Annotated in this window: 53 protein-coding genes and 3 tRNA genes (1 of these 56 only partly in view); 37 read left to right on the top strand and 19 right to left on the bottom strand. The window is 50.0% G+C overall.

The window, feature by feature from the left end; all coding sequences use genetic code 11:
• The 3 genes from coaD to ACTHTJ_RS02320 form a co-directional block, all read right to left on the bottom strand.
• Positions 1–423, bottom strand: partial view of a pantetheine-phosphate adenylyltransferase gene (gene coaD / locus ACTHTJ_RS02330; RefSeq protein ID WP_049345008.1) — the 5' portion only. Its footprint begins 90 nt before the window's first position; the window shows 423 of its 513 coding nt (coding positions 1–423); the start codon lies at positions 421–423; the stop codon falls past the left edge of the window.
• Between the two features lie 107 nt (positions 424–530).
• A complete protein-coding gene (locus ACTHTJ_RS02325; protein WP_049345009.1) occupies positions 531–1,217 on the bottom strand; it encodes a Bax inhibitor-1 family protein in 687 nt (228 codons plus the stop codon).
• A 163-nt stretch (positions 1,218–1,380) separates the two neighbouring features.
• Entirely contained in the window at positions 1,381–1,656 is a 276-nt protein-coding gene (locus ACTHTJ_RS02320; RefSeq protein WP_003682648.1) for an oxidative damage protection protein, read from the bottom strand.
• A gap of 128 nt (positions 1,657–1,784) precedes the next feature.
• Here ACTHTJ_RS02320 and glnE point away from each other — a divergent pair, with 128 nt between their 5' ends.
• The 5 genes from glnE (at position 1,785) to ACTHTJ_RS02295 (ending at position 9,464) form a co-directional block, all read left to right on the top strand.
• A complete protein-coding gene (gene glnE, locus ACTHTJ_RS02315; RefSeq protein ID WP_070583524.1) occupies positions 1,785–4,469 on the top strand; it encodes a bifunctional [glutamate--ammonia ligase]-adenylyl-L-tyrosine phosphorylase/[glutamate--ammonia-ligase] adenylyltransferase in 2,685 nt (894 codons plus the stop codon).
• A gap of 291 nt (positions 4,470–4,760) precedes the next feature.
• Positions 4,761–5,855 (top strand): FAD-dependent oxidoreductase, encoded by a 1,095-nt coding sequence (locus ACTHTJ_RS02310; protein ID WP_070583526.1) that lies wholly within the window; start codon positions 4,761–4,763, stop codon positions 5,853–5,855.
• A gap of 168 nt (positions 5,856–6,023) precedes the next feature.
• Positions 6,024–8,087 (top strand): glycine--tRNA ligase subunit beta, encoded by a 2,064-nt coding sequence (gene glyS / locus ACTHTJ_RS02305; protein ID WP_070583528.1) that lies wholly within the window; start codon positions 6,024–6,026, stop codon positions 8,085–8,087.
• A gap of 162 nt (positions 8,088–8,249) precedes the next feature.
• Complete coding sequence (apbC, locus tag ACTHTJ_RS02300; RefSeq protein WP_070459640.1) at positions 8,250–9,329, top strand: iron-sulfur cluster carrier protein ApbC; 1,080 nt, start codon at positions 8,250–8,252, stop codon at positions 9,327–9,329.
• Positions 9,330–9,388: 59 nt separating this feature from the next.
• Positions 9,389–9,464: transfer RNA gene (locus tag ACTHTJ_RS02295), tRNA-Lys, on the top strand.
• A 319-nt stretch (positions 9,465–9,783) separates the two neighbouring features.
• Here the strand turns inward: ACTHTJ_RS02295 and ACTHTJ_RS02290 are convergent.
• The 5 genes from ACTHTJ_RS02290 to ACTHTJ_RS02270 all read right to left on the bottom strand — a co-directional run bounded on the left by ACTHTJ_RS02290 (position 9,784) and on the right by ACTHTJ_RS02270 (position 15,079).
• Positions 9,784–10,791, bottom strand: coding sequence for an IS5 family transposase (locus tag ACTHTJ_RS02290; protein WP_440361032.1), 1,008 nt, complete (start codon positions 10,789–10,791; stop codon positions 9,784–9,786).
• Positions 10,792–10,882: 91 nt separating this feature from the next.
• Positions 10,883–12,136, bottom strand: a complete 1,254-nt coding sequence (locus ACTHTJ_RS02285; RefSeq protein WP_070585239.1) for an ABC transporter permease — start codon at positions 12,134–12,136, stop codon at positions 10,883–10,885.
• On the bottom strand, positions 12,133–13,047 hold the full coding sequence (locus ACTHTJ_RS02280) for an ABC transporter ATP-binding protein (protein WP_070585237.1): 915 nt from the start codon (positions 13,045–13,047) through the stop codon (positions 12,133–12,135). Before ACTHTJ_RS02280 ends, ACTHTJ_RS02285 begins: the two co-directional genes overlap by 4 nt.
• Positions 13,048–13,160: 113 nt before the next feature.
• A complete protein-coding gene (locus ACTHTJ_RS02275) occupies positions 13,161–14,159 on the bottom strand; it encodes a BtrH N-terminal domain-containing protein (protein WP_070585235.1) in 999 nt (332 codons plus the stop codon).
• A 71-nt stretch (positions 14,160–14,230) separates the two neighbouring features.
• Entirely contained in the window at positions 14,231–15,079 is an 849-nt protein-coding gene (locus ACTHTJ_RS02270) for an RnfABCDGE type electron transport complex subunit B (RefSeq protein WP_070585252.1), read from the bottom strand.
• A gap of 187 nt (positions 15,080–15,266) precedes the next feature.
• Between ACTHTJ_RS02270 and ACTHTJ_RS02265 the strand changes: the two genes are divergently transcribed.
• On the top strand, positions 15,267–15,734 hold the full coding sequence (locus tag ACTHTJ_RS02265) for a YchJ family protein (RefSeq protein ID WP_070585231.1): 468 nt from the start codon (positions 15,267–15,269) through the stop codon (positions 15,732–15,734).
• Positions 15,735–15,998: 264 nt separating this feature from the next.
• Here the strand turns inward: ACTHTJ_RS02265 and ACTHTJ_RS02260 are convergent, their stop codons facing one another.
• Positions 15,999–16,787, bottom strand: a complete 789-nt coding sequence (locus tag ACTHTJ_RS02260) for an inositol monophosphatase family protein (protein WP_003684681.1) — start codon at positions 16,785–16,787, stop codon at positions 15,999–16,001.
• Positions 16,788–16,952: 165 nt separating this feature from the next.
• Between ACTHTJ_RS02260 and ACTHTJ_RS02255 the strand changes: the two genes are divergently transcribed.
• The 4 genes from ACTHTJ_RS02255 (at position 16,953) to ACTHTJ_RS02240 (ending at position 19,802) form a co-directional block, all read left to right on the top strand.
• Positions 16,953–17,678, top strand: coding sequence for a 16S rRNA (uracil(1498)-N(3))-methyltransferase (locus ACTHTJ_RS02255; RefSeq protein ID WP_440360809.1), 726 nt, complete (start codon positions 16,953–16,955; stop codon positions 17,676–17,678).
• 107 nt (positions 17,679–17,785) lie between these two features.
• Positions 17,786–18,076 (top strand): phosphopantetheine-binding protein, encoded by a 291-nt coding sequence (locus tag ACTHTJ_RS02250; protein ID WP_070585227.1) that lies wholly within the window; start codon positions 17,786–17,788, stop codon positions 18,074–18,076.
• A complete protein-coding gene (locus ACTHTJ_RS02245) occupies positions 18,073–19,131 on the top strand; it encodes a beta-ketoacyl synthase N-terminal-like domain-containing protein (RefSeq protein ID WP_440360810.1) in 1,059 nt (352 codons plus the stop codon). Before ACTHTJ_RS02250 ends, ACTHTJ_RS02245 begins: the two co-directional genes overlap by 4 nt.
• Positions 19,113–19,802 (top strand): hypothetical protein, encoded by a 690-nt coding sequence (locus tag ACTHTJ_RS02240; protein WP_440360811.1) that lies wholly within the window; start codon positions 19,113–19,115, stop codon positions 19,800–19,802. The genes ACTHTJ_RS02245 and ACTHTJ_RS02240 overlap by 19 nt, the downstream gene beginning before the upstream one ends.
• Before the next feature lie 110 nt (positions 19,803–19,912).
• On the opposite strand, the gene ACTHTJ_RS02235 is transcribed toward ACTHTJ_RS02240, so the two are convergent.
• The 3 genes from ACTHTJ_RS02235 to cyaY form a co-directional block, all read right to left on the bottom strand.
• Positions 19,913–21,256 carry a hypothetical protein gene (locus ACTHTJ_RS02235; RefSeq protein ID WP_440360812.1) on the bottom strand — a complete coding sequence of 448 codons (1,344 nt, stop codon included), beginning with the start codon at positions 21,254–21,256 and terminating at the stop codon, positions 19,913–19,915.
• Between the two features lie 154 nt (positions 21,257–21,410).
• Positions 21,411–21,917: an S-ribosylhomocysteine lyase gene (luxS, locus tag ACTHTJ_RS02230; RefSeq protein ID WP_440360813.1), complete on the bottom strand. Its 507-nt coding sequence runs from the start codon at positions 21,915–21,917 to the stop codon at positions 21,411–21,413.
• Between the two features lie 54 nt (positions 21,918–21,971).
• Positions 21,972–22,295 carry an iron donor protein CyaY gene (cyaY, locus tag ACTHTJ_RS02225; RefSeq protein ID WP_440360814.1) on the bottom strand — a complete coding sequence of 108 codons (324 nt, stop codon included), beginning with the start codon at positions 22,293–22,295 and terminating at the stop codon, positions 21,972–21,974.
• Positions 22,296–22,345: 50 nt separating this feature from the next.
• Between cyaY and lptM the strand changes: the two genes are divergently transcribed.
• Both lptM and lysA read left to right on the top strand, forming a co-directional pair.
• Positions 22,346–22,537 carry an LPS translocon maturation chaperone LptM gene (gene lptM, locus ACTHTJ_RS02220; RefSeq protein WP_003684659.1) on the top strand — a complete coding sequence of 64 codons (192 nt, stop codon included), beginning with the start codon at positions 22,346–22,348 and terminating at the stop codon, positions 22,535–22,537.
• Positions 22,538–22,553: 16 nt separating this feature from the next.
• Positions 22,554–23,774 (top strand): diaminopimelate decarboxylase, encoded by a 1,221-nt coding sequence (lysA, locus tag ACTHTJ_RS02215; RefSeq protein ID WP_440360815.1) that lies wholly within the window; start codon positions 22,554–22,556, stop codon positions 23,772–23,774.
• Between the two features lie 102 nt (positions 23,775–23,876).
• On the opposite strand, the gene ACTHTJ_RS02210 is transcribed toward lysA, so the two are convergent.
• Positions 23,877–24,104, bottom strand: a complete 228-nt coding sequence (locus ACTHTJ_RS02210) for a SlyX family protein (RefSeq protein ID WP_440360816.1) — start codon at positions 24,102–24,104, stop codon at positions 23,877–23,879.
• A gap of 1 nt (position 24,105) precedes the next feature.
• Complete coding sequence (locus ACTHTJ_RS02205) at positions 24,106–25,479, bottom strand: Na+/H+ antiporter family protein (RefSeq protein WP_070585212.1); 1,374 nt, start codon at positions 25,477–25,479, stop codon at positions 24,106–24,108.
• Between the two features lie 349 nt (positions 25,480–25,828).
• Between ACTHTJ_RS02205 and ACTHTJ_RS02200 the strand changes: the two genes are divergently transcribed.
• From ACTHTJ_RS02200 to merA, 5 genes are all read left to right on the top strand, one after another.
• The gene (locus tag ACTHTJ_RS02200) at positions 25,829–27,148 is read left to right on the top strand and encodes an MFS transporter (RefSeq protein WP_070585210.1); all 1,320 of its coding nucleotides are present in this window, start codon (positions 25,829–25,831) and stop codon (positions 27,146–27,148) included.
• Between the two features lie 317 nt (positions 27,149–27,465).
• Positions 27,466–30,081, top strand: a complete 2,616-nt coding sequence (gene adhE, locus ACTHTJ_RS02195) for a bifunctional acetaldehyde-CoA/alcohol dehydrogenase (protein ID WP_070585208.1) — start codon at positions 27,466–27,468, stop codon at positions 30,079–30,081.
• Between the two features lie 125 nt (positions 30,082–30,206).
• On the top strand, positions 30,207–30,488 hold the full coding sequence (locus ACTHTJ_RS02190) for a helix-turn-helix domain-containing protein (protein WP_070504222.1): 282 nt from the start codon (positions 30,207–30,209) through the stop codon (positions 30,486–30,488).
• 197 nt (positions 30,489–30,685) lie between these two features.
• Entirely contained in the window at positions 30,686–31,078 is a 393-nt protein-coding gene (gene merR / locus ACTHTJ_RS02185) for an Hg(II)-responsive transcriptional regulator (protein WP_063068429.1), read from the top strand.
• Positions 31,079–31,106: 28 nt separating this feature from the next.
• Positions 31,107–32,747, top strand: a complete 1,641-nt coding sequence (gene merA, locus ACTHTJ_RS02180) for a mercury(II) reductase (RefSeq protein WP_070504225.1) — start codon at positions 31,107–31,109, stop codon at positions 32,745–32,747.
• A gap of 147 nt (positions 32,748–32,894) precedes the next feature.
• On the opposite strand, the gene leuS is transcribed toward merA, so the two are convergent.
• Positions 32,895–35,525 (bottom strand): leucine--tRNA ligase, encoded by a 2,631-nt coding sequence (gene leuS, locus ACTHTJ_RS02175; RefSeq protein WP_440360817.1) that lies wholly within the window; start codon positions 35,523–35,525, stop codon positions 32,895–32,897.
• 210 nt (positions 35,526–35,735) lie between these two features.
• Here leuS and dnaJ point away from each other — a divergent pair, with 210 nt between their 5' ends.
• The 3 genes from dnaJ to ACTHTJ_RS02160 all read left to right on the top strand — a co-directional run bounded on the left by dnaJ (position 35,736) and on the right by ACTHTJ_RS02160 (position 38,397).
• On the top strand, positions 35,736–36,875 hold the full coding sequence (gene dnaJ, locus ACTHTJ_RS02170) for a molecular chaperone DnaJ (RefSeq protein WP_036493453.1): 1,140 nt from the start codon (positions 35,736–35,738) through the stop codon (positions 36,873–36,875).
• A gap of 291 nt (positions 36,876–37,166) precedes the next feature.
• Positions 37,167–37,745, top strand: a complete 579-nt coding sequence (locus ACTHTJ_RS02165; protein ID WP_070843317.1) for a TMEM165/GDT1 family protein — start codon at positions 37,167–37,169, stop codon at positions 37,743–37,745.
• 1 nt (position 37,746) lies between these two features.
• Entirely contained in the window at positions 37,747–38,397 is a 651-nt protein-coding gene (locus ACTHTJ_RS02160; RefSeq protein ID WP_070843318.1) for a TIGR01621 family pseudouridine synthase, read from the top strand.
• A 75-nt stretch (positions 38,398–38,472) separates the two neighbouring features.
• Here the strand turns inward: ACTHTJ_RS02160 and ACTHTJ_RS02155 are convergent, their stop codons facing one another.
• Positions 38,473–39,399 carry a LysR family transcriptional regulator gene (locus ACTHTJ_RS02155; RefSeq protein ID WP_070504237.1) on the bottom strand — a complete coding sequence of 309 codons (927 nt, stop codon included), beginning with the start codon at positions 39,397–39,399 and terminating at the stop codon, positions 38,473–38,475.
• Positions 39,400–39,574: 175 nt separating this feature from the next.
• On the opposite strand from ACTHTJ_RS02155, the gene ACTHTJ_RS02150 reads away from it, so the two are divergent.
• From ACTHTJ_RS02150 to ACTHTJ_RS02125, 6 genes are all read left to right on the top strand, one after another.
• On the top strand, positions 39,575–40,324 hold the full coding sequence (locus tag ACTHTJ_RS02150; RefSeq protein ID WP_070585199.1) for a Nif3-like dinuclear metal center hexameric protein: 750 nt from the start codon (positions 39,575–39,577) through the stop codon (positions 40,322–40,324).
• 123 nt (positions 40,325–40,447) lie between these two features.
• Positions 40,448–41,029: a ubiquinol-cytochrome c reductase iron-sulfur subunit gene (gene petA / locus ACTHTJ_RS02145; RefSeq protein WP_070459589.1), complete on the top strand. Its 582-nt coding sequence runs from the start codon at positions 40,448–40,450 to the stop codon at positions 41,027–41,029.
• Positions 41,030–41,047: 18 nt separating this feature from the next.
• Complete coding sequence (locus ACTHTJ_RS02140; RefSeq protein WP_168162036.1) at positions 41,048–42,571, top strand: cytochrome b; 1,524 nt, start codon at positions 41,048–41,050, stop codon at positions 42,569–42,571.
• Between the two features lie 14 nt (positions 42,572–42,585).
• On the top strand, positions 42,586–43,371 hold the full coding sequence (locus ACTHTJ_RS02135; RefSeq protein ID WP_039864285.1) for a cytochrome c1: 786 nt from the start codon (positions 42,586–42,588) through the stop codon (positions 43,369–43,371).
• Positions 43,372–43,585: 214 nt separating this feature from the next.
• A complete protein-coding gene (locus ACTHTJ_RS02130; RefSeq protein ID WP_039861850.1) occupies positions 43,586–44,191 on the top strand; it encodes a glutathione S-transferase N-terminal domain-containing protein in 606 nt (201 codons plus the stop codon).
• Positions 44,192–44,202: 11 nt separating this feature from the next.
• A complete protein-coding gene (locus ACTHTJ_RS02125) occupies positions 44,203–44,607 on the top strand; it encodes a ClpXP protease specificity-enhancing factor (protein ID WP_070585198.1) in 405 nt (134 codons plus the stop codon).
• A 156-nt stretch (positions 44,608–44,763) separates the two neighbouring features.
• Here the strand turns inward: ACTHTJ_RS02125 and ACTHTJ_RS02120 are convergent.
• From ACTHTJ_RS02120 to ACTHTJ_RS02110, 3 genes are all read right to left on the bottom strand, one after another.
• Positions 44,764–44,839, bottom strand: a tRNA-Ala gene (locus ACTHTJ_RS02120).
• A 6-nt stretch (positions 44,840–44,845) separates the two neighbouring features.
• Positions 44,846–44,922, bottom strand: a tRNA-Met gene (locus ACTHTJ_RS02115).
• Positions 44,923–45,028: 106 nt separating this feature from the next.
• A complete protein-coding gene (locus ACTHTJ_RS02110; protein WP_070712107.1) occupies positions 45,029–46,180 on the bottom strand; it encodes a class I SAM-dependent methyltransferase in 1,152 nt (383 codons plus the stop codon).
• Between the two features lie 401 nt (positions 46,181–46,581).
• Here ACTHTJ_RS02110 and mraZ point away from each other — a divergent pair, with 401 nt between their 5' ends.
• The 11 genes from mraZ to ACTHTJ_RS02055 form a co-directional block, all read left to right on the top strand.
• Complete coding sequence (mraZ, locus tag ACTHTJ_RS02105; RefSeq protein WP_039861849.1) at positions 46,582–47,037, top strand: division/cell wall cluster transcriptional repressor MraZ; 456 nt, start codon at positions 46,582–46,584, stop codon at positions 47,035–47,037.
• Positions 47,034–47,996: a 16S rRNA (cytosine(1402)-N(4))-methyltransferase RsmH gene (gene rsmH / locus ACTHTJ_RS02100; protein WP_070585193.1), complete on the top strand. Its 963-nt coding sequence runs from the start codon at positions 47,034–47,036 to the stop codon at positions 47,994–47,996. Before mraZ ends, rsmH begins: the two co-directional genes overlap by 4 nt.
• 63 nt (positions 47,997–48,059) lie before the next feature.
• A complete protein-coding gene (gene ftsL, locus ACTHTJ_RS02095; RefSeq protein WP_003681879.1) occupies positions 48,060–48,323 on the top strand; it encodes a cell division protein FtsL in 264 nt (87 codons plus the stop codon).
• A 78-nt stretch (positions 48,324–48,401) separates the two neighbouring features.
• Complete coding sequence (locus ACTHTJ_RS02090) at positions 48,402–50,150, top strand: peptidoglycan D,D-transpeptidase FtsI family protein (protein WP_004518895.1); 1,749 nt, start codon at positions 48,402–48,404, stop codon at positions 50,148–50,150.
• Positions 50,151–50,176: 26 nt separating this feature from the next.
• Positions 50,177–51,655 (top strand): UDP-N-acetylmuramoyl-L-alanyl-D-glutamate--2,6-diaminopimelate ligase, encoded by a 1,479-nt coding sequence (locus tag ACTHTJ_RS02085; protein ID WP_440360818.1) that lies wholly within the window; start codon positions 50,177–50,179, stop codon positions 51,653–51,655.
• Between the two features lie 180 nt (positions 51,656–51,835).
• Positions 51,836–52,357: a M23 family metallopeptidase gene (locus ACTHTJ_RS02080; RefSeq protein ID WP_101756031.1), complete on the top strand. Its 522-nt coding sequence runs from the start codon at positions 51,836–51,838 to the stop codon at positions 52,355–52,357.
• 53 nt (positions 52,358–52,410) lie between these two features.
• Complete coding sequence (locus ACTHTJ_RS02075; RefSeq protein ID WP_101756030.1) at positions 52,411–53,424, top strand: DUF1887 family protein; 1,014 nt, start codon at positions 52,411–52,413, stop codon at positions 53,422–53,424.
• Positions 53,425–53,455: 31 nt separating this feature from the next.
• Positions 53,456–54,820, top strand: a complete 1,365-nt coding sequence (locus tag ACTHTJ_RS02070) for a UDP-N-acetylmuramoyl-tripeptide--D-alanyl-D-alanine ligase (protein ID WP_101756029.1) — start codon at positions 53,456–53,458, stop codon at positions 54,818–54,820.
• A gap of 15 nt (positions 54,821–54,835) precedes the next feature.
• Positions 54,836–54,985 carry a hypothetical protein gene (locus tag ACTHTJ_RS02065; RefSeq protein WP_049335337.1) on the top strand — a complete coding sequence of 50 codons (150 nt, stop codon included), beginning with the start codon at positions 54,836–54,838 and terminating at the stop codon, positions 54,983–54,985.
• A 101-nt stretch (positions 54,986–55,086) separates the two neighbouring features.
• Positions 55,087–56,169: a phospho-N-acetylmuramoyl-pentapeptide-transferase gene (gene mraY, locus ACTHTJ_RS02060; RefSeq protein ID WP_004518887.1), complete on the top strand. Its 1,083-nt coding sequence runs from the start codon at positions 55,087–55,089 to the stop codon at positions 56,167–56,169.
• 126 nt (positions 56,170–56,295) lie between these two features.
• Positions 56,296–56,806: tetratricopeptide repeat protein (locus ACTHTJ_RS02055; protein ID WP_440360819.1), on the top strand; the 511-nt coding region annotated here is incomplete at its 3' end.

Raw genomic sequence — 56,806 nt, 5'->3', positions numbered from 1 at the left:
GACCAGGCCTTTGACCATGGTGGAGGATACTTCGGCGATTTCGCGCGGCGGCATCAGGAAGACGGTGGAGATTTCGGGGGCGATGTCGCTGTTGATGTAGCGCATCGAGCGTTCGTATTCGTAGTCGGCGGCAGAACGGATGCCGCGGACGATGAAATTGGCTTTGGCTTCGCGGGCGTAATCGACTAAAAAGCGGTTTTCAAACACGCTGATGCGGACGTTGGGGAAGGGGTGGGTAATGGCATCGAGCATGGCGCGGCGTTCTTCTATGGTGTAGGTGCTGCGCTTTTCGGGATTAGTGCCGATGGCGACGATGAGTTCGTCAAAGAGGGATTGGGCTTCCTGTATCATCCACAGGTGGCCGAGGGTGGGAGGGTCGAAGCTGCCTGCGTACACGGCACGGCGCGGAGTGGTCGTGGTCATTTTGGGTTGGGAATGGGGTTTGTGTGGCGTTCAGGATAGGGGAGTTTGCCGGTGATGTCAAAAATCAAAAAGGCCGTCTGAAATTTCAGACGGCCTTTGCGGCTTGATCAGTCGTCACCGCTAAGAGAGATGAGGATTCTCAAGAGGCTGCTGAAAATGTTGTAGATGGAGATGAAGATGGTCAGCGCCGCGCTGATGTGGCTGTCTTCGCCGCCGTCGATAACGGCACGCACCTGCCACATAATCATCAGGGAACTGAAGACAACGAAGCCGGCCGCGATGGTCAGGCTCAGGGCAGGGATGTTGAGGAAGATGTTGGCCACAACGGCAATCATGAGCACGATCGCACCGGCGCCGAGGAAGCTGCCGAGTTTGTTCATGTTCATTGTGGTGCGGCGTGCCATAGCGGACATGGTGAAGAATACGCCGGCGGTCATGGCGGCGGCCGTACCGACGATTTGCGCGCCGTTGTTAATCGCCAGGGCGTATTGCAACATAGGGCTGATGGCAAGGCCCATGCCGAAAGTGAAGATCATCAACAGGGCTACGCCGACGTTGCTGTAACGGTTTTTCTCGATCAGGAAGGTCATGCCGTAGAAGAAGCCAAAGAAGGCAGCCAGGGCAATCCAAGATGAACCGAACATGGAGAAAATGTTAAAGCCTGTTTTGGCGGAAAAGAATGCGCCGGCAACGGCAGGAATGAAAGACAGGCCGAGCAGGCGGTAGGTTTTTTGCAGGACGGTATTTTTGGCAACCGAGCCTTGCGAGGTATAGTCGTAAACGTCGTTTTGCATGGCGTTTGCTCCAGTGTGGATTGAAATAAATGAAATTTGGATTCTAACAGAGAATCATGGGTTTGTATGATTTATCTGTTCTATTTGCCTAATATGCGGGGTAATCGGGAATTTTAAAGACCGTCTGAAAATCGGGTTTCAGACGGCCTTGGCTTTTCAATGCTTATTTAGGCTCTTGCGGAACGTAGCCTTGTACGGCATCTGCGCCGTCGCCGAAGAAGTATTGTTCCATCTGCTGGGCGAGGTATTCGCGTGCGCGCGGATCGGCAAGGCTTAGGCGGTTTTCGTTGATGAGCATGGTTTGGTGACGGGTCCAAGCCATCCATGCTTCTTGGGAAACGTTTTCAAAAATGCGTTTGCCCAATTCGTTGGGCAGCGGCGGAAATTTCATGCCTTCGGCTTCTTTGCCGAGTTTGACGCAGTGAACCATACGGGTCATGGCGGTTTCCTTATGTAGGGTTGCAAAGGTTGGTATTTTAGCCGATTGCACGGATAGGGGAAAGCGTGGGTTTCAGACGGCCTGAAACCTTGCTATGATGGTCTTTTCTGTTTATTCAGGCAAAGATTATGAACCGCCTCGATACTGCCCGCCGTTATTCCCTTTTTCTCGCCCGTAATCTTGATTCCGGCAAACTCAAGCCCGAAATTTTCCTGCCTATGCTGGACAAGGCGTTGACCGAAGCTGATTTTCAAGCTTTTGCCGATTGGGACAAAATCCGTGCGGAAGAAAACGAGGAAGAATTGGCGCGGCAGTTGCGCGAGTTGCGCCGTTATGTCGTGTCGCAGATTATCGTGCGCGATGTAAACCGCATCAGCGATTTGAACGAAGTAACCCGCACAATTACGCTGTTTGCCGATTTTGCCGTTAATACCGCGCTGGACTTTGCCTACGCCTATTATCAGGATATGTACGGCACGCCAATCGGGCGTTATACAAAATCGCCGCAACATTTAAGCGTGGTGGCGATGGGCAAGGCGGGCGGCTATGAGTTGAACGTATCTTCCGACATCGATTTGATTTTCGTCTATCCCGAATCAGGCGACACCGACGGCAGGCGCGAACGGGGGAATCAGGAGTTTTTCACCAAAGTCGGGCAGAAACTGATTGCGTTGTTGAACGACATTACCGCCGACGGGCAAGTGTTCCGCGTCGATATGCGGCTGCGGCCGGACGGCGATTCGGGTGCGCTGGTGTTGAGTGAAACCGCGCTGGAGCAATATCTGATTACGCAGGGGCGCGAATGGGAACGCTACGCATGGTGCAAAGGCCGCGTGGTCACGCCGCATCCGAACGACATCAAAGCGCTGGTGCGCCCCTTTGTGTTCCGCAAATATCTGGATTACAGCGCATATGAAGCAATGCGCAACCTGCACCGCCAAATCCGCAGCGAAGTCAGCAAAAAAGGCATGGCGGACAACATCAAACTCGGCGCAGGCGGCATCCGCGAAGTCGAATTTATCGCCCAGATATTCCAGATGATACGCGGCGGCCAAATGCGTGCGCTGCAACTGAAAGGCACGCAGGAAACGCTGAAGAAACTTGCCGAGCTGGGCATCATGCCGTCTGAAAACGTCGAAACCCTGCTGGCCGCCTACCGCTTCCTGCGCGATGTCGAACACCGCTTGCAATACTGGGACGACCAGCAAACCCAAACCCTGCCGACCTCGCCCGAACAGCAACAATTGCTCGCCGAAAGCATGGGTTTCGACAGCTATGCTGCTTTTTCAGACGGCCTCAATGTTCATCGGAATAAAGTCAATCAGTTGTTCAATGAAATCTTGAGCGAACCCGAAGAACAAACGCAGGACAACAGCGAATGGCAATGGGCATGGCAGGGAAAACCCGACGAAGAAGAACGGCTAGGCCGTCTGAAAGAATATGGGTTTGATGCCGAAACCATCGCCACGCGGCTCGACCAAATCCGCAACGGCCATAAATACCGCCGCCTTTCCGCACACGCCCAGCCGCGTTTTGACGCGATTGTACCGTTGTTGGTACAGGCGGCGGCCGAGCAACCCAATCCGACCGACACATTAATGCGGCTGTTTGACTTTCTCGAAAACATCAGCCGCCGCTCCGCCTATCTCGCCTTCCTCAACGAACATCCGCAAACCTTGGCTCATCTGGCACAAATCATGAGCCAAAGCTCATGGGTGGCGGCGTATCTGAGCAAATATCCGATTCTGCTGGACGAACTCATCAGCGCCCAGCTTTTGGATACCACGTTTGACTGGCCGGCACTCGCCGCCGTACTTTCAAACGACCTTAAAGCCTGCGGCGGCGACACCGAAGCGCAAATGGACACACTGCGACATTTCCAACACGCCCAAGTTTTCCGCCTCGCCGTTCAAGACCTCGCCGGACTGTGGACGGTAGAATCACTTTCCGACCAGCTCTCCGCCCTTGCCGACACTATTCTCGCCGCCGCCGTGCCGTGTGCGTGGGCGGATATGCCCAAAAAACACCGCGACACGCCGCAATTCGCCATCATCGGCTACGGCAAACTGGGCGGTAAAGAGCTCAGCTATTCCTCCGACCTCGATTTGGTCTATCTTTACGACGACCCGCATCCCGATGCAGGCGACGTGTACAGCCGCCTCGCCCGCCGCCTGACCAACTGGCTTTCCGCCGCCACCGGCGCAGGCAGCCTCTATGAAACCGACCTGCGCCTGCGCCCCAACGGCGACGCCGGTTTCCTCGCCCACAGTATCGCCGCCTTTGAAAAATACCAGCGCGAAAACGCCTGGACATGGGAACACCAATCCCTTACCCGCGCCCGTTTTATCTGCGGTACTCCCGAAATTCAGACGGCCTTCGACCGCATCCGTACCGAAATGCTGACCGCCGAACGCGACCAAACCGTTTTAGCAAGTGAAATCATCGAAATGCGCGAAAAAATGTTCCCCACCCATCCGCCTGCCGACAGCAACGTCAAATACGCGCGCGGCGGCGTGGTCGACGTCGAATTTATCGTCCAATATCTCATCCTTGCCCATGCCCGCCAGTATCCGCAACTCCTCGACAACTACGGCAACATTGCCCTATTGAACATCGCTACCGACTGCGGCCTCATCGACAAAACCCTCGCCGAACAAAGCCGCACTGCCTACCGCTTCTACCGCCAGCAGCAACACAACACCAAACTGCGCGATGCCAAAAAAACCGAAGTAACGGACGAATTGCTGACTCACTACGGCAACGTGCGAAAACTATGGCAGGAAGTATTCGGGGCAGAAGTGAAGTTTGGATAAGCAGGCGGGCGTATTCAGAGTCAAAAGCCTACACGGCAACACAATTTACTGCCACGATAAACTCACTCTAAATAGTAGGTTTTATGTAAAGAAGATATTTTTATAAAAGCTGTTTGGCAGCTTGAAGCGGTTAATTGTCGGGTATAGAGGGAAGATTTTTGTTCACGTATTACTGATTCAGCCCGAGCATAATCTGCAAAAGCAGTTCTCATTTTCTGTCGATATTGTGATAAGGCAAAACAAGTTCTAAAATATGCAGTTCATTTTCATATTAAAAACAAGGAGAAACTGATGTCTAAGATTGCTGTACTCGGCGGCGGCCTTTCCGGTCGCCTTATTGCGTTCCAATTGGCGGAGCAGGGAGTGGCGGTCGAGTTGTTTGAGAAAGGCGAACGCGACGGCGCGCAAGCCGCCGCTTATGTTGCCGCGGCCATGTTGGCGCCGTCTGCCGAAGCGGTGGAGGCAACGCCCGAAGTCATCCGTTTGGGCAAACAAAGCATTGCGCTTTGGCGCGCGATTGTCGGCCGTCTGAATACGCCGGTGATGATGCAGGAAAACGGCAGCCTGATTGTTTGGCATACGCAGGACAAGCCGCTTTCTGCCGAGTTTACCCGTCATTTGAAGCGTGGCGGCGTGGCGGAACATGAAACCATACGTTGGAATGCGGATGAAATCGCGGCAAACGAGCCGCAACTGGCAGGGCGGTTTTCAGACGGCCTGTATCTGCCGACAGAAGGTCAGCTGGACGGACGGCAGGTATTGAATGCGTTGGCAGATGCTTTGGAATCGATGAATGTGGCGTGCCATTGGTCGTGCGAACGTGAAGTCGAAGATTTGGCAGAGCAATACGATTGGATTATCGACTGCCGCGGTTATGGTGCAAAAGCAGCGTGGAACAGGCCGTCTGAAAGCGTTTTGCGCGGCGTTCGCGGCGAAGTGGCGCGCGTTTACGCACCCGAAATCGAGCTGTCCCGCCCCGTGCGCCTGCTGCATCCGCGCTATCCTTTGTATATCGCGCCGAAGGAAAACCATATTTTTGTGATTGGTGCGACCCAAATTGAAAGCGAAAGCCAAGCGCCGGCAAGCGTGCGTTCCGGTTTGGAACTTTTGTCCGCGCTGTATGCCGTGCATCCGGCATTTGGCGAGGCAAACCTTTTGGAACTGGCCACCGGCCTGCGCCCGACTTTAAACCACCACAACCCCGAAATCCGCTTCAACCGTGAACGCCGCCTGATTGAAGTCAACGGCCTGTTCCGCCATGGTTTTATGATTTCCCCGGCCGTGACCGGTGCGGCCGTGCGTTTGGCCGGTGCGCTGTTTGCCGGAAACGACATTCCCGAATCAGACGAAACCAGCGGTTTGCCGTATATCCGCGCCGCAAATTGAAGCCGTTGCGGACGAAGTTGCTTGAAAATCGGGCAAATTGTTTGTGAAAGACAGCCACAGGCCGTCTGAAAATGATAAAATCGCCGTCAATTCAATTAACCTTGCGTCTGAAAACCGCATGATGCCGTTTTCAGACGCCAAACCAATTTCCTATTTAACGATAAGCACATGACAACCCAAACCCTCTTAATCGAACTTCTCACTGAAGAACTCCCGCCAAAAGCCCTCAATAATCTGGGCAACCATTTTGCCGCTTCCATTGCCGAAGGCTTGGAAAAAGCGCAACTGATTGACGGCGCAGCCGAATATACTGCCTACGCTTCTCCGCGCCGTTTGGCCGTTCAAGTCAAAAACGTGAAAGCCGTTCAAGCCGATCAAAAAATTGTGAAAAAAGGCCCGGCAGTGGCGAATGCCATGAAAGACGGTGCGCCGACTAAGGCTTTGGAAGGTTTTGCGCGCGGTGCGGGTGCGAAAATCGAAGACCTGACCGTCATCAACGACGGCAAGCAAGACGTGTACGCCTACGAGTACGTCCAAACCGGCAAATCATTGGGCGAGCTTTTGGAAGACATCATCAATGCCGCAGTGAAAAAACTGCCGATTCCTAAAGTCATGCGTTGGGGCAGCAGCACATTTACCTTCGTGCGCCCTGTACACAGCCTGATCGTGCTGCACGGCGGCGACATCGTAAACGTCAGCGTTTTGGGTCTGCAAAGCGGCAACAAAACATTGGGTCACCGTTTCCTCTCCAGCGGCGAAATCGCCATTGAAAATGCCGACAGCTACGCCGCACAAATGCGCGAGCAAGGCAAAGTGGAAGCATCATTTGCCGAACGCAAAGCCGCCATTCAGATGGCCTTGAACGAACAGGCAGGCCGTCTGAACGCGACCGTTGCCGCCGATGAAGCCTTGTTGGACGAAGTGACTGCATTGGTCGAATGGCCTGTGGTATTGGAAGCCGGTTTTGAAGAACACTTCCTCGCTGTACCGCAAGAATGTTTGATTCTGACCATGCAGCAAAACCAAAAATACTTTCCGCTACTCGACCAAAACGGCAAGCTGATGAACCGCTTCCTGCTGGTGTCCAACCTGCAAACCGAAGACCCGTCACACATCATCCAAGGTAACGAACGCGTCTTGCGCGCGCGCCTGTCTGATGCCGAGTTCTTCTACAAACAAGACCAAAAAGCGACTTTGGAAAGCCGTCTGCCGAAATTGTCCAGCGTGGTTTACCACAACAAAATCGGTTCGCAAGCCGAGCGTATCGAGCGTCTGCAAAGCATTGCCGCCCATATCGCCAAAGCGTTGGGCGCGGATGCTGCCGCAGCCGAGCGCGCCGCACGTTTGGCCAAAGCAGACTTGGTGACCGAGATGGTCGGCGAGTTCCCAGAATTGCAAGGCACCATGGGTAAATACTATGCCCGCTTGGACGGTGAAACCGAAGAAATCGCCGAAGCCATCGAGCAACACTACCAACCGCGCTTTGCCGGCGACAATCTGCCGAACGGCAAAGTGGCAACTGCCGTTGCTTTGGCCGATAAACTGGAAACCTTGGTCGGCATTTGGGGTATCGGCCTGATTCCGACCGGCGATAAAGACCCATACGCCCTGCGCCGCTCCGCATTGGGTATTTTGCGTATGCTGATGCAGTACGGTTTGGACGTAAACGAATTGATTCAGACGGCCTTCAACAGCTTCCCGCAAGGTTTGCTCAACGAAAAAACGCCGTCTGAAACCGCCGACTTCATGCAGGCGCGTTTGGCCGTGTTGCTGCAAAACGATTATCCACAAGACATCGTTGCCGCCGTATTGGCGAAACAGCCGCGCCGTTTGGACGATGTAGTGGCTAAACTGCAAGCCGTTGCCGCGTTCAAACAACTGCCCGAAGCCGCCGCGCTCGCCGCAGCCAACAAACGCGTGCAAAACCTGCTGAAAAAAGCCGATGCCGAGTTGGGCGCGGTTAACGAAAGCCTGCTGCAACAGGACGAAGAAAAAGCCCTGTATGCCGCTGCGCAAGGTTTGCAGCCGAAAATCTCTGCCGCCGTTGCCGAAGGCAATTTCCAAACTGCTTTGTCCGAGCTGGCTTCCGTCAAACCGCAAGTCGACGCATTCTTCGACGGCGTGATGGTGATGGCCGAAGATGCCGCCGTGAAACAAAACCGTTTGAACCTGCTGAACCGCTTGGCAGAACAAATGAACGCAGTTGCCGACATTGCGCTCTTGAGCGAATAAGGCCGCGTTTCAGTTGACCCTCTTTTCAGGCTGCCCGATGTTTCAGGCAGCCTGAAGTTTTTCAGGCGTATCCCTTGCATGGCGTTCAAGGGTATAATTCGGCAGATTTGTCGCACGACAAATCGCGCACATAAACAATTTCCTACATTCAAGAGGCAGATTATGAATATCCCAGCCATCCGAACCGCACTCGATGCCGTATTGATTCCCCACACAATGCGCACCTTAGGCAGCGAAAAAGCCGTTACACTCCTTGAAGAGCGTTCAGACGGCCTGCATATCGGCCTGAAATTCGCGTTCCCAGTTGCCCATATTGCCGCAGACATTGCCAACGCCGTTCAAGAAGCCGTCATTTCGCATACCGGCGATACCCACATTCACTTGAGTATCGATACCGAAATCGGTACGCACAAAGTCCAACCCGGCGTAGCAACCATCAAAGGCGTGAAAAATATTATTGCCGTTGCTTCCGGTAAAGGCGGCGTCGGCAAATCAACGACCACTGCCAACCTTGCCACCGCAATGGCCAGAATGGGCGCGCGTGTCGGCGTACTTGATGCTGACCTGTACGGCCCAAGCCAGCCCACCATGCTCGGCGTACAAGACCGTAAACCCGACCAACAAAACAAAAAACTCATTCCCGTTGAAGCCGAAAGCGGAATTCAAGTGATGTCCATCGGTTTCCTGGTCGACACCGACCAAGCCGTCGTTTGGCGCGGCCCGATGGTCAGCCAAGCCTTGCAACAGCTTATGTTCCAAAGCGAGTGGGACAATGTCGATTATCTCTTCATCGACCTGCCGCCCGGTACCGGCGATATCCAATTGACCCTGTCGCAAAAAATCCCCGTGACCGGCTCCGTTGTCGTCACCACGCCGCAAGACATCGCCCTGATTGATGCACGCAAAGCCGTGGATATGTTCAACAAAGTCAATATCCCGATTTTGGGCGTTTTAGAAAACATGTCTGTCCATATTTGCACCAACTGCGGCCATGCCGAAGCAATCTTCGGCGCAGAAGGCGGCAAAAACTTGGCAGAGCGTTTGAATGTACCGTTGCTTGGCCAACTTCCATTAAGCCTGCCTGTACGCGAAGCTATGGATAGCGGCACATCTTCGGCCTTGTTTGAAAACAACCAAACCATCGCCGACATCTACACCGAAGCCGCCTTCCAAATTGCACTGGCCATTGCCGATAAAGGTAAAGACTTCAGCAGCCGCTTCCCGAAAATCGTTGTCGAATAAAAAAATTTAAAAAAGGTGTTGACAGCTGTGTGGCCCGTCTCTATAATGCACAGCTTATCGGGTCGTTAGCTCAGTCGGTAGAGCAGCGGACTTTTAATCCGTTGGTCGAGCGTTCGAATCGCTCACGACCCACCAAATATGAAAACCTACTTTGAAAAAAGTAGGTTTTTTTACGTTTGGATTTTGGGATTTTATTGAGCATATTTTATTATTGAGACAATCCATAGCGCATCAAGCATCAGGCCGTCTGAAAATATCTTTCAGACGGCCTGAAGTTTTTTATAGGAATGTTTTTGAGAAATAAGCAGAGACCTTTGCAAAAAAGTCCTTCCCCCGACAGCCGAAATCTAAACAAAGATTTTCGGCTGTTTTTGTTTCAAATATCCACTGATTCTACTCAAATATCCCCATAATCCCCCTTGGATACCTGATTAATCAGGCATCCGGCCGCCTTTTAGGCGGCAGCAGGCGCACTTAGCCTGTTAGCGGCTTTCAATAGGTTCAAACACATCGCCTTCAGATGGCTTTGTGCACTCACTTTAATCAGTCCAAAATAGGCTGCCCGGGCATAGCGGAATTTACGGTGCAGCGTACCGAAGCTTTGTTCGATCACATAACGGGTCTTCGACAAATATCGGTTGCGTTTGGTTTGCGCTTCTGTCAGCGGATGGTTACGGTGTGCTTTGCGCATAATGCCGTCCAGCAGCCGATGCTCTTCCAGATGTTGCCGGTTTTCCGCACTGTCGTAGCCTTTATCGGCATAGACGGTCGTACCTTCGGGCAGTCCTTCCAACAAAGGCGACAGGTGTTTGCACTCATGGGCATTGGCGGGGGTAATGTGCAGTTTCTCTATATAGCCTTCCGCATCGGTACGGGTATGTTGTTTGTAACCGAGTCTGTATAAACCGTTTTTCTTTGTCCAACGGGCATCTTTGTCCTTACTCGGTGTGGTTTGGCCGCTGACTTGTCCTTCTTCATCGACTTCTATGGCCTGACGCTGTTTGCTGCCAGCAGTTTGAATAATGGTGGCGTCAATGACGGTGGCGGATGCTTTCTCTACTTTTAAGCCTTTTTCGGTCAGTTGGCGGTTGATCAGTTCCAGCAATTCGGACAGGGTATTATCTTGCGCCAGCCAATTGCGGTAACGGCATAAGGTGCTGTAATCGGGGATGCTTAGTTCGTCAAAACGGCAAAACAGGTTGAAATCAATGCGGGTGATGAGGCTGTGTTCAAGTTCGGGATCGGAGAGGCTGTGCCATTGTCCGAGCAGGACGGCTTTGAACATGGACAACAGGGGATAGGCGGGACGCCCTCGGTGGTCTCTAAGGTAACGGGTTCTTTGACGATTCAGGTATTGTTCGATCGGCTGCCAATCAATCACCTGATCCAACTTCAATAGTGGAAAACGGTCGATGTGTTTGGCGATCATGGCTTGGGCGGTTTGCTGAAAGAAGGTGGTCATGGAAAATCCCCTAAATGTCTTGGTGGGAATTTAGGGGATTTTGGGGGATTTTGCAAAGGTCTCAAGCTTTCTACTTAGGGCAGACAAACGTTTAAAACCTTACCTGCGTCTGCAACTGCCTACGATAAACCAATACGGCAGCAGTCAGCGTGGCAAAAGAGAATGCAGACAATAAAAGCAGATAACGGCCGATTCCGTCCAGTCCGCTGCGGTTGAGCAGCAATTCCTGAAAAGCCTTCAAGCCCCAAGCCATCGGGGAAATCCAAGTGAGTTGCTGCATGGTTTCGGGCATGACGTGGGCGGGTACCATAATGCCGCCGATTGCCGCCATCAGGATGATGCCGCCGCCGCCGAGGACGACGGCATGTTCGGTGGATTTGGCGCAGACGCTGATTAACAGCGCGTAGCCGAGTGCGGCGGCGCTGACGGCGGCGGACAGTAGCGCGTAGGGAACAAGGCTGCCGTTGAGTATGAGGGCGGGCACGCCGATTTCGGGCAGCAGGTAGCGGCCGAGCAACAGCATTCCGACAAACTGAAGCTGGTTAATCAGGAAATAGGGGATAAGTTTCGCAGCAATCAGGCCGGATGCGGAGGCGCGGGCGAGACGTAAGCGGGTAATGGTGTTGGTCTGGCGTTCCAGCGCCATGACGTTCGACAGCGGTATCATAATGAAAAACATACCGAAAATCAGCCATGCGGGTACGCTGTGCTGTACTGCGTTGGGTTTTTCCACTGTGCCGCTTCCTGCGCTCAGGTAATGCTCTTCCAGCATTTTTTTATCTAAAAAGCTGCGCACGGCGGCGAATTGTTCGTCGTTTTTTTCATCCACTTTTTTCTGGATGTCTTTGCGGATGGAGCGGGGCAGTTTTTTATTGTCGATTTTGATGCCGTCGTTGTTGTCGAAATAATCGTCTAGCCGCGTTTGGGTGTAGTGCTGCTGCAAAACGCCTTTGACAGCCGCCAGCCATGAAGGCTCGGTATCGGGCGGTACATAGATTTGCAGGGCTTTGTCATCAGCGATTTTGCCGGAAGCGGCATTCGGGTTGTGCAGCACCAGTTGGAAACGTTTGTCGTGCAGGCCGTTTTGCGCGTCGGTCAGTTTTTCAGACGGCATCAGTGTGACATGGATTTGTTCTTTTTCCAGCGCGGTGGCTAGTGTGGTATTGATACTGTCGTTTGCTACGCCAACCAGCGCGATGCGGCTGTCGGTGTGCGGATCTTGATCGCGGCTCAGCGCCAACGACATAATCAGCATGAAGGCGATGGGCATCACAAACAACACGGCCAAACCGTGCAGGTCGCGGCAGAGCAGTTTGAGTTCTTTGAGGAGGGAGGAAATCGTCATTGTGGATTTTGCTTATCTGTTGCCGGTTCGTCTTTGCGCAGGAAATCAAGGTAAAACGTTTCCAGCGAACCGTGTCCCTGCTGGAAGTAGCGGATTTGTGCGCCGCTTTGTTGCAGGGCGGCGTAAACGGCGGCGGCATCGTGCGTTGTTTCCATCATGCCGCGGCTATCCACTTGCTTGGCACCCAAAGCGGTCAGCGTTTGAGGCGGCAGTGGCGGTTCGACGGTAAAGCGCACGACACCTGTTTGCGTGCTTAAAAGCTCGTCCAAACCGCCGTGGTACACCAGCTTGCCGTGTTGCAGCAGCGCGATTTTGTCGCAAAGCTGCTCGATTTCCGACAGATAGTGAGAGGTGTAGACCACCGTTACTCCCTGCCGCGTCAAATCCGCCACGCTGTCGAGGATAAAGCGACGCGACTGCGGGTCGATGCCAACCGTGATTTCGTCGAGGAACACCAGTTGCGGCGTGTTAATCAGGCCGATGGCAAAATTCAGACGACGTTTAAGCCCGCCCGAAAGATGCTTTGCCGCTTTGTTTTTGTGGGCAGCCAGGTCGGTCTGTTCTAGAAGCGCATTCAGACGGCCTTTGTCGCGCACTTTGTAAAGCGAGGCGAAAAACAGCAGGTTGTCCCACACCGAAAGCTGCGGATAAAACGCGAAATCCTGCGGCACCAAACCGATTTTCTGACGTTCGCTGCGGCCCAACAGGCGCAACGGCTTGCCGTCAAACAAAATTTCGCCCTGCCGTACTTCCTGCAAGCCTGCCAAAAGCGACATCAGCGTCGTTTTCCCCGCACCGTTGTGACCGAGCAGCCCCAAACATTCGCCGTCGGCAATATCGAACGACACATTGTCCAGCGCGGCAGTTTCGGCTTTGGGATAACGGTGGGAGAGGGATTGGATGTGAATCATGGTTTCAGACGGCCTTAGTATGGATGGAGCATAGTGAAATCATTGACAAAGGCGGCATTAGGTCATCTGTGTACAAACGGGCACAGAAAATTTCTCGCTACCGCATAACCCCATTATTTCAATAATCCCCGCCATAACGCTTCTTCATCATCCGCAATTTTGCGCAGAAATTCGGCAATGTTGCGGCAGCCGCTTTCAGACGGTTTTTTGCACTGCTTCACGCACATTGCTGCGAATTGACGCCATTGGTCGCCGATGGCGGTCATTTGTTCTGAGGCCGTCTGAAATGCAGGTTCGTTGCAGATATGGGCGGCTTGTTCGAGGAAGTAGGCGTAGATGTAGCGGAAACCTGCGCCGCCGGTACCGATTTCTTCCTGCATCCGCACCAAATGGCCGAGAAACAGTTTTTGGTATTTCTCATTTTGTTTGGCAGGCAGGGATTCGATTTTTTTGGCCAGCGTGCGGATGCCTTTTACACCGATGAAAAAGACCGGTGCGAGCATATGTTTGGCGTTTTTGCGTATGGCTTTGCGGATAATGGCAGGCAAGTCTGTCATGATTTTTTCAGACGGCCTGTTGTCTTCCAAAGTGTACATCATGCCTTTTGCCGCCAATATGCCTTTGGCGAAGCGCGCACGCTGCAAATCTTCGGCGGCGCAGCGTTGTACGTTTTCAAATACGGGGTCGCTGATGAGGTAGTCGTTGTCGTCTTTGCCGTATACCAAAAGATTGTGTGCGTTAAAATGGAAACGCATTTGCGGCGGGAAGTAGGGCAGCCAGAAGACGGAGGTTTGCAAACCGGCCAGTTTGCCTGAGGACAGCGCGGCATCCAATGCGGCTTGTCCGCTTTGTGCGTCGGAAAATTTGCGCACGGATAATTTCAGCCCCAATGCTTTGCAGGTGTTTTTGATGATGCTGCGCGGCGCGGTACGGTAGGAAACCAGCGGCATGCCGTTTAATTTGATCAGCGGCATCCAGACAAACGTCAGCGCGTGGGCAATGCCGAAAATCATGGCTTCGTCTAAATTGTGGCCATGGTATTTGAGCAGGGTGGACATCACACCGCTTTCGCAATGGGCGGTATGCTGGTGTGGAAATTCTTGTGCGTTCATAAAGTTATTGGTTTTCGTGCAATGTTTTCAGACGGCCTGAAGCGGTCGGAATGGGTTTGTTGTTTTGGAAATCAGCGCGCTTCTTTGACCGCTTCCTGCGCGGCTTTGTGGCGGCGCAGAAATTCGATGGCGGCGGCTTTTTCGGCTTTGTTGCCGTATTTGGCATCACGTTGGGCGCGGCGCAGTTCAGCGCGTTCTTTGGCTTCTTCGATTTGGCGCGCTTTGAAGTCTTCGCGGTTGTCGGAGGAGACGAGTTTGTCCTGCTGCGATTGCGCTTTGGCCATGGCTTTGGCAATCAAATCCATGGGGTTGAATGCGGCGCTTGGCGCGGCTGTTTGGGCTTGTGCCTGTGCGGCCTGTTTGGCTTTGACGGCGGCTTCGCGTTGCGCCAGCAGGGCTTTGCGTTCGGCATCGTCGCGCTGTTTGCGTGCGGTATGGCGTTCAAAACGGCTTTGTGCGTGTTCGGCGGCAGCAAAGCGCGGTTCGGTAGAGGTGCTGAAACGGCGTGCGGACGGCAGGAAGGGCTGCGATACGGGAACCATGTCGATGCAGTCGACGGGGCAGGGGGTAACGCACAAGCCGCAGCCGGTACATTCGTCGCTGATGACGGTGTGCATCAGTTTGGACGCGCCCATAATGGCATCGACAGGACAGGCGCGGATGCAGGCGGTACAGCCGATGCAGGCGGATTCGTCAATCAGGGCCACGGCTTTGATTTGTGTTTTTGCAGGCGCGAGGTAGGGCTTGCCCAACAGGTCGGCAATGTCTTTCATGACGGTTTCCCCACCCGGTGCGCACAGGTTTACCGGCGCTTCTCCTGCCGACAGGGCATGCGCATAGGGTAAGCAGCCTTCATAGCCGCACTCACGGCATTGGGTTTGCGGCAACAGGCGGCTGATGCTTTGGATGGGAATGGTCATCATGGATAGTCAAAATCGAAAAGGCGCATTATATCAGATTGTTGCGTTTATTTTGGCGAAACCCGCTTTGCTTATTTTAGCGAAACTCGCTACGCTCGTTTTAGCGAAACTCGCTACGCTCGTTTTCAGACGGCCTGAGTCAGGTTTGCGTTATAATTTTGAAATGGATTTATTCGGATAATTAGGAATGACGGCTACACTTTGCCCCTGTCAGTCAGGGCGCGTTTATACGGAATGTTGCGCACCGTTTCATGCGCGTGAGGCGGCGGCCTCGACGGCGGAAGAGTTGATGCGTTCGCGTTACAGCGCATATGTTTTGCAGGAAATCGACTATATTGTGGACACGACTGTCCCTGTGCAGCAGAATTTGTTGGACAAGCAGGATTTGGTGGCATGGAGTAAGCAGACGCAGTGGTCGGGGTTGAAGGTTATCCGTCATGTGCCGTTTGGCAAGCTGCATGCTTTGGTCGAGTTTGAGGCGTATTTTGAAGAGAACGGGCAAACCGAGTGCCATCATGAATTGTCGGCGTTTGTGAAAATAGACGGGCGTTGGTACTTTATTGATCCGACTGTTGCTTTGCCGACGATGAAACAGCCTTGTTTGTGCGGTTCGGGCAAAAAGTTTAAGGCGTGTTGCGGACAGTTTTTCAAATAGTAGTGTAAACAGGCCGTCTGAATGTTCAGACGGCCTGAGCTGTTTTTTCAGATAAAAAAAACCATTCATACTAAGGGAGAAGTATGAATGGCCAATACATTGCGGGAAAACGTCTTACTTGCTGCACTGCCCAAAAGGGATGAAAGAGCAGTGTTGTGTCAGCGATTAATATTCTACCGTTTTTAGTATTAAATGCTGTTAAGAAGTGAAATAATTTCAATAAGTTGCAAGATAATCGTGATTTTTTGAAGATAAACGGTATTTTTACTGATTTTCTCGAATCCATTTCACCCATTGTTGAAACAGCTCGGGTTGCAATGCGGCGATGACGGAACGCTTGAATACATGTTCGCCGCTCCAAAAATCGTCGCCTTCCAAAGTGGTCAGGCAGCCGCCGGCTTCTTCAAAAATCAATGCGCCGGCAGCGTAGTCCCACAGCTTTTGTCCACCGTGGATGTAAATATCGTAGCGGCCGCTGGCAAGGTAGCACCAATCGAGCGTGCTGCTGCCCATGCTGCGGATTGTGCCGAATGGGGCAAGGGTATTCATGCGGCTGGCGAGTTTGCCCGAACGCAGGTATTTGATTTCTACGCCGGCAATGGATTCGTTGAGTTTTTTATTTTCGGAACGCAGCGGCAGCGGCGTGCCGTTGAGAAATGCGCCTTTGCCGCGTTCAGCATAGAAACATTCGCCGCTGACCGGATTATAAATCACGCCCAATTCGGCGTGGCCGTTTTTAACCAGTGCGACGGATACGGCAAAATGCGGCAAACCGTTGACGAAGTTGTTTGTGCCGTCGATGGGGTCGACAATCCACAGGCCGTCTGAATGTTCGTTCCACAAACGGGTTTGCTCCTGAACGCTCATCTCCTCGCCCAGCATCGGACAATCCTCCAATAAGGGCAGGGCGGCGGCAAAAGCGGTTTGTGCGGCCAAATCTGCTTCACTCAAAACCGAGCCGTCTTCCTTGCGTCGTGACGGCGTGTTCAGAAAACGCGGCATGACTTCGGTTTGGGCGATGTGGCGGACGACTTTCTGTAAACGGTATAGCACGGCGTATCCTTGTTTTTTGCAGTTTTGCGCGACAGTGGATTAAAATTCGGGAAGTTTCAAATTATAGTGGATGAAAGCGAAAGCAGGCAGGAGTATGTCGCCGTGTTTCAACTTCATTCATGAAATTTTAAATTTAAATTATATACATGAATAAAGCAGGAAACCATGCCCCGATTTTATGTTGATTTTGCCTTAAGCCCCGACAGCGTGGTCGAATTGCCCGATAATGTGGTGCGCCATCTGAATGTATTGCGCGTGAAAAACACGGAAGAAATCGTGTTGTTTAACGGCAATGGCAAGGCATATCCGGCTTTGCCCGAAGTTTTGGAAAAACGCCGCGCCAGCGTGCGGATTTTGCGTGAAGAGGCAACGGACAACGAATCGCCGCTGAACATTACGTTGGTACAGGCGGTATCCGCCGCCGAGCGCATGGATTTCACTTTGCAGAAAAGCGTGGAATTGGGCGTGGCAGAAATTCGCCCAGTTATCAGCGAACGCTGTGTCGTCCGCTTGAGTGGCGAACGCGCTGAAAAGCGGGTGGCGCGTTGGCAGGAAATCGTCGTTTCGGCGTGTGAACAAAGCGGCCGCAATATTGTGCCGAAGGTTTTGCCGCTGACGACTTATGCACAGTCATTGCAGCAGTTGCCGCAGGAAACGACCAAACTGTTAATGAGCTTGAATCGCGCACAAAAACTGGGCGATGTTCAGCCGCAATCCGGCAAGGTCGTGTTTATGGTCGGCCCGGAAGGCGGCTGGACGGAGAAGGAAGAGCAGCAGGCATTTGATGCCGGTTTTCAATCCGTTACGCTTGGCAAACGGGTGTTGCGTACCGAAACCGCCTCACTTGCGGCCATTGCCGCCATGCAGACGCTTTGGGGCGATTTTGCATAAAGTTCAGGCCGTCTGAAAACGAGCGTAGCGAGTTTCGCTAAAACGAGTGTAACGAGTTTCGCTCAAACAAGTTGTTGCTTCATGATATAAAAATGGGAGTTTAAAAAATGTCTTACACCTTTACACTGGCCGAGCACGAGCTGGAAGCGGAATTGAAAAAGTTAATCGTGCAAGAGGCCGATAAGGCCGACGATGTGGATATGGATGATTTCACCGACGATGCACTTTTGTTTGGTGATGACAGTCCGGTTGGTTTGGATTCGCTTGATGCGCTGCAGATCAGCGTTGCCTTGCAACAGTATTTCCAAGTGCGCCTGCAGGGCGACCGTATGGTGCGCAAACATATGATGTGCGTACGCGATTTGGCGGCGTTTATCCGTACGGAGCATGGCGCGTGAGTTGGGTTTGCGGTACGGCGGCCACTTCTGCCTTAAATCCGCAAGCGGATTTCAGACGGCCTGATGCGGTGTCTTATACGTTTTTAAACCAACCGCAGCAGGCTGCTTATTTTCGTGCATTCGCCGGCGACAGTTTGGGGCGGAAGGAATTTGCGAATATTGCCGAACAACATTTGCGACAAGCTGCCGAAAATGCAGGCTGGCCGTCTGAAAGCTGGCACGATACGCCGGTGTTTATCGGTTCCAGTTCCTATTCCATCTCCGAATATGAAAACCGCCATTTTGCGGGTAATAGGGCGGTAGAGGAACACAATCTGCTTTATCTTGCCGAAGATTTGCGCCGGCGTAGCGGTAATCGGCAGATTTTCAGTTTCGCTACTGCCTGCACTTCATCTGCCCATGCGCTGATTCAGGCGGATAATTGTTTGCGCGGCGGGGCGGAGCGCGCCTTTGTGCTTGGTATTGAAAACCTCAACCGGCTGACTTTGCTGCATTTTCACAGCTTGGGTTTGCTGGCCGAGCAGTATCGGCCTTTTGGCGGAAATGGTTTGATTTTAGGCGAAGGTGTTGCCGCGCTTGCTTTATCTTCCGCTGCTCCCGAATCTTCTTCAGGCCGTCTGAAACTTATCGGACACGCCGCCAATACAGGCAATGACCTGATTCAAAGCGATGGCCAAGCACAAGAGCAGGTGATGCGACGCGCTTTGGGTGTTGCAGGCATCGCTCCTGAAAGCATTGCGGTCGTTAAAACACACGGCATCGGCACGGCTGACAGCGATGCCGCCGAATTGGCCGCACTGGAAAATATATTCGGTACACTGCCCCCTTTGATGGCATTCAAGCCGCAAATCGGACACACGCTTGGCGCAACGGCAGCCCTTGAAACAGTCCTGCTTTTATCCGCTTTAAAACAAGGCGGAAGCAGCGATTATCAGAGGCGGAAAATTCGTTTTTCCGAGTGCGCGGCTTCACAAAAAGGCGGTTTTTTTTGTTTGGCCAATCAATTTGGTTTTGGCGGCAGCAACACATCTTTGGTATGGCAATGGCAACCGTAAATCCTAATATCCGTATTACCGCCACCGTGCGTTTTGATACGGACGCCGACACCGGCGGTAAAATCCTCAAACAAACCTTAAAGCAGCAAAGCAGTATAGATACCCGCCGCCTCAGCCGCTTGAGTTTGATTGCCGCGCTTGGTGCAGGGCAACTGAAGGAACAAAGCGAAATCCGTTCTGATTGCGCCGTTTTTCTCGGTACACCGTTTTCTTCGCCATCCGTATTTGAAAAAATGGCAGACAATGTGCTGAACCATCACGCCGCGATGCCGTTTGACTTTATTGCCAACCTGCACAACTCCCCCGTTTTTCATGCCGCGCAAGCTTTAGGCACGCATGGTGCAACTTTGGTCGTTACTGCCGACAACAATGTAGATACCTGCTTTCATCCATTATCTCTGGCGATGCAGTCTTTGCAAAATGGCGGACAAGCTGCGGTTGGTTGGGCATATGAACATCAAGCAGTCCGTGCCGATACCCATGAAGGCAGTATCTGGATTTTGCTTGAAAACGGTGCAGAGCAGGGTGTTCCCGTTGTGTTGAATGATGAAGGTACTCAGACTGATAGGCCGTCTGAAAAGCCGCAATATTATTGGCAAAATATCGCCGATTGGCTAGAAGCAGTAATGGCGCACGAGGGTAGGGATGTGAAGAAATATACTTTGGCGTGATGGGGAAAATGATTTTAGAGAATGAGTTTGTTTGTTGAAGTAAATAGGTTGTAAGCCATTAAAAAGGCCGTCTGAAAATATTTTCAGACGGCCTTTTGTATAAAAACCAATCAACGAGACATCTCGCCTTGAATAGCACGGATATTCGCTTGACGGGCGTTGATGGTACGGGTCAGTTGTTGGATTTTAATTTGATCGCCTTTTTGTTTGGCTGCATTCAGCTGTGTTTGAAGGCGGATAATAGCGGCCTGTTCGTTGCGAATTTCCCCTTGTAATACCTGTTTACGTGTTTCTTTAGGTTTGGGTTGTGGTGCAGCAATGGTTGCAGGAATGGTACGAATCGGTGCTTTGCGGCGGATGTCTTGCTGGCTATTTTGCTTGGCCTGGCGTTTCTGTATGCTGTTGCGTAGGAGGATATTCAGACGCGGATTAGCAGCTGCGGCAGTATTGGTAACGCCACCGATCGGACCATTTAGCAGAATTTTGATGTCGTTATCGACATCTTTATCGCTGAAGAGTGCATCAGTGGTTGGTCCATATGCTTTGGGCAATGGGGTTTTGGTAGGCTTCGTTGGAGTTGCTGCCGCTGGTATGGGTTCGGTCGGCTTGACCGAGTCTGTCAGTGCGAAAATCTCGGTTGTAGATCCTGTTAATATATTGGTTTTGTCGGACGATGCAGAAGAGTTTTCAGCGTTAAGTGGTTTGGTTACTGTTTTTTTAATATTGGTTGTGCGGTTTATCGATGTTTTGGAAACAGTTTGTTCTGTGTGTGTAACTTCAGTTTTGGCCGGTTCTTCGGCCGTTGTACTTTTTGCTGTCTTGTTGTCCAATGGCTCCAAATCTAGAGAATGATTCAGGAATTGGGTGGTGGTAGCTTGGTCAGTGTGCACGTTCGGGGCGGCGAGAGTTTGGGTAGATGTCTGCTCAGTATGAGGAGAGAAAAAGCTATCCGATCTATGATTTTCCTGAGAGGTAGTTTGTGCCTGAGCGATAGGTGCAGAGGGGTATACTTGAACAACAGGTGTGGTATTGAATATGGCGAAACTATTAACGGGATATTGCTTGGTTTCAACAGGAGCTATTGCCGTTTGTGTTTCTATAACAGGAACATAGTGATCCGCCGTTGATCTAGTAGTTTTTTGGTTTGTTACTCCTGTTTTATCGAAAATGTTCTGTGTTCCAACCAATTTCGGATCTGTTTGTTGCTCTGTAAGAGTCGAATTCAAATTTAGTTGCTCAGCGTTTGTTTGAAATACATTTGTTTCTACTGGACTGTATGAATCGGTAACGCGGCAGGTATTGTTGATCTGGTGTGAGGTATAAACGGTGATGCCTTCAACATTGCAGACATACTCGGCAGCGTTGGCGGCGGCGGGGAGGGTCAGGCTGAGGGCAATGGCGGTTTTGCAGAAAAACGGTTTCATAAAGGCAATAGAATCAGGTTGTTTGTTCAAAGTGTAATTATACTATGTACACTGTCAGCATCCGCCAACTTATTTTTAGGCGGTGTAAAACTGTGGCTGAAAGGTTGAAAATTGGAATAAAAGGTCTTAGGCCGTCTGAAACTTGTCATATAAAGTTTCAGACGGCCTTTGCTGTCATAGCGTATTAAACGTTCAACAGGCTTTCGTCCAATGTTAGATCTTCGTTTTTATTGACGGCGACTTTGCGTGCCAAAACGTTTTGGGCGATTTCGTGTGCTTCGGTAAGCGAGTGCATCAGGTAAGTACCGCATTGGTATTCGTTCAGCTCGGGAATTTTACTTTGGTCTTGAACGGTCAAAACATCCTGCATTGAAGCGAGCCATGCGTCGGCTACTTTTTGCTCGTCGGGCGTGCCGATGAGGCTCATGTAGAAACCGGTGCGGCAGCCCATCGGGGAAATGTCGATGATTTCGACGCCGTTGCCGTTCAAATGGTCGCGCATAAAGCCTGCAAACAAATGCTCCAGCGTGTGGATGCCTTTTTCGGACAGGATTTCTTTGTTGGGAATGCAGAAACGCAGGTCGAATACGGTAATGGTGTCGCCTTTGGGCGTGGTCATGGTTTTGGCCACGCGTACGGCAGGGGCGTGCATACGGGTGTGGTCGACTTTGAAACTATCTAGTAGGGGCATTTGGGTATCCTTTGAGGTAAATAGATTTTTAGTGGGTGAGATTTAAAGATTCAATCACAATTCGGCAATATTGACTGCTTCGCCCGAAGCCGCACTCAGTGCTTCGTTTAAAACGTCGTAGAAATCGCGGCTGTCGCGCGTTGCCAGCCATTTGCCGTTTTGCTCGGCGAAATGGTAGCCGCCGCTTTTGGCGGCAATCCACAATTCTTGGTTGGGCGTGTGGCGGTTGACAATGATTTGCGTGCCGTCTTCGGCTTCGATGGTCAGTACGTTTCCGGCAAACTGGCAGTCGAAATCCCAGCCGTTTTCGTCGATTTGGTCTTCGATGTGTTCGAACAATTCTTCGCTCATGCGGATGAATTCGCTTTCGGTCATCATGGCTTTTTGTGTGGTTTTTGTTTAAGATACCGAATCTTGCCACATTCGTAATGATGAAGAAAGTTTTACTGATGAAATACGGCGTATTTTTTGCAGCGGCAACGGCTCTGCTGCTTTCTGCCTGCGGCTACAAAGGCGACCTCTACCTGCCCAAAGAAGGCGACAAGGCGCGCTTCGGCGTGATTCAAACCGGCTTGAAATTCGATACGGCCAAAGAACCAACCACTCAAACCAACGATTAAAAAAGATTTCAGAAACATGACCTTATTCTGCGAACAACTCCCTTATACACACCTTGCCGAAGAGTTTGGTACGCCGCTTTATGTGTACAGCAAATCTGCGCTGACCGAGGCATTTGAAAACTACCAAACCGCGTTTGCCGCTTTAAATCCGCTTGTCTGCTATGCGGTTAAAGCCAATGGCAACCTGAGCATCATCAAGCACTTTGCTTCTTTGGGGAGTGGTTTTGACATTGTGTCCGGCGGCGAATTGGCGCGTGTTTTAGCGGCAGGCGGCGATGCGGCGAAAACGATTTTTTCCGGTGTGGGTAAGAGTGAGGCAGAAATCGAGTTTGCGCTGAATGCAGGCGTGAAATGCTTCAATATGGAGAGCATTCCCGAAATCGACCGCATTCAGAAAGTTGCCGCGCGTTTGGGTAAAGTCGCTCCGGTTTCCCTGCGCGTCAACCCCGATGTCGACGCTAAAACCCATCCTTATATCTCCACCGGCCTGAAAGCCAATAAATTTGGTATTGCCTATGCCGATGCGCTTGAGGCCTATCGTCATGCTTCCCGACAAGGCCATTTGAAAATTGTCGGTATCGACTGCCATATCGGCTCGCAACTGACCGACCTCAGCCCGCTGGTCGAAGCCTGCGAACGAATCTTGGCCTTGGTCGACCAACTGGCAGACGAAGGCATTGTGTTGGAACACTTAGACTTGGGCGGCGGTGTCGGTATTGTTTACCAAGACGAAAATGTGCCTGATCTGGGCGCGTATGCCCAAGCCGTTCAAAAACTGATGGGTACACGCCGTCTGAAATTGGTTCTCGAGCCAGGCCGCAGTTTGGTCGGCAATGCAGGTGCGTTGTTGACGCGCGTTGAATTTGTCAAACATGGCGAAGAGAAAAACTTTGTGATGGTCGATGCGGCGATGAACGATTTGATGCGTCCGGCGCTTTATGATGCCTATCATCACATCGAAGCGGTCGAAACCAAAGACATTGAGCCTCTGACGGCCAATATCGTCGGCCCGATTTGCGAAACCGGCGACTTCCTCGGCAAAGACCGCACCATCGCCTGCGAAGAAGGGGATTTGCTGCTTATCCGCAGCGCCGGTGCGTATGGCTCAAGCATGGCGAGCAACTACAACACGCGCAACCGTGCGGCGGAAGTATTGGTTGACGGCAGCGAATGTAAACTTATCCGCCAACGTGAAACCGTCGAGCAGCAAATGGCCAACGAATTGGCTTGTTTGTAAGGTTTGATTGTTTAAAAGGCCGTCTGAAAGCTTGATTGACTTTCAGACGGCCTTTGTTATGAAAGAAAAGGGCATGTATCAAACACGCCCTTTTTTAGCTAATCAATAATGCGGCGGAATCTCGTCGCGTAGGCTGTACGGTTCGCGTTCGCCGTTTGCGCCTTTATCCTGCATCCGTTGATACAGAAGCCGTAGCTGGCCTTGCTGCAAATCCAAAGCCTGCTGCATCTTGGCGATGGTGTTGTTCAGGCTGCTGATTAAATCTTCCTGCAAGGCCGTCTGAATTTCCAGCTCCGTGACGCGGTGTTCCAATTCCTGAATATCGCTCATATTACAGCACCATCGCGGCAATCCAGCCGGCAGCCATCAGCGGGATATTGTAGTGGATAAAAGTCGGGATAACCGAATCGCGGATGTGGTCGTGTTGGCCGTCGGCGTTCAAACCCATGGTCGGGCCGAGTGTTGAGTCTGAAGCAGGGGAGCCTGCATCGCCCAGCGCGCCTGCCGTGCCGACAATGGCCACGGTAGCCATTGGGGAGAAGCCCAAGCTGATGCACAAAGGCACATAAATCGCGGTAATAATCGGCAAAGTGGAGAAAGACGAGCCGATGCCCATGGTTACCAGCAAGCCGACGCACAACATGGTCAATGCGGCCATGCCTTTATTGCCGCCGAACAAAGCCATGCTGCGTTCGACCAAAGGCTGAATCTCGCCGGTTGCGTTCATTACGGCGGCGAAACCTTGCGCCGCAATCATAATAAAGCCGACCATCGCCATCATTTTGATGCCTTCGCCGAACACATCGCTGGCGGCGGAGCGGTTCATCACGCCCAACATCATAAACACGGCAAAGCCCAACATAGCGCCCAACACCAGCGAACCATCATACAAAAGCTGAATGGCAAAACACACGGCAATCGCCACGGCCGCCACCAAGCTGCGATAGGTTGACGGCTCTTGTTGTTGCACTGCTGCACGGTTGTCTTCCGTGTCAGTGGTATTGTTTTGATAAATGCGCGGTTTGCGGTAGTGCAAAAAGGCCAGCAGCAAGCCGGACACCATGCCCAAAGCCGGAATCGCCATTGCGTGCATCACATTGATGCCGCTGGTGTCCATGCCTGCCGAGCGGATATTGCCCAACATGATGTCGTTCAAGAAGATGGCACCGAAGCCGTAAGGCAGGAACATATAAGTCGTTACCAAGCCAAACGTAATTACGCAGGCCACCAAGCGGCGGTCGAGTTTCAAACGGTTGAACACCAACAGCAGCGGCGGAATAATCATCGGGATAAACGCAATATGAATCGGCACAACGTTTTGGCTCATCACACCCATGCACAAAATAATCGCCAGCAGCAGCCATTTGACCGCGCCTTCGCCTTTCGCATTGCCTTCGCCGCCGTTGAGTTTGCGGATAATCACGCCGGCGAGCTGTTGCGGCAGACCGGAATGCGTGATGGCCATGGCAAACGCGCCGAGCATGGCATAAGACAGCGCGATTTGCGCCCCGCCTTTCAGACCTTCGTTAAAAACAGGAATAATCCCTTGCTGCACCACATCGCCGGCCGCGTTGGTTACATTCTCCAAAGGCATACCGGCCACCAAGCCGCCGACAAACGCGCCGACAGCCAAGCTGAGTACCACATGCACGCGCGATAAAGACAGCACAAGCATGATGATGACCGCAATTACAACCGCATTCATATCGTTCTCCGTTGTTTCAGACGGCCTGTTATGTAAAAACAGGCAATCATCTGTTTACATATTACAAATAAACATCATAACCCAAGCATGAAGCCTTTGCAAAAAACGGCAGGCCGTCTGAAAAACAGACCATCGGTTTCAGACGGCCTGCCGTGAACCCTTATTCAGCGTTTTAATAGGGCGTGCGGTTCTGGCGATAAAAATATCTAAAAAATACGCGCTTCCTATTCTTTGCATATGGTACCAATGTTAAAATCGACACAATGTCTTGGTTTCAGGTTTGTCACTGAAATTAAAGCAGTTATTGATAAAATCCAATTCAATAATACGCAAACAAAGGAAAGAAGTGATGGATATTTTGACGCGGCTGCACAATCTGCCGCCCTCCCGTTTTCATTACAAACTTTTAGTGTTGGTCGGCATAGGCTGGTTGTTTGATGCCATGGATACAGGCTTGGTGTCGTTTGTATTGCCGGCTTTGGGCAAAGACTGGGCGCTGGCTCCGGCGCAGTTGGGTTGGATTGTCAGCATTGCCTTTGTCGGCATGGCTCTGGGCGCGGTATTCAGCGGCTGGCTGGCGGACAGGTTCGGACGGAAAACCGTTTTTGCCGGCACGATGGTGGTGTACAGCATTGCCACAGGTTTGTGCGCGCTCGTGCCTGATTTGACGGTTTTGCTGGTGTGCCGCTTTTTTGTCGGCGTCGGTTTGGGCGGCCAACTGCCCGTTGCCGTGTCGCTGGTCAGCGAATATGCGCCGCCGAAAGTACGCGGCCGTTTTATTGTGTTGCTGGAAAGCTTTTGGGGCTTGGGCTGGCTCTCAGCCGCGCTGGTGTCTTATTTCTTTATTCCGCAAACCGGCTGGCACAGCGCGTTTTTATTCGGCGCCTTGCCCCTGTTTTATGTGCCGTTGGTGTTGAAATTCGTTCCCGAATCCGTGCCTTACCTGCTTTCCCGCAGCAAAACCAACGAAGCGCACCGTTTGGTATCCACGCTGGAAATACAATCGGGCATCACGCCGCCGACACAAGCCGTTGCCGCACCGGCCGCCCCGCGCGAACGCATCCGCTTCTTCCAACTTTGGCAACATCCGTTTGCACGGCGCACGCTGATGCTGTGGCTGGTTTGGTTCGGCATCGTGTTTTCGTATTACGGCATTTTCACTTGGTTGCCTAAATTGCTGGTCGAGCAGGGCAATACCGTGGTCAAAACCTTTGAATATGTGCTGGTGATGATTGTTGCACAACTGCCCGGCTATATAGCCGCCGCGGCTTTGGTGGAAAGAATCGGCCGCAAAGCAACGCTGGCAGGATTTTTGGCCGCTTGCGCCGTGTGCGCATGGTTTTTCGGGCAAAGCACCACTGCGGCCGAAGTCATGATTTGGGGCAGCCTGATGTCCTTCTTCAACTTGGGCGCATGGGGCGTTTTATACACCTACACCCCCGAACTCTACCCCTTGCGCTTCCGTGCTTTCGCATCCGGCTGGGCAGGCGCCATCGGCCGCGTCGGCGGCATACTCGCGCCTATGGTAGTGGCGGCGATGGTGGGCAACAGCGGCGGCTTCGGTAATATCTTTATGATGTTTGCGCTGGTTATGCTGCTGATTGTGGCGGTAATCTTGGTATTGGGTGAAGAAACCAAAGGCCGTACGCTGGAAGACATCAGCCAATAAAAGGCATACATAAATCAAAGGCCGTCTGAAAAAGATTTCAGACGGCCTTTTTATTTGCATCTGTAATTTTAATACATCGATTTTCTGTTTTTATCTTAATTATCGAGGAAAGCGACGAAGAATAACCGTCTTTGTTTTTGTGTAGATAAAAATATTATACTTCAAAGAATTAAAATGAATAAACGATAAAATGGCCGTCTGAAAAGTTCAATCATGGTTTGTGATGTAGGTCAAAGCAAAATGTAACTAAATTACCTATAGTTATCGTAGTGAAAATTTATTGACCTTATTGCCACCTTTTATTAAGGAGATACACCATGAACGCATCAGCCGACAACGTCGTCAGCCCAGCCGTAGCCGAGGTAAACAGCCTGGTTGAAAAGGGTTTACGGGCATTGGACGAGTTTCTTAAGCTGGATCAGGAGCAGATTGATTTTATTGTTGCCAAAGCCTCTATCGCCGCGCTGGACAAACATGGTGTACTCGCCATGCACGCGGTGGAAGAAACGGGACGCGGCGTGTTTGAGGATAAGGCGACGAAAAACCTGTTTGCCTGCGAAAACGTCGTGCGCCGCCTGCGTGATTTGAAAACCGTGGGCGTCATCAGTGAAAACGATGTAACCGGTATTACCGAAATCGCCGATCCGGTCGGCGTGGTTTGCGGTATCGTGCCGACAACCAATCCGACTTCCACCACCATTTTTAAATCCCTGATTGCACTGAAAACCCGCAATCCGATTATTTTCTCGTTCCACCCGTCCGCCCAGCAGTGTTCCGCCCATGCAGCGCGTATTGTACGCGATGCGGCGATTGCGGCCGGTGCGCCGGAAAACTGTATCCAGTGGATTGAAAAGCCGTCTATGGAAGGCACTTCCGCGCTGATGAAGCATCCGGGCGTGGCAACGATTTTGGCGACCGGCGGCAATGCGATGGTGGAAGCGGCGTATTCCTGCGGCAAACCTGCGCTCGGCGTCGGAGCGGGCAACGTACCTGCTTATGTTGAAAAAACGGCGGACATCAAACAGGTGGCGCACGATATTGTGATGTCGAAATCTTTCGACAACGGCATGGTGTGTGCCAGCGAGCAAGCAGTGATTGCCGATAAAGAGATTTACAAAGAGTTGGCCGAAGAGTTCAAATCCTACGGCGTGTACTTTGCCAACAAAAAAGAAAAAGCCATGCTCGAAGAGTTTATCTTCGGCGTAACGGCGAATTGCGCCAGCTGCGGCGGCGCGAAACTCAATTCTGCCGTCGTGGGCAAACCGGCGGCATGGATTGCCGAGCAGGCTGGGTTTAAAGTACCTGAAAAAACCAACATCATCATCGCCGAATGCCGCGAAGTCGGCCCCAACGAGCCGCTGACCCGCGAGAAACTTTCGCCTGTTTTGGCCATGATTAAGGCGGATTCGACCGAACAAGGCTTGAAGTTCGCCGAAGAAATGGTCGCCTTTGACGGCTTGGGACACTCCGCCGCCATCCATACTGCCGATGAAGAATTGGTCAAAACATTCGGCTCCCGCGTCAAAGCGCTGCGCGTGATTTGGAATTCGCCTTCCACCTTCGGCGGTATCGGCGACGTGTACAACGCCTTCCTGCCTTCTCTGACCCTCGGTTGTGGCTCTTACGGTAAAAACGCCGTCGGCGGTAACGTCAGCGCAGTCAATCTGTTAAACATCAAAAAAGTAGGCCGTCGGAGAAACAACATGCAATGGTTCAAAGTGCCCGCCAAAATCTATTTTGAACGCGATTCCATCCAATATCTGCAAGACATGAAAGACTGCGAAAAAGTCATGATTGTGACCGACCGTTCGATGGTTGACCTGGGCTTTGTCGATAAAATCACCCACCAACTGCATCAACGCAAAAACAAAGTGACCATCCAGCTGTTTACCGATGTCGAAGCCGATCCGAGCGTCCAAACCGTCTATAAAGGCACGGATTTGATGCGCAGCTTCCAGCCGGACACCATTATCGCGCTGGGCGGTGGCTCGCCGATGGATGCGGCCAAAGCCATGTGGCTCTTCTACGAGCAGCCGCAAGTCGATTTTGAAGACTTGGTACAAAAATTCATGGACATCCGCAAACGCGCATTCCGCTTCCCTGAATTGGGCCGCAAAGCCAAATTTATCGGCATTCCTACCACATCGGGCACAGGCTCGGAAGTGACGCCGTTTACCGTCATCAGCGACGGCGACAAAAAATATCCGATTGCCGACTATTCGCTGACACCGACCATTTCGATTGTCGATCCTGCGTTTACCATGACCGTACCGGCAGGCGTAACCGCCGATACCGGTTTGGACGTACTGACCCACGCCGTAGAAGCCTACGTTTCCGTACTGGCGAACGACTTTACAGACGGCCTCGCCCTGCAAGCCATCAAGCTCGTGTTCCAATACCTCGAACGCTCCTACAAACACGGTGCGGCCGATCCAGAAGCGCGCGAGCATATGCACAATGCCTCCACCATCGCAGGCATGGCGTTTGCCAATGCGTTCTTGGGCATAAACCACTCGATGGCACACAAAATCGGCGGCAAATATCATGTTCCGCACGGCCGTGCCAACGCCATCTTGTTGCCGCACGTCATCCGCTACAACGGCACGCGTCCGCAGAAAACCGCCACTTGGCCGAAGTACAACTACTACAAAGCCGACCTGAAATATCAGGAAATCGCCCGTACTTTAGGCCTGCCGTGCAGCACACCGGCAGAAGGCGTCGAATCCTTCGCCCGAGCCTGCCATGAGCTGGCGGTCAACGTCGGCATCAAAATGTCGTTTAAAGAGCAGGGCATCGATGAGAAAACCTTCCTCGACGGCAGAAAAGAGCTGGCCATGATGTCTTTTGAAGACCAATGCACCCCAGCCAACCCACGCCTCGCCATGGTCGCCGATATGGAAGAAATCCTGACCAAAGCCTATTACGGCGAATAAAATCGGGCAGTTAAAAAGGCCGTCTGAAACCTGAATATAGGGTTTCAGACGGCCTTTCGTATTAGAACTAAAGTTGATACTTATTGTATGTGGAATTTAATTTGCAAACATTAAGAATAGTCATCATGAAATCAGAAATTTTAAAACAATTTGGCAAACATGTTCGTCATTTAAGACAACTCCAGGATTTAAGTCAGGAAGCATTGGCTGAAAAAGTGAATATGTACCGGACTTATATCGGAATGATAGAACGTGGAGAGCGTAACCCTGCCCTATTAAATCTTATTCGTTTGGCTAGCGCATTAGATATTTCTTTGCCTGAACTTTTAAGGGCTATGTTAATGACGGGAACTGTGATAATGAATCTAACTGATTCGTATGGTTTTTTGGGTCTTCGGAATATATAGTGGAATTACTTTCTTAATAGTTTAAAAACAACTGGTGTTTAAATCGGATTTTCTGGTGGGATGTTAGGATAATCAATAGTATTATATAAAAGTATCAATCACATACGAGTGATACTTTGGGAAAAAAATAAAATAGTCCAATTTACTTGACCGTGTACTATGGTACATGGTTTATAATATTCAGGGGGTGAAATAAGATGATTTATCGCATTAGTAAGTTTGCAGATAAATGTGGAGTTAATAAAGAAACGATCAGATATTACGAGCGAAAAAATTTATTACAAGAACCTCACCGAACGGAAGCTGGTTATCGGATATATTCATATGATGACGTTAAGCGTGTTGGGTTTATTAAACGAATACAGGAACTTGGTTTCTCTTTAAGCGAGATTTATAAATTACTTGGTGTTGTAGATAAAGATGAAGTTCGTTGTCAAGATATGTTCGAATTTGTTTCTAAAAAACAAAAGGAAGTGCAAAAACAAATAGAGGATTTAAAACGAATTGAAACTATGTTAGACGACTTAAAACAACGATGTCCAGATGAAAAGCAATTACATTCGTGTCCAATAATAGAAACATTAACATGAGAGATTAATTAACGAAAGGAGCTTTTTTATGAATAAATTTAAGGTAAACATTTCAGGAATGACTTGTACGGGTTGTGAAAAACACGTGGAATCAGCACTTGAAAAGATAGGTGCTAAAAATATTGAGTCTAGTTATCGTCGTGGTGAAGCAGTATTTGAACTGCCCGATGATATTGAGGTTGAAAGTGCAATAAAGGCGATTGATGAAGCAAATTACCAAGCCGGAGAAATTGAAGAAGTATCATCACTAGAAAACGTGGCGTTAATTAATGAAGACAATTATGACCTTCTTATTATTGGTTCTGGTGCTGCTGCCTTTTCTTCGGCAATTAAAGCTATAGAATACGGTGCAAAAGTTGGAATGATTGAGCGTGGAACGGTTGGGGGAACCTGTGTGAATATTGGCTGTGTTCCGTCAAAAACTCTTCTTAGGGCAGGGGAAATCAATCATTTATCAAAAGACAATCCGTTTATAGGTTTACAAACATCCGCTGGAGAAGTGGATTTAGCTAGTTTAATCACGCAAAAGGATAAATTGGTGAGCGAACTTCGGAATCAAAAATATATGGATTTAATTGATGAATATAATTTTGATTTAATTAAAGGTGAAGCAAAATTCGTTGATGCTAGTACGGTTGAGGTCAATGGGGCAAAGTTATCTGCAAAACGCTTTTTAATTGCAACAGGTGCATCGCCTTCGTTGCCCCAAATTTCAGGACTTGAAAAAATGGACTATTTAACTAGTACAACACTTCTTGAGTTAAAGAAAATACCAAAACGATTAACTGTAATTGGTTCAGGATACATTGGAATGGAGCTTGGACAACTATTTCATCATTTAGGTTCAGAAATAACGCTTATGCAAAGAAGTGAGCGACTTTTAAAGGAGTATGATCCTGAGATTTCAGAGTCAGTTGAAAAAGCGTTAATTGAACAGGGTATAAACCTTGTCAAAGGGGCAACTTTTGAGCGTGTTGAACAAAGTGGAGAGATAAAAAGGGTTTACGTAACAGTAAATGGCAGTAGAGAAGTCATTGAATCAGATCAGTTACTTGTTGCCACTGGAAGAAAACCAAATACGGATTCTTTAAATTTAAGTGCAGCAGGTGTTGAAACTGGAAAAAATAATGAAATCCTGATCAATGATTTTGGTCAAACAAGTAATGAAAAGATTTATGCAGCAGGAGATGTGACTTTAGGACCACAATTTGTATATGTAGCAGCCTATGAAGGTGGAATTATTACTGATAATGCTATTGGTGGATTAAACAAAAAAATAGATTTATCGGTAGTTCCTGCTGTTACGTTTACGAATCCGACGGTTGCAACGGTTGGTTTAACAGAAGAACAAGCAAAAGAGAAAGGGTATGATGTGAAGACATCTGTATTACCTTTAGATGCTGTTCCAAGAGCAATTGTAAACCGTGAAACAATCGGTGTATTTAAACTAGTAGCAGATGCAGAAACACTAAAAGTATTAGGGGTTCATATTGTATCTGAAAATGCAGGAGATGTCATCTATGCAGCATCATTAGCTGTTAAATTTGGCTTAACGATAGAAGATTTAACAGAAACCCTAGCACCATATTTAACAATGGCTGAAGGGCTAAAATTAGTTGCACTTACGTTCGATAAAGATATTTCGAAATTATCTTGTTGTGCAGGCTAAGGGAACTTTTTTAGGATTTTGAGATTTAAGTTATTTGAGGTCTGTAATGTAGACAACTCTATCTACCTTAAAAAAGTCGTCTGAAAACCCTGTTCCCAAGTTTTCAGACGACCTTTCTTATTACAGCAATCAATGCCGAATCAGACTTTACACCACGATGTTCACCAGTCTGCCCGGTACGACGATGATTTTCTTGGCGGGCTTGCCTTCCATGAATTTCACCGCGCCTTCGGTGGCGAGTGCGGCGGCTTCGAGGTCGGCTTTGGAGGCGTCGGCGGCGACGGTGATTTTGCCGCGCAGTTTGCCGTTGACTTGAACCATGACTTCGATTTCGGATTTGACCAAGGCGGCTTCGTCGACTGTCGGCCAGCCTGCTTCCCACAGTTTCGCGCCGTTTAATTCGCTCCACAGGGTTTCGCAGATGTGCGGCACGATGGGCCACAGCAGGCGTACGGCGGCTTCCAATACTTCTTGAGCGACGGCGCGGCCTTGTTCGCTGCCGGTGTCGGTTTTATCGTATTGGTTGAGCAGTTCCATTACGGCGGCGATGGCGGTGTTGAACTGCTGACGGCGGCCGTAGTCGTCGCTGACTTTGGCGATGGTGGCGTGCAGTTTGTGGCGCAGGTCTTTGAGTTCTTTAGACAAACCGTCTTGGTTGCCTGCGAACGTTTTGACTGCTTCGCCTTGTTTCAGGTATTCGTAAACGGTACGCCACAGACGACGCAGGAAGCGGTGTGCGCCTTCGACGCCGCTGTCGCTCCATTCGAGGGACTGTTCGGGCGGTGCGGCGAACATCATGAACAGGCGAGCGGTGTCCGCACCGTAGGCGTTAATCAGTTCTTGCGGATCGACACCGTTGTTTTTGGACTTGGACATTTTTTCCGTGCCGCTGATGACGACTGGCAGTCCGTCTGCTTTCAGAACGGCAGAAACAGGGCGGCCTTTGTCGTCGAAAGTCAGCTCGACATCGGCAGGGTTGATCCAGTCTTTGCCGCCTTTGTCGTTTTCGCGGTAGTAGGTCTCGCAGACGACCATGCCTTGAGTCAGCAGGCGTTCGAACGGTTCGTCAACATTGACCAAGCCTTCGTCGCGCATCAGTTTGGTGAAGAAACGCGCGTACAAGAGGTGCAGAATGGCGTGTTCGATACCGCCGATGTATTGGTCGACCGCGCCCCAGTATTTCGCGGCTTCAGTCGATACCATGCCTTCTGCGAACTTGGGCGACATGTAGCGGAAGAAGTACCAGCTCGATTCCATGAAGGTGTCCATGGTGTCGGTTTCGCGTTTCGCCGCGCCACCGCAGCATGGGCAGGTGGTTTCGTAAAATTCGGGCATTTTTGCCAAAGGCGAACCCATGCCGTCGGGTACGACGTTTTCAGGCAAAACGACCGGCAGTTGGTCGGCAGGGACGGGTACGTCGCCGCATTTTTCGCAATGGACGATGGGAATTGGACAGCCCCAGTAGCGTTGGCGCGAAATGCCCCAGTCGCGCAGGCGGTATTGGGTTTTCGGTTCGCCTGCGTCTTGGCTTTGCAGCTTGGCGGCGATGGCGTCGAAGGCCGTCTGAAAATTCATACCGTCCAAGTCGCCGCTGTTGACCAATACGCCGTTTTCTTTGTCGCCGTACCATTCTTGCCATTGGTCTGCGTCGAATGCGTTGTCGCCGACGGCAATGACTTGTTTTTTAGGCAGGTTGTATTTGGTGGCGAACTCGAAATCGCGTTCGTCGTGCGCAGGAACCGCCATGACCGCGCCGTCGCCGTAGCCCCACAATACATAGTTGGCAATCCACACTTCCAGCTTGTCGCCGTTGAGCGGGTTGACGACGTAGCGGCCGGTCGGCACGCCTTTTTTCTCCATCGTCGCCATATCGGCTTCGGCAACGGAGCCCGCTTTGCATTCGGCGATAAATGCCTGCAATTCGGGTTTGTCGGCGGCTGCGGCGGTTGCCAGCGGATGCTCGGCGGCAACGGCAACATAAGTTGCGCCCATCAGCGTGTCGGGGCGGGTAGTATAAACTTGCAGAAATTTCGCGTAATCGCCTTCCAAGCCTTGTTTGCTGTCGTCTGAAACGGCGAAGCGCACGGTCATGCCGCGAGATTTGCCGATCCAGTTGCGCTGCATGGTTTTGACTTGTTCCGGCCAGTGTTCCAGCTTGTCCAAATCGTTGAGCAGCTCTTCGGCGTAATCGGTGATTTTGAAGTAATACATCGGGATTTCGCGTTTTTCGATCAACGCGCCGGAGCGCCAGCCGCGCCCGTCGATGACTTGCTCGTTAGCAAGGACGGTTTGGTCGACAGGGTCCCAGTTTACCGTGCCGTTTTTGCGATAGACGATGCCTTTTTCAAACAGCTTGGTAAACAGCCATTGTTCCCAGCGGTAGTATTCGGGTTTGCAGGTGGCAACTTCGCGCTCCCAGTCAATCGCAAAACCCAGGCTTTTGAGCTGGGTTTTCATGTATTCGATGTTGTCGTACGTCCAAGCGGCGGGGGCGACGTTGTTTTTCATCGCCGCGTTTTCCGCCGGCATGCCGAACGCGTCCCAACCCATAGGCTGCATGACGTTGAAGCCGTTTAAGCGTTTGAAGCGGCTCAATACGTCGCCGATGGTGTAGTTGCGCACATGCCCCATGTGCAGCTTGCCGCTGGGGTAAGGGAACATGGAGAGGCAGTAGTATTTTGGTTTGGAAGCGTCTTCGGAGACGTTGAAAATACGGGCGTCGTCCCATTTTTTCTGCGCCGCAGGCTCAATGGCGGCGGGCTGGTAATGTTCTTGCATGGTCATTCTGTTTTTCGCTTGAAAACGTTGGAAAAAATAAAGATGGGATTATAGCAGGTTGTCGGGCCTGTCGGTTTGACAAAGGCCGTCTGAATGTTTGGATGTCGGAAAAGCACAATTTCAGACGGCCTTGAAAATACTGACTTGAGTTTTTGATACTCGCCCACATATCCCACCCAGTTTGAATTCATTCTTAACACTATCAAAATTATGAGCAATAAAGATTTTTACGAAACACTTGGTGTTGCCCGCAGCGCTAGCGACGATGAAATCAAAAAAGCCTACCGCAAGCTGGCAATGAAATACCATCCCGACCGCAACCCTGACAACAAAGAAGCGGAAGAAAAATTTAAAGAAGTCCAAAAAGCTTACGATACCTTGTCAGACAAGGAAAAACGCGCCATGTACGACCAATACGGCCATGCCGCGTTTGAGCAGGGCATGGGCGGCGGCGCGGGCGGATTCGGCGGTTTTGGCGGGTTCGGCGGCGCGCAAGGCTTCGATTTTTCCGATATTTTCAGCCAAATGTTCGGCGGTGGTGCCGGCGGCCGCCAGCCGGATTACAGCGGCGCGGACTTGCAGGTCGGCATAGAAATTTCGCTTGAAGAAGCCGCCAAAGGCGTGAAAAAACGCATCAACATTCCGACTTATGAAGAATGTGATGTCTGCCACGGCTCAGGTGCCAAACCGGGTACATCCGCATCGACTTGTTCGACCTGTCACGGCTCAGGCACGGTACATGTCCGCCAAGCCATTTTCCAAATGCAGCAGACTTGTCCGACTTGTCACGGTACGGGCAAAGAAATCAAAGATCCTTGCGTCAAATGCCGTGGCGAAGGCCGCACCAAAACCAGCAAAACGGTTGAAGTCAACATTCCGGCAGGCATCGACGACGGTCAACGCATCCGCTTGAGCGGCGAGGGCGAGCCGGGTCAACACGGCGCGCCGGCAGGCGATTTGTACGTCAATGTCCGCGTGAGACAGCACAAAATCTTCGAGCGCAACGGCTTGGACTTGCATTGCGAGTTGCCGATCAGCTTTGCCATTGCAGCATTGGGCGGCGAAGTCGAAGTGCCGACTTTGGATGGCAAAGTCAAACTGCACATTCCGAAAGAAACGCAAACCGGCCGCCGTATGCGCGTGAAAGGCAAAGGTATCAAGTCTCTGCGTTCCAGCTCGACCGGCGATTTGTACTGCCACATTTTGGTTGAAACACCGGTCAACCTGACCGACCGTCAGAAAGAGTTGCTGGAAGAATTTGAAAAAATCTCCTCCGGCCTCGACCTCAGCCAAACTCCGCGCAAAAAATCGTTTTGGGAAAAAGTAGGCGATTTGTTCTCCGATAATTAATCGTTGTGAAAAAGGCCGTCTGAAACCTACTTGAATCAGGTTTCAGACGGCCTTTTGTTTTTCTTGCTTCAAACTTTTGTTTGCCGTAAAATCCGCGCTTCACTCTTACGGGAGTAGCCATTCGGCGCAATGCCGAAACCGTTGTCAACATAATCGGCTTGTGGGGCCGTGGCAGCGGTATCTTCTCTGCTTTATCGGAAGACAGGCAAGACGTAAGCGTTGTCCATACCCTTGCGGGCGGTATGCACAGCGCTTTTTGTTTGCCCGCTTTTCGGTTGAGTATCTTAAATCATGGAAGCTTTTTTCTCCTCGACGCTGGGCGTTGCCATTGCCGAAATTGGCGATAAGACGCAATTGCTCGCGCTCTTTTTGGCTGCACGTTTTGCCCACAAAAACGCGATTGTTGCCGGTATTTTTATTGCAACCCTGTTGAACCATCTTGTTTCAGCCGCACTCGGTGTCTGGCTGGCATCCGCTATTTCGCCCGAAGTCATGAAATGGGTGGTCGGCGGCAGTTTTATTGCGGTTGGATTATGGCTGCTGTTGCCGGATAAAGACGAAGACCCTGACGGCAAGTGGCTGAAATACGGCGCATTTACGGCGACGGTCGTCCTGTTTTTCTTGGCTGAAATCGGCGATAAAACGCAAATTGCGACGGTTCTTTTGGCGGCAAAATACCAATCTATCCTGCTGGTCGTGGTCGGCAGTATTGCCGGTTTGATGATTGCTTCTGTGCCTGCCGTGTATTTGGGCGAAATGCTGATGCGTAAAATTCCGGCCAAAGCAGTGCGTATTGCCGCATGTATCTTGTTCTGCCTGCTGGGTATTTTGACCCTGCTTGGCGACAGTATTGTGTTGAAGGCCGTCTGAAATGTGGGACATTGTTTTTGAACACAAAGATTTTGTGGTCATCAATAAGCCTTGCGGCGTATCGGTGCACAGCGAATCGGAAGGGAATGTTTGCCTGACTGCTTCGCTGGCGCAACAGCTCGGCGTTGAGCGCGTGTGGCTGGTTCACCGTTTGGACAAAGCCACCAGCGGCCTGTTGCTGTTTGCGCTCAACCGCGACAGCGCGACGGCTTTGTCGGCGCAATTTGCCGAGAAAACCATGCGTAAAACTTATTTGGCACTCGGTACGCACAAGCCGGCGAAAAAGCAGGGTTGGGTGAAAGGCAGTATGGCGCGTTCGCGGCGCGGTACATGGAAGCTGACGCGTGATGAGGATAATTTTGCCGTTACCCGTTTCAGCAGCCAAAGCCTGAAGCCCGGTTTGCGGCTGTTTGTGTTGCAACCGTTTACCGGCAAAACCCATCAGCTGCGCGTGGCCATGAAAAGCATAGGCAGTCCGATTTTGGGCGATACGCTGTATGGCGGCGATGAGGCGGAACATCTGTTTTTGCACGCTTGGCGTTTGGTTTTCGACTATCGCGGCGAGCATTTCGATATTCGGGTTGCGCCTGATAAAACATGGCCGTCTGAAATCGATTTGTCGGCGTGTTTGAACTCGGATGAGTCCGAATAGAAGCAGTGAAATTTTTGTGTATATTAAAAAAGGCCGTCTGAAAATTGTTCAGACGGCCTTTTGATTGTTTCAAGTTTACATTTCCAATTCGCTCAAGCCCGGCAAGTCGGCAAAACAGCGGTCATGCGTGATTTGGCAGAAGTTGTCCAGATAGCCTTTGTTGGCGTCTTCCGTACGAATGGCGGCATAAAGTTTGCTTTGTAGGCCGTCTGAAGTGATTTTGCGGTGGACGACGTAGCCTTTTTCCAAATACGGCATGACTGTCCAATAGGGCAGGGCGGCGATGCCGCGTTTGCTGGCAACTAATTGAATAATGGCGATAGTCAGCTCGCTGTGGCGGCGCGGCGGATTAATGCCTTTGGGCAGCAGCACTTTTTTGGGCAAATCCAGCATTTCGTCGGGGACGGGATAAGTAATCAGGGTTTCGTCGATAAAGTCTTCCGCTTCCCAAATGTCTTTGTCAGCAAGCGGGTGGTCTTCTGCGCAGATGCCGACCATTTCATAGGCAAACAGGGGGCGGTAGCTGATGCCGTTGAGCGGCTCGGCTTCGGAAACAATGGCGAGGTCGGCGCGGTGTTGCAGCAACAGTCCGACCGGATCGGCTTGGAAACCGGAAACGATGTCCAATTCAACTTGCGGCCATAAGGGGCGGAACTCACCCATGGCAGGCATCAGCCAGTCAAAGCAGGTATGGCATTCGACGGCAAGCCTGAGTTCGCCCGCTTCGCCTTCGATAATCCGTACCAGATCACGTTCGGCGGCGGCAACCTGCGGCAACAATTCGCGCGCCAGTTGCAATAGGCGCATACCGGCCGGAGTGAAGCGCAAAGGTGTGGATTTGCGTTCAAACAACGGCGTTTCGTAATAATTTTCCAAGGCGCGGATTTGGTGCGACAGGGCAGATTGGGTCAGGAAAACCCGTTTGGCGGCAAGGGAAACGCTGCCGGTTTCTTCTAAAGCCAGCAAGGTTTTGAGATGACGCAATTCGATAATAGAGTCCATGTGTTTTCAGACGGCCTGTGGGTAAGGTGGGATATATTAAAATAATTCATGATGATGTGCAAATGATTAATGTTGGGAATGATTGCTGAAATCGGAATGTAAGAATTTGAGGCATAAACAGATTTTGCGGTTAGAATGCGAAGCTGTTTTTGAAGATAGATATAAGGAGCGGAATATGGCTTTACGCCGTGAAATTCTGGCTTGGTGCGATGAGACATTGCAGGTCGGGCTGTTTAAGGACTATGCGCCCAACGGTCTGCAGGTCGAAGGCAAAGAAGAAATTGCTAAAATCGCCACTTCGGTTACCGCCAGCAAAGCAGCAATCGATTTTGCCGTAGCGCAGGGAGCGGATCTGCTTTTGGTTCACCACGGCATGTTTTGGAAAAGCGAGCCTGTCACGATTACCGGTTGGAAAAAAGCACGCATTGAAACCTTGCTGCAACACCAAATCAATATGGCGGGCTACCATCTGCCACTGGATGCGCACCCGCAATTGGGCAATAACGCGCAGTTGGCCGAGAAACTCGATTGGGTGCTCGAAAAACAATTCGGCGAGCAAAATCTGTTGAATACAGGCCGCCTGAAAACCACGCAAACGCTGGCGCAGTTGTCTGAACGCATCGAGGCGGTATTCGGCCGCAAGCCGACCGTTATCGGCGATCTTGAACGCGAAATCAAACGTATTGCCTGGTGTAGCGGAGGTGCGCAGGGATTTTTTCAGACGGCCGCAGACGAAGGTGTCGATGCGTATCTGACCGGTGAAATTTCCGAAGCACAATATCATCTTGCCAACGAAACGGGTGTGGCATTTATCAGTGCCGGTCATCATGCGACAGAACGTTACGGCGTCCGCGCCTTAGGCGATGCCGTGGCAGAAAAATTCGGTATCGAAGTGGTTCACTTTGATGAAAACAACCCTGCCTGAGTATTGAGCAATATCATAAAAACTTTACCTTATTTTAAATAATGCTTTGAGTATTACAACAAACTAGGTAGAATTACGCTGTTTAATGGCTCGGTATTCCCAAAATTTTAGGACGACTGAATAATGGATAATCAAGAAATCAACAACGGTCGCCGCCGTTTCCTGACACTGGCTACATGCGGTGCAGGCGGTGTGGCGGCTCTGGGCGTAGCTACGCCTTTCGTGGCCAGCTTCTTCCCATCGGAGAAAGCTAAGGCTGCCGGTGCTGCTGTCGAAGTAGATGTCAGCAAAATCGAAGCAGGCCAAATGCTGACTGCCGAATGGCAGGGCAAACCGATTTGGCTGGTCAACCGCACAGATCAACAGCTCAAAGACTTGAAAAGTTTGGATGGCGCAGTTGTCGATCCCAATTCCGAAGTGGATCAGCAACCGGAATACGCTAAAAACGAGACCCGTTCGATCAAGCCGAACCTCCTCGTCGCTATCGGTATCTGTACCCACCTGGGTTGCTCTCCGACTTACCGTCCCGATATTGCTCCCGCCGACTTGGGTGCAGACTGGAAAGGCGGTTTCTTCTGCCCTTGCCACGGTTCGAAATTTGACATTGCAGGCCGAGTATACAAAGGTGTTCCTGCACCGACCAACTTGGTTGTACCGCCTTACAAATATCTGAGCGATACGACTGTTTTGGTGGGCGAAGACTAAAAATAAGGAACGATAATTATGGCAAACCAAACCAATAGCAAAGCAAAAGCATTGTTAGGCTGGATGGACGATCGCTTCCCTCTGTCTAAAATGTGGAATGAGCATTTGGCTCAATACTATGCGCCGAAGAACTTCAACTTCTGGTATTACTTCGGCTCTTTGGCTCTACTCGTCCTTGTAATTCAAATCGTCAGCGGTATTTTCCTGACCATGAACTACAAACCGGACGGCAACCTTAACGCTTACCATCTGCCTGCTGCCTTTACCGCAGTAGAGTACATCATGCGCGACGTGTCCGGAGGTTGGATTATCCGCTACATGCACTCCACCGGCGCATCTTTCTTCTTCATCGTCGTTTATCTGCATATGTTCCGCGGTCTGATTTACGGTTCGTACAAAAAACCTCGTGAATTGGTGTGGATTTTCGGTTCCCTGATTTTCTTGGCATTGATGGCAGAAGCCTTTATGGGTTACCTGTTGCCTTGGGGTCAAATGTCCTTCTGGGGTGCGCAGGTAATTATTAACCTGTTCTCCGCCATCCCTGTTATCGGTCCTGATTTGTCCACTTGGATCCGCGGTGACTTCAACGTTTCCGACGTTACTTTGAACCGCTTCTTCGCCCTGCACGTTATCGCTGTGCCTTTGGTATTGCTCGGCTTGGTTGTGGCTCACATCATCGCCCTGCACGAAGTGGGTTCTAACAACCCTGATGGCGTTGAAATCAAGAAAAACAAAGACGAAAACGGTATTCCACGCGATGGTATCCCATTCCATCCTTACTACACCGTTAAAGACATCTTGGGTGTTGTTGTATTCTTGATTGTCTTCTGTTCTGTGTTGTTCTTTGCACCTGAAGGCGGCGGCTACTTCTTGGAAGCGCCAAACTTCGATGCAGCAAACGCGTTGAAAACACCGCCGCACATTGCGCCGGTATGGTATTTCACCCCGTTCTACGCTATTTTGCGTGCGATTCCTTCGATGGCAGGTACTCAGGTATGGGGTGTAATCGGCATGGGTGCAGCAGTTGTATTGATTGCCTTGTTGCCTTGGTTGGATAAGTCACCTGTAAAATCTGTTCGTTACCGCAGCAACTCGTTCAAAGTAATGTTGGCGTTGTTTGTTGTATCTTTTATCGGCTTGGGAATTTTGGGTGCATTGGTAGCAGATGATACACGTACAGCTTTTGCTCGTGCATTCAGTGCATTCTATTTCTTGTTCTTCATCGGTATGCCTTTGCATACAAATCCTAAATGGTTGGCTGAAAAAGCTGGTGGTATTAAATATTTAATCAGTCTGTTTGTTTATGCAGCTTTAATTATTTATAACCTGTATTTAGTTGCAGTCTTGCCAAATAACATCGTTAAGGCGTTCGTTCTGGCTTACACTGTTTTCTTTGCAGCTATTCCATTCCTGAATGCGTTTAATAGCGAAAAAGCTACGCCTGAACGCGTAACCATGAGCACTACTAAACAAAAAATTATGTTCTTTGTTTACGTCGGTATTACCGTTGTCGGTGCTTACTTGTTTGCAACCAATATCTGATGAGGGCAGCGAAAATGAAACAAACTCTGAAAAACTGGTTTGCTGCCTTATTGCTGGCAGTGCCTATGAGTGCAGCCGTCGCCAGCGGCGGCGGACACTACGAAAAAGTCGATATCGACCTGCGTGACCAAGTCAGTCTGCAGCACGGTGCGCAAATCTTTACAAACTACTGTTTGTCTTGCCACTCTGCAAGCGGTATGCGCTTCAACCGTCTGAAAGATATTGGTTTGACTGAAGATGAAATCAAGAAAAATCTGATGTTCACAACAGACAACGTTGGTGACGTCATGGTAGCGGCAATGGATCCGAAAGATGCCTCCAAATGGTTGGGTGCGCCTCCTCCGGATTTGACCCTGATTGCGCGTTCTAAAGGTGCAGACTACCTGTACGCCTATATGCGCGGCTTCTATAAAGACCCAACTCGTCCGACCGGTTGGAACAATACTGTTTTGGCCGGTGCGAGTATGCCTCACCCACTGTGGGAACAACAAGGTGTTCAGGCTGTTGAGTTGGATGCCAAAGGTCAGCCTGTTATGATTAAAGACGAGCATGGCAACCTGACTCCTAAGCTGTATTGGGAATCTACCGGTTTGCACAGCCGTCGCCTGCCTAACGGTAAAGTGATCCAAAAAGAGTACGATACTTATGTACGCGACTTGGTGAACTACTTGGTGTACATGGGCGAGCCTGCTCAGTTGCAACGCCACCGCATCGGCTACATGGTTTTGGCATTCCTGTTTGCGGTAATGCTGCCATTGGCTTACTTCCTGAAAAAAGAATTCTGGAAAGACGTTCACTAATTCTTTTGAATCAAAAAGGCAAACCTGTTTCAGGTTTGCCTTTTTTGTTTGTGAAATCAGTTTATGCGGAAATAATGTAAATTTTAAAATTACTTAATATAAACAATGTGATATGTGAAATTTCTGGATTAAGTGTTTGAAATTATGTATAATTCTGTCTGAATTTTTATAAGGCTTAAGGCCGTCTGAAAAGATTTATCAGGAGTAAAAGATTATGATGACATTGTATTCAGGTATTACTTGTCCATTCAGCCAACGTTGCCGTTTTGTGCTGTACGAAAAAGGCATGGATTTTGAAATCAAAGATGTGGACGTGTTCAATAAACCTGAAGACTTGGCTTTGATGAATCCGTATAACCAAGTACCGGTTCTGGTTGAGCGTGATTTGATTTTGCACGAATCAAACATCATCAACGAATACATTGATGAGCGTTTCCCTCATCCTCAGTTGATGCCGGGTGATCCTGTTATGCGCGGTCGCGGCCGTTTGGTGCTGTACCGCATGGAAAAAGAATTGTTCAGCTTGGTGCAAGTGTTGGAAAACCCTGAATCTACCAATAAAGAACAAGCTAAAGCGCGTGAAGCCATTGGCAATGGTTTGACACTGTTGGCACCGTCTTTTACTAAAAACAAATACATCTTGGGCGATGACTTCTCCATGATTGATGTTGCCTTATCTCCACTGTTGTGGCGTTTGGACTATTACGACATCAAACTGGGTAAATCTGCTGCGCCTTTGCTGAAATACGCCGAGCGGATTTTCCAACGTGAAGCCTTTATTGAAGCATTGACGCCGGCTGAAAAAGCCATGCGCCGCTAAAGGACGGATCTATGGCAACTTCAACCAAACCGTATTTGTTGCGTGCTTTGTATGAATGGTGTTTGGATAATAACCAAACACCGCACATCGTAGCTTGGGTAAATGAACATACCCGTGTGCCGATGCAGTATGTGCGCGACAATGAAATTGTTTTAAATATTGGTCCTACCGCCAGTCATAACTTGAATATCGACAACGAATGGGTCAATTTTTCTGCGCGTTTTTCCGGCGTAGCGCACGAAATTTGGATTCCGGTCGGTCATATTGTCAGTATATTTGGCCGCGAAAGTGGAGAGGGTATGGGTTTTGAGGTAGAACCATATCAGCCTGCTTCTGCCGAGGTTGCGGTAGCTGAAGATAAAAAAGCTGAATCTGCGGAAGAAAAACCGAAAAAAGTATTGAAGCTTGTGAAGTAATTAAAAGATAGAAGGCCGTCTGAAATGTTTCAGACGGCCTTTATTGATTAGGTATTGTATTGATTGGGTATTGAAGTGGCAAAATTAATGAGCAATCAGTTATTAATCAAGCTAAACAAAAAAGCTCTTGCATTTAACAAGAGCTTTTTTGTTTAGTGGTGGAGGTAAGCGGGATCGAACCGCTGACCTCTTGCATGCCATGCAAGCGCTCTACCAACTGAGCTATACCCCCGAAATTTGGTGGCGAATCAGGGACTCGAACCCCGGACACAAGGATTATGATTCCTCTGCTCTAACCGACTGAGCTAATTCGCCGTTTCGTGAAGTCGCTATTATAGTTTTTTTTGAATATTTGGCAAGCGCTAATTTTGATTTTTTTTATTTCTTATTGTTTTTAAAAAATAAAAAGTAGGTTGTCAGGCTATAGCTTATGGCAAATATCGCCGTGGCTGAAGCCTGTCCAATCGATATCGATGTCTTTGCCAAAAGCGATCACTTTAAAAAGTTCGCCCATTTCGTGCTGATGTATCAGTTTCTGTACTGCTGCTGCGGCTTGGATATATTCAACCGAATCCGAGCTGCCGATTTGTGCCAGCAAATCGGTGATGCCGAGATTGAGCAGGAAATAAGATTGGGGCAGGTAGCCGATTAAGTCTAAACCTGATTCCGTGCCGGCACGTGCAATATCAGTGAAATTGACGTGTGCAGTCAAATCGGTCAGACCGATATTGAAAAACGGATCATGGATGGTATGGTGGCGATAGTGGCCGATAAATGTGCCTTCCTTGCGTTGCGGATGGTAATACTGAGCGGCATCGAAGCCGTAATCAATAAATATCATGCCGCCGCGCTGCAATTTGGCGGACAGGGTTTGGATAAAGGCATATTGTGCCGGATGCAGCTCGCTTGTGTATGAGGGAAGGGGAGGGAAGTACAAGGCAGCTGTTTGCGTAAGTTCGGCTTGGGCTAATGGTCTTATGGCTTCGATTAACTCGTCATTCTTTAGGCTGACGCCGATTTGTTGAAACCCGTCATCTTGATAAATCAAGCGTTCAACCGGCATGGCATCCAATACTTCGTTGCCGATGATGATGCCGTCAAAGTGTTCAGGCAATGTGGTGAGGTGGATGGCTTTAGCGGCTGTTTCAGGGGAGGTATGTTCAAGAATATATTGACGTTGTCTCTCTGCAAGCTCTGCCGATAGCTCGATAATATAGTAATGATTCAGGCCGTCTGAAAGGTTTTGCAAGAGTGTGGCAGCGAGATGACCTGTGCCTGCACCAAATTCGTAGATATTGCCTGCTGTTTGCGGCAGTAATTCGGCAAGTTGTTTGGCAAGGGTTTGTCCGAATAGGGGGGAGAGGGTAGGGGCGGTAATGAAGTCGCCGTCCGTACCGATTTTATGGCTGCCTCCGCTGTAATAGCCGTATTGAGGTGTGTAAAGGGCAAGCTCCATAAAACGGGAGAAGGGTATCCAGTTTTGATGTTGTTCAATTTCGTTTTTTATGAGCTTGGTCAGGTGTGCTGAAGAGGCTTGTGCATCAGGGGAAGGAAGGGGGAGTTGAGGCTTCATGACTGTTAGATAATGTAAAAAATTTGAATTTGTTTGTATATTATAGCCCCTTATGAGAGGGGTGGTAATAGGGTATAAAAACACTATATGTAGTATGTCAAAAACAAAAATAATACTACATATAGTGTTTTATGCTATATGAAACTACTGATATATCAATTTGTCATGCTTTTTTATATATATAACCTATTGAATTTAAAGTGTTTAGTGTTTTATTTCAGATAAGAAACGGATTTGACCTGATTGCCAAAATTTCTTATAGTGTCGGTTAGTGGGGCATAGTGGGTGAAAGTGGTTACTTTTTCCTAAAAAGTGTTCCGTGGAAGTGAAAACGAAAGATTTTAGGAAGGTGGGATTTTTAATCCCACTCTGTTTTATTTTAATCGAATTTGGGGTGTGATGTGTTTGGCGGTGCTCATGAATTGAGTATGGACAGTAAAGGGCGGTTGGCGATTCCTGCCAAATTCCGCGATATTTTGCTGCGCCGTTATACGCCTGCAATTGTGGTCACACTGGATTCCCGAAAAAAATTATTAATGTACCCCGAGCCCGTTTGGGAAGAAAAAGCCGAGCAGATTTTGAAGTTGAAAGTAGCCGGCAATGAAGCTTTGCAACGGTATCAGAATTTGCTGCTGCACAATGCTGAGATTTTGGAGTGGGACAGCGCCGGACGCGTTTTGATTCCGGCCAATCTGCGTAAACGTGTGGATTTTGAAAAAGAAGTTACTTTGGTTGGCCGTGCAAACCGTATGGAGTTGTGGGGCCGCGAACATTGGGAAGAGGAAATGAATCAGGCTTTGGATATCGATCCTGATGAATTGGCTTTCCAATTGAGTCAAACGGATTTGCAATTGTGAGTAAAGTTGAAAATTATCAGCATGTTACTGTCTTGTTGCATGAGGCAGTGGACGCGTTGGCAATCCGTGAAGACGGGATTTATGTGGACGGTACGTTCGGTAGGGGAGGGCATTCCCGGCTGATTTTGTCGCGTTTGGGTGAGCAGGGTCGTTTGGTTGTTTTTGATAAAGACCCCGAGGCGATTGCGGTAGCAAATGAGCTGGCGGCGCAAGATAAACGTGTCAGTGTCGTACACAATGGTTTTGAAACATTTCAGACGGCCTTGGATGAATTAGGCATCGATAAGATTGACGGTGCGCTTTTTGATTTGGGGATTTCGTCGCCGCAAATTGACGATGGCAGCCGCGGATTCAGTTTCCGCTTTGATGCGCCGTTGGATATGCGGATGGATCCGACTCGCGGGATGTCTGCGGCAGAATGGATTGCAACCGCATCCGAACAGGATTTACACGAGGTAATTAAGAATTATGGTGAAGAGCGGTTTAGTCGCCAGATTGCGCGCGCCATTGTTGCGCAACGCGAGGAGAGTCCCATCGATACAACCCGCAAGCTGGCGCAGCTTGTGGCGCAAAACGTCCGTACTCGTGAGCGCGGACAAGACCCTGCAACGCGCACCTTCCAAGCAGTTCGCATCTTTATTAACCGCGAGCTCGAAGAGGTAGAGGCAGTTTTGCCGCAGGTTGCAGGCCGTCTGAAAGAGGGTGGGCGCTTGGCTGTCATTGCGTTCCATTCGCTGGAAGACAGAATTGTGAAACAGTTTATTAAAAAATATTCGCAACATGCGCCATTGCCCCGTTGGGCAGTGGTTAAGGAAGCGGATTTGCCTCAGCCGCCTTTGAAGGCTGTGGGCAAAGCAATCAAACCGGGTTCGACAGAGACTGAAGCCAATCCGCGTGCGCGCAGTGCAGTTTTGCGTGTGGCGGAGCGCAGTAGCGGCGAATTTTCGGTTATTGAGTAGGGGATGGCGTCTAAACGCTGTCGTAAGAGATAGTCCTGTTGACAGGCCGTCTGAAAGTTTGAGATGGGTAAGTTGAATATTTTATTGCTGGTTTTGGTGACGGTCTCAGCCTTTGCCGTAGTGTTTAAGCAAAACCAGTCCCGTTTGCATTTTATCGAGTTGGATAAGGCACAAAAACGGGAAATTCAGTTGGAACAGGATTACGCGCGCTTGAAGCTGGAGCAAGCAAGATTGGCAAACCACAAACTGATTAAAGTGGCGGCCGAAAAGCAACATCTGCTTCCACCGGGTGCGCATAATACGGCTATGCTGGAACGCAAAAAATAAGAATATAGAGCCTTGCATTGGTGCAAGATTTACGGGATTTGATGGCTCACTGAGCAGCTAAGTCATGAGAAGTTCAACATGTTAATTAAGAACGAATATAAACCTCAAATGCTGTCTGGAACAACAAAAACGAAAAAGCCGCTGACAAGTAACGGGCGAATCGGTTTGGTGCTGGGCGCTGTTGCGCTGGCATTTACCGGTCTGTTGGTACGCGGGGTTTATTTGCAAACCAGTCAGCATGAATTTTTGAAAAATCAGGGCGACCAACGTTTTGTGCGTACGCTTCCGCTGCCGGCATCACGCGGTATGATTACCGACCGCAATGGTGCCACATTGGCTTTGAGTGCGCCTACCGAATCATTGTATGCCATGCCTTCCGGTATGGAGGAAATGCCGACTGACGAGCAGTTGGAAAAATTGTCGGCCATTGCCGATGTCCCTGTTGAAGTTTTGAAAAATAAATTGTCTAAAAAAGACAAAGGTTTTATCTACCTGAAACGCCAACTCAGCTACGAGAAAGCAGAAGAAATCAAAGCATTGGGCATTAAAGGCATTGCATTCCAAAAAGAATTGAAACGCCATTACCCGATGGGCAATCTGTTTGCGCACGTTATCGGTTTTACCAATATCGACGGCAAAGGTCAGGAGGGCTTGGAGCTTTCCCGTGAAGACAGCCTGCGCGGCGAAGATGGTGCGAAAGTCGTATTGCGTGACAACAAAGGCAATATCGTAGACAGCCTCGACTCTCCGCGCAACAGCGTGCCTAAAAACGGCCAAGACATGATTTTGTCTTTGGATCAACGCATTCAGACGCTGGCGTATGACGAGCTGAACAAGGCTGTGGCTTATCATAAAGCCAAAGCGGGTACAGTTGTGGTATTGGATGCGCAAACCGGCGAGATTTTGGCTTTGGTCAACAGCCCGGCTTACGATCCGAATCAACCGGGTCAAGCCAATAGCGAACAGCGCCGCAACCGCGCTGTAACCGATATGATCGAACCCGGTTCTGCCATGAAGCCGTTTACCATTGCCAAAGCATTGGATTCCGGAAAAGTGGATGCAACCGATACGTTCAATACTCTGCCTTACAAAATCGGTCCGGCTACCGTACAAGATACCCACGTTTATCCTACTTTGGATGTGCGCGGCATTATGCAAAAATCTTCCAACGTCGGTACCAGTAAACTTTCTGCCATGTTTACTCCTAAAGAAATGTACGATTTCTATCATGATTTAGGTGTGGGTGTGCGCATGCATTCAGGCTTTCCTGGTGAGACTGCAGGTTTGTTGAGAAGCTGGCGCAGATGGCAAAAAATCGAACAGGCAACTATGTCTTTCGGTTATGGCCTGCAATTAAGCTTATTGCAATTGGCGCGTGCTTATACTGTCTTGACCCATGACGGCGAATTGTTACCGGTCAGCTTTGAAAAACAAGCGGTTGCCCCTAAAGGCAAGCGCGTCATCAAAGCCTCTACTGCGAAAAAAGTGCGCGAGTTGATGGTTTCCGTTACTGAAGCCGGCGGTACCGGTACTGCCGGTGCTGTGGATGGTTTCGACGTAGGTGCGAAAACCGGTACGGCGCGTAAACTGGTTAATGGCCGCTATGTGGACAACAAACACGTCGGTACATTCATCGGTTTTGCCCCGGCTAAAAATCCACGCGTGATTGTGGCCGTTACCATCGACGAACCGACTGCCAACGGCTATTACGGCGGCGTGGTTGCCGGTCCCGTATTCAAAGAAGTCATGAGCGGAAGCTTGAACATCTTGGGCGTCTCCCCGACCAAGCCTTTAAGTAATACCGCTACTGTCAAAGTACCGTCATAATCCAAACAATCAAAGAGATATTGTTTATGTTCAGCAAGTTAACCCCCTTGGCTGAAACCAACTTTCCGCCTCTGCTGTGTGAAAACGCAGCAGGGCGTTTGTTGCATTCAGACAGCCGACAAATTAAACAGGGTGACATTTTCGTTGCCTGTCAGGGCGAATATACAGACGGCCGCAGCTATATTCCTGCCGCCATCGCCAACGGTGCACCCTTTGTTTTTTGGGATGATGACGGCAAATTCACATGGAATCCCGAATGGAACGTTCCCAATCAAGGCATTAAAGATCTGAAACATCGCGCCGGTATGTTGGCGGCACAGGTTTACGGCAATGTTTCAGACGGCCTTAAAGTTTGGGGTGTAACCGGTACCAACGGCAAAACCTCTATCACACAATGGCTGGCGCAAGCCGCCGATCTTCTGGGCGAAAAAACCACCATTATCGGTACAGTCGGCAACGGCTTTTGGGGTGCATTGGAAGAGACCACACATACCACGCCTGCTCCTGTCGATGTCCAAACTCTGCTCTACCGCTTCCGTCAGCAAGGCGCAACAGCCGCTGCGATGGAAGTTTCCAGTCACGGCCTTGACCAATCGCGCGTCAACGGCGTGCCGTTTCGCAGCGCAATCTTTACCAATCTCACCCGCGACCACCTCGATTATCACGGCACCATGGAAGCCTATGGTGCCATCAAGTCGCTCCTGTTCTACTGGCATGGTCTGCAACACGCCATCATTAATGTCGATGATGAATACGGTGCAGAACTGGTAGGCCGTCTGAAAAAAGACTGTCCCGATTTAGCCGTTTACGGCTATGGTTTCAGCGAGCAAGCCGATATCCGCATTACCGATTTCACCGCTTCTTCAGACGGCATGGAAGCCGTATTCCAAACCCCGTGGGGCGAAGGAAAATGCCGTACCCGTCTGCTCGGACGGTTTAACGCGCAAAACCTCGCCGCCTGCGTTGCCTTGCTGTGTGCCAACGGTTATCCACTCAATAACGTTTTGGAAGTACTGGCAAAAATCCGTCCTGCTTCAGGTCGCATGGATTGCATTATGAACAGCGGCAAACCTTTGGTTGTCGTTGATTATGCCCATACGCCCGATGCATTGGAAAAAGCACTCTCTACCTTGCAGGAAATCAAACCGCAGGGCGCGGCTTTGTGGTGCGTCTTCGGCTGCGGCGGCAACCGCGACCGTGGCAAACGTCCATTGATGGGCGCAGCAGCCGTACAGGGTGCGGATAAAGTTGTCGTAACCAGCGACAACCCACGCTTGGAAAATCCGCAAGACATCATCAACGACATCCTGCCTGCCGTGCCTAATCCTGAACGTGTCGAAGTTGATCGTGCCGTCGCCATCCGTTATGCGGTTGAGCAGGCTGCCACGAACGACATCATTCTGATTGCCGGTAAAGGGCATGAAAACTATCAGGATGTACAAGGCGTGAAGCACCATTTCTCCGATTTTGAAATCGCAGAAAAAGCGTTGGCAGAGCGCGGTTAAGCCATATCGCAAATGTTCAGACGACCCGAAACCTTAAGGCCGTCTGAAAAAGATTTAAACATATACAACAAAAGCAAAACGACACACGCATTACGGCACGTCAGCCATTAAACCCATCACAGTTGTTTGTTTTAGAGGACTTTTTAACAAGGCCGTCTGGACAACAAGGAGACCGATTTGATGCTGAAAATGCCGACAAAAACCTTATTAATCAGTGCAGCCGTAGTTTTATTCGCAGGCTGTACAACCAAACAACTTCCGCGTCCTACTGCCGAAATCGAGCAGTTGAGGGCACAACAGCCTCCTGCCGAGCAAAGCCTGCCCAATCCTGTTAAAGGCAAACGTTTTGACGATACTTGGGGCGCGGCGCGCAGTCAGGGGCGCAGGCATGAAGGTGTGGATATTTTTGCTAAGAAAAATACGCCGATACGCAGTACCACGCCCGGCATCGTAACCAAAATCGGGCGCAACCGATTGGGCGGTAAAGTTATTGGTATTCAAGGGCCGGGTGCGTGGCATTACTATGCCCACCTGAATAAATTTGCCCGTATCCGCCTGTATGAGCGAGTCAAAGAAGGGCAGGTCATCGGCTATGTCGGTAAAACCGGCAACGCTAAAACCACACCGGCCCACCTGCATTACGGCGTGTATCTGCCCAGCGGCGCGGTAAATCCGTATCCGCTGATTAATCAGGAAAGATAAAATTTTCAAACGTCGTCTGAAATAAATTTTGAAACAAATAATAAGGGAATATTATGGGTATTTTTCGCTGCAATAAATGCGGTTGCATGAATGAGCATTACTACGAATCTGGAATGAGTGAAATTGCTTGTCCAAAATGCACGGCTCCGGTTAAGGTTTACGACACTTTATTTTTTGTCAGTAAATTGTTGGAACGTTATTTTTCAGTGAACCGGGAATTGCAGGCTTTGAAGCAACAGGAAGACGGCAGGGAGGAAAATACACAGCAAGATACTGGTTCGGAAAATCAAAATTATAATCTGCTGGCAGGCGTCAATTTATCGGAAACCGACATTTTAGCTACTGAAAAACAACATGAACCAATACGGCAATGGTTTGCCCGAGCCAATATTGTGCCGATGTTTAACTTTCAGGCGGTCAATATGAGCGGTTTTTTTGATGAGGCTGCCATTAAATTAGGCAACAATTATCAGATTACTAAAAATATGTTGGGGCAGATTAGTTGGGCATATAGTCACAACCACACAAGCATTAGTTTGGATATAGGCAAAATGTCGCAAAAAGATGGGCAAACAATGAATAATCTATGCCGACAATTTTATAGCCATACTCTGTTTTCTAAGTATTTCTATCAGAAACAGGAAAAAATTGTTCGCTTGAATCTGCAACGTGCTACTGCCATCAAGCACTTTTTTTGTGGTGGTTGGCTTGAATGGTTTGCGCTGGGCAAAATGCTTGAAGAAGCAAAACACAAAGGTAAGGATTATGCTTTTTCTTGCGCTCGAAATGTAAAAGTCAAATTCGACAATGAAGATAAACAGGAGTTAGATGTTGTATTTTTGCCGATGGGTAAAGAGCCGGTTGTGGTGGAATGTAAATCAGGGGAGTTCAGACGAGACATTGAAAAATATGTACGCTTGAAAAAACGATTGAATTTGCCGGATGACCGCTTTGTGATACTGGTTGCCGATTTAGAGGAAAGCCAGGCAGTGGCATTAGGCAGTATGTACGGTTTAACTTTTGTTACGCCTAAATCTATGATGAAACATTTACAGATGGTTATGTGAGGCCGTCTGAAAAAAACAAACGAAAGAAACCATGAAACCACTAGACCTAAATTTCATCTGCCAAACTCTCGACCTTCCGATGCCGTCTGAAAATCAACCCGTTTCGCGTATCGTTACAGACAGCCGCGATATTCAGGACGGCGACGTATTTTTCGCGCTTGCCGGTGAACGCTTTGACGCGCATGACTTTGTTGAAGATGTATTGGCAGCGGGGGCGACGGCGGTTGTAGTCTCGCGCGAAGATTGTGCGGCTTTGAAAGGCGCATTGAAGGTTAACGATACGCTTGCGGCTTTGCAAAAACTGGCGAAGGCGTGGTGTGAAAATGTGAATCCGTTTGTCTTTGGTATTACCGGCTCTTCCGGCAAAACGACGGTTAAAGAGATGTTGGCCGGCGTATTGCGTCATCGATTCGGTGATGAAGCTGTGTTGGCGACTGCCGGCAATTTCAACAACCATATCGGCCTGCCGCTGACTTTGTTGAAACTGAACGAAAAACACCGCTATGCCGTCATTGAAATGGGTATGAACCATTTTGGCGAATTGTCTTTGCTGACCCGAATCGCCGGTCCGAATGTCGCTCTGGTCAATAACGCTTTGCGCGCGCATGTTGGTTGCGGTTTTGATGGGGTTGGTGATATTGCCAAAGCCAAAAGTGAAATCTACGAAGGTTTGCTTTCAGACGGCATTGCGTTGATTCCGTGCGAAGATGCCAATATCGCTACATTTGAAGCGGCTACTGCACAATTGAACGCTCAGTCTTTCGGTGTTGCCAGTGGCGATGTCCATGCGGAAAATATTGAGTTGAAACCGTTGTCCTGCGAATTTGATTTGGTGCGTGGTAATGAACGTGTTGCCGTGGTACTGCCGGTCCCCGGCCGTCACAATGTGCATAATGCCGTAGCAGCGGCGGCTCTGGCTTTGGCGGCAGGCTTGAGCCTTACCGAAGTTTCAGACGGTCTGAAAAATTTCAGTAATATCAAAGGCCGTCTGAATATCAAGCAAGGCATTAAAGATGCAACTTTGATTGACGATACTTATAATGCCAACCCTGATAGCATGAAAGCTGCCATTGATGTGCTTGCCGCTATGCCTGCGCCGCGTATTTTTGTGATGGGCGACATGGGCGAATTGGGTGAGGATGAGGCAGTCGCCATGCACGCCGAAGTTGGTGCGTATGCACGGGATAAAGGCATCGAGGCCGCGTATTTTGTCGGCGATAACAGCGTTGAAGCGGCAGAAACATTTGGCGCGGAAGGTTTGTGGTTTGCTGACAAAGATCCGCTGATTCAAGTGTTGAGCCACGATTTGCCCGAACGCGCTACTGTATTGGTCAAAGGCTCGCGCTTTATGAAGATGGAAGAAGTGGTCGAGGCGTTGGCAGCAACAACTGCTTAAAAGGCCGTCTGAAATATGAAAAAGATTTTACTATTGACTGGTTTGCTGATTGCCGCGTTTTATGCCGGAATGAAAGTACAGGCATTTATCTATGAAGATACCTGCTTGGACTTGGGCGGCGGAAAGAATCCTGGAAACTATCCGATTTGCGTGGTAGAGAAATAATCTTACTCAATAAGGCCGTCTGAAATTTCAGACGGCATACCGATTGATTTTTAATTGGGCAATAAGCCCGCTGTAACAACAAAAACAAAAAAGGAAGCCCCATGTTTTTATGGCTCGCACATTTCAGTAACTGGTTAACCGGTCTGAATATTTTTCAATACACCACATTCCGCGCTGTCATGGCGGCTTTGACTGCTTTGGCGTTTTCCCTATTGCTTGGTCCGTGGACCATCCGCAAGCTGACTGCGCTTAAAGTCGGCCAAGCCGTCCGTACCGACGGCCCTCAAACCCACCTGATCAAAAACGGTACGCCAACCATGGGCGGCTCGCTGATTTTGACCGCCATTACCGTGTCCACAATCTTGTGGGGCAACTGGGCAAATCCTTATATCTGGATTCTCTTAGGCGTCCTGCTTGCTACCGGCGCACTCGGTTTTTACGACGACTGGCGCAAAGTGGTTTATAAAGACCCTAACGGCGTGTCTGCCAAATTTAAAATGGTGTGGCAGTCCAGCGTTGCCATCATCGCTGGTTTGGCATTGTTCTACCTTGCGACAAATTCCGCCAACAATATCCTGATTGTTCCCTTCTTCAAACAAGTTGCCTTGCCGCTTGGTGTAGTCGGCTTCTTGGTATTGTCCTACCTGACCATCGTCGGCACATCCAATGCCGTTAACCTGACCGATGGTTTGGACGGCTTGGCCGCATTCCCCGTTGTACTTGTTGCCGCCGGTCTTGCCATCTTTGCTTATGCCAGCGGCCACTCCCAATTTGCCCAATACCTGCAATTGCCTTACGTTGCCGGCGCAAACGAAGTGGTGATTTTCTGTACCGCCATGTGCGGCGCCTGTCTCGGCTTTTTGTGGTTTAACGCCTATCCGGCGCAAGTCTTTATGGGCGACGTCGGCGCACTCGCGCTCGGCGCGGCACTCGGTACCGTTGCCGTCATCATCCGCCAAGAATTTGTCCTCGTCATCATGGGCGGCCTGTTTGTTGTTGAAGCCATTTCCGTTATGTTGCAAGTCGGTTGGTACAAACGCACCAAAAAACGCATCTTCCTGATGGCGCCGATTCATCACCATTACGAACAAAAAGGCTGGAAAGAAACCCAAGTTGTTGTCCGCTTCTGGATTATCACCATCGTCTTGGTATTGATTGGCTTGAGTACCCTCAAAATCCGCTGAACCTATGCCGTCTGAACACCTTTCAGACGGCATTTGAACGCGCAATAAACCTGCGGCGGCAATCTGTCCCGTCCTATCGTTAACCGCGGCTGAAAAACCGCCCCTCACCGAAATAGGAGAGAAAACATGAAACAGACAGTCAAATGGCTTGCAGCCGCCCTGATTGCCTTGGGCTTGAACCAAGCGGTGTGGGCGGATAATATGCCGGATTTTCAGAAAACGCTTCAAGCTGCGAAGCAAGGGAATGTCGATGCCCAATATAATTTGGGCGTGATGTATGCCATCGGGCAAGACGTCCCTCAAGACGATGCACAGGCAGTGCAGTGGTATCGCAAGGCGGCAGAACAAGGGGATGCCCAAGCCCAAGTTAATTTGGGCCTGATGTATGAACAAGGGCAAGGCGTCCGTCAAGACTATGCCGAAGCGTTCAGATGGTATCGTAAGGCAGCGGAGCAGGGATTAGTCCAAGCCCAATATAATTTGGGTGATATGTATAACCAAGGGCGAGGCGTCCGTCAAGACTATGCTGAAGCGTTCAGATGGTATCGTAAGGCAGCGGAGCAGGGATTAGTCCAAGCCCAAACCAATTTGGGCAATGGGTATGCACAAGGGCAAGGCGTCCGTCAAGACTATGCAC

The organism is Neisseria sp. P0018.S001 (genome assembly GCF_051957355.1).
GTDB classification, from domain to species: Bacteria; Pseudomonadota; Gammaproteobacteria; order Burkholderiales; family Neisseriaceae; genus Neisseria; species Neisseria subflava_A.
This window is presented reverse-complemented; position numbering and strand designations above follow the sequence as displayed.

What these genes read in the sequence shown, in the direction of transcription:
- ACTHTJ_RS02325 (WP_049345009.1), bottom strand. Translation starts at nt 1,217, where the DNA reads ATGCAAAACGACGTTTACGACTATACCTCGCAAGGCTCGGTTGCCAAA.
- ACTHTJ_RS02320 (WP_003682648.1), bottom strand. Translation starts at nt 1,656, where the DNA reads ATGACCCGTATGGTTCACTGCGTCAAACTCGGCAAAGAAGCCGAAGGC.
- glnE (WP_070583524.1), top strand. Translation starts at nt 1,785, where the DNA reads ATGAACCGCCTCGATACTGCCCGCCGTTATTCCCTTTTTCTCGCCCGT.
- ACTHTJ_RS02310 (WP_070583526.1), top strand. Translation starts at nt 4,761, where the DNA reads ATGTCTAAGATTGCTGTACTCGGCGGCGGCCTTTCCGGTCGCCTTATT.
- glyS (WP_070583528.1), top strand. Translation starts at nt 6,024, where the DNA reads ATGACAACCCAAACCCTCTTAATCGAACTTCTCACTGAAGAACTCCCG.
- apbC (WP_070459640.1), top strand. Translation starts at nt 8,250, where the DNA reads ATGAATATCCCAGCCATCCGAACCGCACTCGATGCCGTATTGATTCCC.
- ACTHTJ_RS02290 (WP_440361032.1), bottom strand. Translation starts at nt 10,791, where the DNA reads ATGACCACCTTCTTTCAGCAAACCGCCCAAGCCATGATCGCCAAACAC.
- ACTHTJ_RS02285 (WP_070585239.1), bottom strand. Translation starts at nt 12,136, where the DNA reads ATGACGATTTCCTCCCTCCTCAAAGAACTCAAACTGCTCTGCCGCGAC.
- ACTHTJ_RS02280 (WP_070585237.1), bottom strand. Translation starts at nt 13,047, where the DNA reads ATGATTCACATCCAATCCCTCTCCCACCGTTATCCCAAAGCCGAAACT.
- ACTHTJ_RS02275 (WP_070585235.1), bottom strand. Translation starts at nt 14,159, where the DNA reads ATGAACGCACAAGAATTTCCACACCAGCATACCGCCCATTGCGAAAGC.
- ACTHTJ_RS02270 (WP_070585252.1), bottom strand. Translation starts at nt 15,079, where the DNA reads ATGACCATTCCCATCCAAAGCATCAGCCGCCTGTTGCCGCAAACCCAA.
- ACTHTJ_RS02265 (WP_070585231.1), top strand. Translation starts at nt 15,267, where the DNA reads ATGACGGCTACACTTTGCCCCTGTCAGTCAGGGCGCGTTTATACGGAA.
- ACTHTJ_RS02255 (WP_440360809.1), top strand. Translation starts at nt 16,953, where the DNA reads ATGCCCCGATTTTATGTTGATTTTGCCTTAAGCCCCGACAGCGTGGTC.
- ACTHTJ_RS02250 (WP_070585227.1), top strand. Translation starts at nt 17,786, where the DNA reads ATGTCTTACACCTTTACACTGGCCGAGCACGAGCTGGAAGCGGAATTG.
- ACTHTJ_RS02240 (WP_440360811.1), top strand. Translation starts at nt 19,113, where the DNA reads ATGGCAATGGCAACCGTAAATCCTAATATCCGTATTACCGCCACCGTG.
- luxS (WP_440360813.1), bottom strand. Translation starts at nt 21,917, where the DNA reads ATGCCCCTACTAGATAGTTTCAAAGTCGACCACACCCGTATGCACGCC.
- cyaY (WP_440360814.1), bottom strand. Translation starts at nt 22,295, where the DNA reads ATGATGACCGAAAGCGAATTCATCCGCATGAGCGAAGAATTGTTCGAA.
- lptM (WP_003684659.1), top strand. Translation starts at nt 22,346, where the DNA reads ATGATGAAGAAAGTTTTACTGATGAAATACGGCGTATTTTTTGCAGCG.
- lysA (WP_440360815.1), top strand. Translation starts at nt 22,554, where the DNA reads ATGACCTTATTCTGCGAACAACTCCCTTATACACACCTTGCCGAAGAG.
- ACTHTJ_RS02210 (WP_440360816.1), bottom strand. Translation starts at nt 24,104, where the DNA reads ATGAGCGATATTCAGGAATTGGAACACCGCGTCACGGAGCTGGAAATT.
- ACTHTJ_RS02205 (WP_070585212.1), bottom strand. Translation starts at nt 25,479, where the DNA reads ATGAATGCGGTTGTAATTGCGGTCATCATCATGCTTGTGCTGTCTTTA.
- ACTHTJ_RS02200 (WP_070585210.1), top strand. Translation starts at nt 25,829, where the DNA reads ATGGATATTTTGACGCGGCTGCACAATCTGCCGCCCTCCCGTTTTCAT.
- adhE (WP_070585208.1), top strand. Translation starts at nt 27,466, where the DNA reads ATGAACGCATCAGCCGACAACGTCGTCAGCCCAGCCGTAGCCGAGGTA.
- ACTHTJ_RS02190 (WP_070504222.1), top strand. Translation starts at nt 30,207, where the DNA reads ATGAAATCAGAAATTTTAAAACAATTTGGCAAACATGTTCGTCATTTA.
- merR (WP_063068429.1), top strand. Translation starts at nt 30,686, where the DNA reads ATGATTTATCGCATTAGTAAGTTTGCAGATAAATGTGGAGTTAATAAA.
- merA (WP_070504225.1), top strand. Translation starts at nt 31,107, where the DNA reads ATGAATAAATTTAAGGTAAACATTTCAGGAATGACTTGTACGGGTTGT.
- leuS (WP_440360817.1), bottom strand. Translation starts at nt 35,525, where the DNA reads ATGCAAGAACATTACCAGCCCGCCGCCATTGAGCCTGCGGCGCAGAAA.
- dnaJ (WP_036493453.1), top strand. Translation starts at nt 35,736, where the DNA reads ATGAGCAATAAAGATTTTTACGAAACACTTGGTGTTGCCCGCAGCGCT.
- ACTHTJ_RS02165 (WP_070843317.1), top strand. Translation starts at nt 37,167, where the DNA reads ATGGAAGCTTTTTTCTCCTCGACGCTGGGCGTTGCCATTGCCGAAATT.
- ACTHTJ_RS02160 (WP_070843318.1), top strand. Translation starts at nt 37,747, where the DNA reads ATGTGGGACATTGTTTTTGAACACAAAGATTTTGTGGTCATCAATAAG.
- ACTHTJ_RS02155 (WP_070504237.1), bottom strand. Translation starts at nt 39,399, where the DNA reads ATGGACTCTATTATCGAATTGCGTCATCTCAAAACCTTGCTGGCTTTA.
- ACTHTJ_RS02150 (WP_070585199.1), top strand. Translation starts at nt 39,575, where the DNA reads ATGGCTTTACGCCGTGAAATTCTGGCTTGGTGCGATGAGACATTGCAG.
- petA (WP_070459589.1), top strand. Translation starts at nt 40,448, where the DNA reads ATGGATAATCAAGAAATCAACAACGGTCGCCGCCGTTTCCTGACACTG.
- ACTHTJ_RS02140 (WP_168162036.1), top strand. Translation starts at nt 41,048, where the DNA reads ATGGCAAACCAAACCAATAGCAAAGCAAAAGCATTGTTAGGCTGGATG.
- ACTHTJ_RS02135 (WP_039864285.1), top strand. Translation starts at nt 42,586, where the DNA reads ATGAAACAAACTCTGAAAAACTGGTTTGCTGCCTTATTGCTGGCAGTG.
- ACTHTJ_RS02130 (WP_039861850.1), top strand. Translation starts at nt 43,586, where the DNA reads ATGATGACATTGTATTCAGGTATTACTTGTCCATTCAGCCAACGTTGC.
- ACTHTJ_RS02125 (WP_070585198.1), top strand. Translation starts at nt 44,203, where the DNA reads ATGGCAACTTCAACCAAACCGTATTTGTTGCGTGCTTTGTATGAATGG.
- ACTHTJ_RS02110 (WP_070712107.1), bottom strand. Translation starts at nt 46,180, where the DNA reads ATGAAGCCTCAACTCCCCCTTCCTTCCCCTGATGCACAAGCCTCTTCA.
- ftsL (WP_003681879.1), top strand. Translation starts at nt 48,060, where the DNA reads ATGGGTAAGTTGAATATTTTATTGCTGGTTTTGGTGACGGTCTCAGCC.
- ACTHTJ_RS02090 (WP_004518895.1), top strand. Translation starts at nt 48,402, where the DNA reads ATGTTAATTAAGAACGAATATAAACCTCAAATGCTGTCTGGAACAACA.
- ACTHTJ_RS02085 (WP_440360818.1), top strand. Translation starts at nt 50,177, where the DNA reads ATGTTCAGCAAGTTAACCCCCTTGGCTGAAACCAACTTTCCGCCTCTG.
- ACTHTJ_RS02080 (WP_101756031.1), top strand. Translation starts at nt 51,836, where the DNA reads ATGCTGAAAATGCCGACAAAAACCTTATTAATCAGTGCAGCCGTAGTT.
- ACTHTJ_RS02075 (WP_101756030.1), top strand. Translation starts at nt 52,411, where the DNA reads ATGGGTATTTTTCGCTGCAATAAATGCGGTTGCATGAATGAGCATTAC.
- ACTHTJ_RS02070 (WP_101756029.1), top strand. Translation starts at nt 53,456, where the DNA reads ATGAAACCACTAGACCTAAATTTCATCTGCCAAACTCTCGACCTTCCG.
- ACTHTJ_RS02065 (WP_049335337.1), top strand. Translation starts at nt 54,836, where the DNA reads ATGAAAAAGATTTTACTATTGACTGGTTTGCTGATTGCCGCGTTTTAT.
- mraY (WP_004518887.1), top strand. Translation starts at nt 55,087, where the DNA reads ATGTTTTTATGGCTCGCACATTTCAGTAACTGGTTAACCGGTCTGAAT.